This is a genomic window from Roseibium sp. JB4-4, from assembly GCF_055693425.1.
Window position 1 is genome coordinate 2584950 of sequence record NZ_CM146333.1, and the last position, 57671, is coordinate 2642620.

49 protein-coding genes and 5 pseudogenes are annotated in these 57671 nt (G+C 53.5%); 24 read left to right on the top strand and 30 right to left on the bottom strand.

Annotated features, from left to right (window positions below; all coding sequences use genetic code 11):
* Nucleotides 1–62: 62 nt before the first annotated feature.
* The 4 genes and pseudogenes from ACZ1HV_RS11990 (at nt 63) to ACZ1HV_RS12005 (ending at nt 6767) form a co-directional block, all read left to right on the top strand.
* Nucleotides 63–944 carry a class I SAM-dependent methyltransferase gene (locus ACZ1HV_RS11990; RefSeq protein ID WP_472718194.1) on the top strand — a complete coding sequence of 294 codons (882 nt, stop codon included), beginning with the start codon at nt 63–65 and terminating at the stop codon, nt 942–944.
* Nucleotides 945–1388: 444 nt separating this feature from the next.
* A complete protein-coding gene (locus ACZ1HV_RS11995; protein WP_472718195.1) occupies nt 1389–5336 on the top strand; it encodes a polysialyltransferase family glycosyltransferase in 3948 nt (1315 codons plus the stop codon).
* Nucleotides 5327–5886 (top strand): annotated as a pseudogene (locus tag ACZ1HV_RS12000) (dTDP-4-dehydrorhamnose 3,5-epimerase family protein). Before ACZ1HV_RS11995 ends, ACZ1HV_RS12000 begins: the two are co-directional and overlap by 10 nt.
* Before the next feature lie 8 nt (nt 5887–5894).
* On the top strand, nt 5895–6767 hold the full coding sequence (locus ACZ1HV_RS12005) for an NAD-dependent epimerase/dehydratase family protein (RefSeq protein ID WP_472718196.1): 873 nt from the start codon (nt 5895–5897) through the stop codon (nt 6765–6767).
* A gap of 298 nt (nt 6768–7065) precedes the next feature.
* On the opposite strand, the gene ACZ1HV_RS12010 is transcribed toward ACZ1HV_RS12005, so the two are convergent.
* The 11 genes and pseudogenes from ACZ1HV_RS12010 to ACZ1HV_RS12060 all read right to left on the bottom strand — a co-directional run bounded on the left by ACZ1HV_RS12010 (nt 7066) and on the right by ACZ1HV_RS12060 (nt 17030).
* Nucleotides 7066–7587, bottom strand: coding sequence for a DUF6716 putative glycosyltransferase (locus ACZ1HV_RS12010; RefSeq protein ID WP_472718197.1), 522 nt, complete (start codon nt 7585–7587; stop codon nt 7066–7068).
* On the bottom strand, nt 7572–8204 hold the full coding sequence (locus ACZ1HV_RS12015) for a hypothetical protein (protein ID WP_472718198.1): 633 nt from the start codon (nt 8202–8204) through the stop codon (nt 7572–7574). Before ACZ1HV_RS12015 ends, ACZ1HV_RS12010 begins: the two co-directional genes overlap by 16 nt.
* Before the next feature lie 306 nt (nt 8205–8510).
* Nucleotides 8511–9215, bottom strand: a complete 705-nt coding sequence (locus ACZ1HV_RS12020) for an acylneuraminate cytidylyltransferase family protein (protein ID WP_472718199.1) — start codon at nt 9213–9215, stop codon at nt 8511–8513.
* A 65-nt stretch (nt 9216–9280) separates the two neighbouring features.
* Nucleotides 9281–11362, bottom strand: a complete 2082-nt coding sequence (locus ACZ1HV_RS12025; protein WP_472718200.1) for a capsular polysaccharide biosynthesis protein — start codon at nt 11360–11362, stop codon at nt 9281–9283.
* A gap of 71 nt (nt 11363–11433) precedes the next feature.
* The gene (locus ACZ1HV_RS12030; RefSeq protein WP_472718201.1) at nt 11434–11715 is read right to left on the bottom strand and encodes a Rossmann-fold NAD(P)-binding domain-containing protein; all 282 of its coding nucleotides are present in this window, start codon (nt 11713–11715) and stop codon (nt 11434–11436) included.
* Entirely contained in the window at nt 11682–12689 is a 1008-nt protein-coding gene (locus ACZ1HV_RS12035; protein ID WP_472718202.1) for a methyltransferase domain-containing protein, read from the bottom strand. Before ACZ1HV_RS12035 ends, ACZ1HV_RS12030 begins: the two co-directional genes overlap by 34 nt.
* Before the next feature lie 136 nt (nt 12690–12825).
* A pseudogene (locus ACZ1HV_RS12040) lies at nt 12826–13768 on the bottom strand (IS630 family transposase).
* Between the two features lie 459 nt (nt 13769–14227).
* Nucleotides 14228–14611, bottom strand: coding sequence for a hypothetical protein (locus ACZ1HV_RS12045; protein WP_472718203.1), 384 nt, complete (start codon nt 14609–14611; stop codon nt 14228–14230).
* Nucleotides 14612–14646: 35 nt separating this feature from the next.
* Nucleotides 14647–15555, bottom strand: a complete 909-nt coding sequence (locus ACZ1HV_RS12050; protein ID WP_472718204.1) for a KpsE/RkpR family capsule polysaccharide export protein — start codon at nt 15553–15555, stop codon at nt 14647–14649.
* Nucleotides 15556–15585: 30 nt separating this feature from the next.
* Complete coding sequence (locus ACZ1HV_RS12055) at nt 15586–16245, bottom strand: ABC transporter ATP-binding protein (RefSeq protein ID WP_472718205.1); 660 nt, start codon at nt 16243–16245, stop codon at nt 15586–15588.
* Nucleotides 16242–17030, bottom strand: coding sequence for an ABC transporter permease (locus ACZ1HV_RS12060; protein WP_472718206.1), 789 nt, complete (start codon nt 17028–17030; stop codon nt 16242–16244). The genes ACZ1HV_RS12055 and ACZ1HV_RS12060 overlap by 4 nt, the downstream gene beginning before the upstream one ends.
* Before the next feature lie 421 nt (nt 17031–17451).
* Here ACZ1HV_RS12060 and ACZ1HV_RS12065 point away from each other — a divergent pair, with 421 nt between their 5' ends.
* The gene (locus tag ACZ1HV_RS12065; RefSeq protein ID WP_472718207.1) at nt 17452–18744 is read left to right on the top strand and encodes an Hsp70 family protein; all 1293 of its coding nucleotides are present in this window, start codon (nt 17452–17454) and stop codon (nt 18742–18744) included.
* Nucleotides 18745–18761: 17 nt separating this feature from the next.
* Here the strand turns inward: ACZ1HV_RS12065 and ACZ1HV_RS12070 are convergent, their stop codons facing one another.
* Nucleotides 18762–19076 carry a DUF1905 domain-containing protein gene (locus ACZ1HV_RS12070; protein ID WP_298965062.1) on the bottom strand — a complete coding sequence of 105 codons (315 nt, stop codon included), beginning with the start codon at nt 19074–19076 and terminating at the stop codon, nt 18762–18764.
* Nucleotides 19077–19146: 70 nt separating this feature from the next.
* Nucleotides 19147–19665 (bottom strand): glycine cleavage system transcriptional repressor, encoded by a 519-nt coding sequence (locus ACZ1HV_RS12075; protein WP_472718208.1) that lies wholly within the window; start codon nt 19663–19665, stop codon nt 19147–19149.
* 402 nt (nt 19666–20067) lie between these two features.
* On the opposite strand from ACZ1HV_RS12075, the gene ACZ1HV_RS12080 reads away from it, so the two are divergent.
* From ACZ1HV_RS12080 to ACZ1HV_RS12125, 10 genes and pseudogenes are all read left to right on the top strand, one after another.
* Nucleotides 20068–20370 (top strand): DUF6732 family protein, encoded by a 303-nt coding sequence (locus ACZ1HV_RS12080; RefSeq protein ID WP_472718209.1) that lies wholly within the window; start codon nt 20068–20070, stop codon nt 20368–20370.
* Nucleotides 20367–21452, top strand: a complete 1086-nt coding sequence (locus ACZ1HV_RS12085; protein ID WP_298982914.1) for a sirohydrochlorin chelatase — start codon at nt 20367–20369, stop codon at nt 21450–21452. The genes ACZ1HV_RS12080 and ACZ1HV_RS12085 overlap by 4 nt, the downstream gene beginning before the upstream one ends.
* Before the next feature lie 10 nt (nt 21453–21462).
* Complete coding sequence (locus ACZ1HV_RS12090; protein WP_472718210.1) at nt 21463–22119, top strand: precorrin-8X methylmutase; 657 nt, start codon at nt 21463–21465, stop codon at nt 22117–22119.
* Nucleotide 22120: 1 nt separating this feature from the next.
* Nucleotides 22121–22384 carry a hypothetical protein gene (locus ACZ1HV_RS12095; protein WP_298965053.1) on the top strand — a complete coding sequence of 88 codons (264 nt, stop codon included), beginning with the start codon at nt 22121–22123 and terminating at the stop codon, nt 22382–22384.
* Nucleotides 22381–23580, top strand: a complete 1200-nt coding sequence (gene cbiE, locus ACZ1HV_RS12100; RefSeq protein ID WP_472718211.1) for a precorrin-6y C5,15-methyltransferase (decarboxylating) subunit CbiE — start codon at nt 22381–22383, stop codon at nt 23578–23580. Before ACZ1HV_RS12095 ends, cbiE begins: the two co-directional genes overlap by 4 nt.
* Nucleotides 23577–24302 (top strand): precorrin-2 C(20)-methyltransferase, encoded by a 726-nt coding sequence (gene cobI / locus ACZ1HV_RS12105; protein WP_472718212.1) that lies wholly within the window; start codon nt 23577–23579, stop codon nt 24300–24302. Before cbiE ends, cobI begins: the two co-directional genes overlap by 4 nt.
* A pseudogene (cobJ, locus tag ACZ1HV_RS12110) lies at nt 24272–26166 on the top strand (precorrin-3B C(17)-methyltransferase). Before cobI ends, cobJ begins: the two are co-directional and overlap by 31 nt.
* Nucleotides 26163–26936, top strand: a complete 774-nt coding sequence (gene cobM, locus ACZ1HV_RS12115; protein WP_298817897.1) for a precorrin-4 C(11)-methyltransferase — start codon at nt 26163–26165, stop codon at nt 26934–26936. Before cobJ ends, cobM begins: the two are co-directional and overlap by 4 nt.
* 153 nt (nt 26937–27089) lie before the next feature.
* A pseudogene (locus tag ACZ1HV_RS12120) lies at nt 27090–27260 on the top strand (hypothetical protein); the annotation flags it as partial.
* Between the two features lie 125 nt (nt 27261–27385).
* Nucleotides 27386–27685, top strand: a complete 300-nt coding sequence (locus ACZ1HV_RS12125) for a cyclic nucleotide-binding domain-containing protein (protein ID WP_472718517.1) — start codon at nt 27386–27388, stop codon at nt 27683–27685.
* Between the two features lie 79 nt (nt 27686–27764).
* Here the strand turns inward: ACZ1HV_RS12125 and bchE are convergent, their stop codons facing one another.
* The 3 genes and pseudogenes from bchE to cobA form a co-directional block, all read right to left on the bottom strand.
* Nucleotides 27765–29312 carry a magnesium-protoporphyrin IX monomethyl ester anaerobic oxidative cyclase gene (bchE, locus tag ACZ1HV_RS12130; RefSeq protein WP_472718213.1) on the bottom strand — a complete coding sequence of 516 codons (1548 nt, stop codon included), beginning with the start codon at nt 29310–29312 and terminating at the stop codon, nt 27765–27767.
* A gap of 119 nt (nt 29313–29431) precedes the next feature.
* Nucleotides 29432–30727 carry a cobyrinate a,c-diamide synthase gene (locus ACZ1HV_RS12135; RefSeq protein WP_472718214.1) on the bottom strand — a complete coding sequence of 432 codons (1296 nt, stop codon included), beginning with the start codon at nt 30725–30727 and terminating at the stop codon, nt 29432–29434.
* Nucleotides 30728–30740: 13 nt separating this feature from the next.
* Nucleotides 30741–31609, bottom strand: a pseudogene (gene cobA / locus ACZ1HV_RS12140) (uroporphyrinogen-III C-methyltransferase).
* Between the two features lie 127 nt (nt 31610–31736).
* On the opposite strand from cobA, the gene ACZ1HV_RS12145 reads away from it, so the two are divergent.
* Nucleotides 31737–32837 (top strand): cobalt-precorrin-5B (C(1))-methyltransferase, encoded by a 1101-nt coding sequence (locus ACZ1HV_RS12145; protein ID WP_472718215.1) that lies wholly within the window; start codon nt 31737–31739, stop codon nt 32835–32837.
* Nucleotides 32815–33582, top strand: a complete 768-nt coding sequence (locus tag ACZ1HV_RS12150; protein WP_472718216.1) for a cobalt-precorrin-6A reductase — start codon at nt 32815–32817, stop codon at nt 33580–33582. Before ACZ1HV_RS12145 ends, ACZ1HV_RS12150 begins: the two co-directional genes overlap by 23 nt.
* On the opposite strand, the gene ACZ1HV_RS12155 is transcribed toward ACZ1HV_RS12150, so the two are convergent.
* On the bottom strand, nt 33579–34343 hold the full coding sequence (locus tag ACZ1HV_RS12155; RefSeq protein WP_298817887.1) for a WecB/TagA/CpsF family glycosyltransferase: 765 nt from the start codon (nt 34341–34343) through the stop codon (nt 33579–33581). The genes ACZ1HV_RS12150 and ACZ1HV_RS12155 overlap by 4 nt on opposite strands.
* Before the next feature lie 355 nt (nt 34344–34698).
* Between ACZ1HV_RS12155 and ACZ1HV_RS12160 the strand changes: the two genes are divergently transcribed.
* Both ACZ1HV_RS12160 and ACZ1HV_RS12165 read left to right on the top strand, forming a co-directional pair.
* Nucleotides 34699–36771 (top strand): GumC family protein, encoded by a 2073-nt coding sequence (locus ACZ1HV_RS12160; RefSeq protein WP_472718217.1) that lies wholly within the window; start codon nt 34699–34701, stop codon nt 36769–36771.
* On the top strand, nt 36749–38089 hold the full coding sequence (locus tag ACZ1HV_RS12165; protein ID WP_472718218.1) for a UDP-phosphate alpha N-acetylglucosaminyltransferase: 1341 nt from the start codon (nt 36749–36751) through the stop codon (nt 38087–38089). The genes ACZ1HV_RS12160 and ACZ1HV_RS12165 overlap by 23 nt, the downstream gene beginning before the upstream one ends.
* Here the strand turns inward: ACZ1HV_RS12165 and ACZ1HV_RS12170 are convergent.
* Nucleotides 38065–39231 carry a glycosyltransferase family 4 protein gene (locus tag ACZ1HV_RS12170; RefSeq protein WP_472718219.1) on the bottom strand — a complete coding sequence of 389 codons (1167 nt, stop codon included), beginning with the start codon at nt 39229–39231 and terminating at the stop codon, nt 38065–38067. The genes ACZ1HV_RS12165 and ACZ1HV_RS12170 overlap by 25 nt on opposite strands.
* Nucleotides 39232–39307: 76 nt before the next feature.
* Here ACZ1HV_RS12170 and ACZ1HV_RS12175 point away from each other — a divergent pair, with 76 nt between their 5' ends.
* The 4 genes from ACZ1HV_RS12175 (at nt 39308) to ACZ1HV_RS12190 (ending at nt 44627) form a co-directional block, all read left to right on the top strand.
* Nucleotides 39308–40420: a glycoside hydrolase family 5 protein gene (locus ACZ1HV_RS12175; RefSeq protein WP_472718220.1), complete on the top strand. Its 1113-nt coding sequence runs from the start codon at nt 39308–39310 to the stop codon at nt 40418–40420.
* Between the two features lie 39 nt (nt 40421–40459).
* Nucleotides 40460–41548, top strand: a complete 1089-nt coding sequence (locus ACZ1HV_RS12180) for a GumK N-terminal domain-containing glycosyltransferase (protein WP_472718221.1) — start codon at nt 40460–40462, stop codon at nt 41546–41548.
* Between the two features lie 136 nt (nt 41549–41684).
* Nucleotides 41685–43226, top strand: a complete 1542-nt coding sequence (locus ACZ1HV_RS12185; RefSeq protein WP_472718222.1) for an oligosaccharide flippase family protein — start codon at nt 41685–41687, stop codon at nt 43224–43226.
* Nucleotides 43227–43436: 210 nt separating this feature from the next.
* Nucleotides 43437–44627, top strand: coding sequence for a hypothetical protein (locus tag ACZ1HV_RS12190; RefSeq protein WP_472718223.1), 1191 nt, complete (start codon nt 43437–43439; stop codon nt 44625–44627).
* A gap of 231 nt (nt 44628–44858) precedes the next feature.
* Here the strand turns inward: ACZ1HV_RS12190 and ACZ1HV_RS12195 are convergent, their stop codons facing one another.
* From ACZ1HV_RS12195 to ACZ1HV_RS12240, 10 genes are all read right to left on the bottom strand, one after another.
* A complete protein-coding gene (locus ACZ1HV_RS12195; RefSeq protein ID WP_472718224.1) occupies nt 44859–46310 on the bottom strand; it encodes an aspartate aminotransferase family protein in 1452 nt (483 codons plus the stop codon).
* Between the two features lie 8 nt (nt 46311–46318).
* Nucleotides 46319–47332 carry an NAD-dependent epimerase/dehydratase family protein gene (locus tag ACZ1HV_RS12200; RefSeq protein WP_472718225.1) on the bottom strand — a complete coding sequence of 338 codons (1014 nt, stop codon included), beginning with the start codon at nt 47330–47332 and terminating at the stop codon, nt 46319–46321.
* Nucleotides 47329–47766 (bottom strand): EamA family transporter, encoded by a 438-nt coding sequence (locus tag ACZ1HV_RS12205; protein ID WP_298817862.1) that lies wholly within the window; start codon nt 47764–47766, stop codon nt 47329–47331. The genes ACZ1HV_RS12200 and ACZ1HV_RS12205 overlap by 4 nt, the downstream gene beginning before the upstream one ends.
* Nucleotides 47767–47934: 168 nt before the next feature.
* Complete coding sequence (locus ACZ1HV_RS12210; RefSeq protein WP_472718226.1) at nt 47935–49251, bottom strand: FAD-binding protein; 1317 nt, start codon at nt 49249–49251, stop codon at nt 47935–47937.
* Nucleotides 49252–49257: 6 nt separating this feature from the next.
* A complete protein-coding gene (locus tag ACZ1HV_RS12215) occupies nt 49258–49617 on the bottom strand; it encodes a hypothetical protein (RefSeq protein WP_472718227.1) in 360 nt (119 codons plus the stop codon).
* Entirely contained in the window at nt 49614–50693 is a 1080-nt protein-coding gene (locus tag ACZ1HV_RS12220) for a UbiA family prenyltransferase (RefSeq protein WP_472718439.1), read from the bottom strand. Before ACZ1HV_RS12220 ends, ACZ1HV_RS12215 begins: the two co-directional genes overlap by 4 nt.
* Nucleotides 50694–51025: 332 nt before the next feature.
* Nucleotides 51026–51808 carry a class I SAM-dependent methyltransferase gene (locus tag ACZ1HV_RS12225; protein WP_472718228.1) on the bottom strand — a complete coding sequence of 261 codons (783 nt, stop codon included), beginning with the start codon at nt 51806–51808 and terminating at the stop codon, nt 51026–51028.
* On the bottom strand, nt 51805–52857 hold the full coding sequence (locus tag ACZ1HV_RS12230; RefSeq protein ID WP_298964997.1) for a glycosyltransferase family 4 protein: 1053 nt from the start codon (nt 52855–52857) through the stop codon (nt 51805–51807). Before ACZ1HV_RS12230 ends, ACZ1HV_RS12225 begins: the two co-directional genes overlap by 4 nt.
* Nucleotides 52858–52863: 6 nt before the next feature.
* Entirely contained in the window at nt 52864–53262 is a 399-nt protein-coding gene (locus ACZ1HV_RS12235; protein ID WP_472718229.1) for a 6-pyruvoyl trahydropterin synthase family protein, read from the bottom strand.
* A 44-nt stretch (nt 53263–53306) separates the two neighbouring features.
* Nucleotides 53307–54347, bottom strand: a complete 1041-nt coding sequence (locus ACZ1HV_RS12240) for a zinc-dependent alcohol dehydrogenase (protein WP_472718230.1) — start codon at nt 54345–54347, stop codon at nt 53307–53309.
* 89 nt (nt 54348–54436) lie between these two features.
* Here ACZ1HV_RS12240 and mdoH point away from each other — a divergent pair, with 89 nt between their 5' ends.
* Nucleotides 54437–56245, top strand: coding sequence for a glucans biosynthesis glucosyltransferase MdoH (gene mdoH, locus ACZ1HV_RS12245; RefSeq protein ID WP_472718231.1), 1809 nt, complete (start codon nt 54437–54439; stop codon nt 56243–56245).
* 81 nt (nt 56246–56326) lie between these two features.
* On the opposite strand, the gene ptsN is transcribed toward mdoH, so the two are convergent.
* Together ptsN and hpf are read right to left on the bottom strand one after the other, a co-directional pair.
* Nucleotides 56327–56794: a PTS IIA-like nitrogen regulatory protein PtsN gene (gene ptsN, locus ACZ1HV_RS12250; protein ID WP_298817847.1), complete on the bottom strand. Its 468-nt coding sequence runs from the start codon at nt 56792–56794 to the stop codon at nt 56327–56329.
* Between the two features lie 60 nt (nt 56795–56854).
* The gene (hpf, locus tag ACZ1HV_RS12255; protein ID WP_298817845.1) at nt 56855–57442 is read right to left on the bottom strand and encodes a ribosome hibernation-promoting factor, HPF/YfiA family; all 588 of its coding nucleotides are present in this window, start codon (nt 57440–57442) and stop codon (nt 56855–56857) included.
* Nucleotides 57443–57671 lie beyond the last annotated feature (229 nt).

Below are 57671 nucleotides of genomic sequence, written 5' to 3' on the forward strand. Positions count from 1 at the left end.
GCCAGCCAGTAACACAATTGACAAGATTTATCTCCCCCAATCGGTAGAGTGAGCCCCCTGAAATGCAAAGTGTTTTTGAAACTCTGAAATCAATTGGCGTTGCAAACGAAGCAACCAGGGAGATTTATTCAACCAAAACCCGTGATCGCGACGATGTTCCTGTATTTCGAGATAAAGATTCTGGTGTAATCTACATTGACGGTTTTTATGGCGGAGACGAAATCTATAAGACCGGAGATTACAGGAAGAGCAATATTCAAAAAACGGGCAGTCGAGATTTCGAAATTTACCGAGATGCTGAACGGCGTTCGGCCGCATATCGTGTACATGTGGTGGGAAGAGATATCCTGGATTTCGGGTGCGGAGATGGCACGTTCCTTCAGTTGTCCAAAGACGTCGCAACTTCATGCAGGGGCATCGAACTGCAACAGGACTACATTGATGCGCTGAACGCAGCGGGCATTGCTTGCGACTCGTCACTGGAATGGGTCTTGGATGACTCCGTTGATACTGTTGTCAGTTTTCACGTCCTGGAACATTTGCCCTCGCCTCTGCCAATATTGAGTGAATTGGTCCGAGTTCTGAAACCCGGGGGAGCCGTGGTTTTTGAAGTGCCTCATGCGAACGACTTTCTCTTGAGCCAAGTCAACAGTGACGCTTTCAAGACATTTACACTTTGGAGCCAACACCTTGTTCTTCACACCCGTGACAGTTTGCGGCGATTGCTAACGGCTGCCGGACTGGGGGAAATCTTGATCGAGGGGGTGCAACGGTACCCGCTCTCCAATCACCTAAGATGGCTTTCGTCAGAAAAGCCGGGAGGGCACAAATGTCCGCTGGCTGCAATTGACACCCCAGACCTCACGAACGCCTATGAAGCTGCTCTCAACCGGATAGACGCCACAGATACCCTGGTTGCCATAGCTCGAAAGCCAGGGGATTGAACCTGGAAGGCCCACAAGCTTCATCCAGGCCATTGAACGAGAGTCTGGTCAGCGCTACTTTTGCTGAATTAACGCAATGAAACATATACAGTTTTTTGTATTCGAAACACTGGATCGTGTGCTAATGAACCTTGCAAGCGTTGGAATCGAAATAATTCTCATATTTGCCGCAAAGACTGCGCGAGTTGAAAAATAGATCGACAGTCTACCTCTAGACACTTATGAAACTCGGACTTGGGTAAAGGTTAAAAAACCTTGACGAAGAACCGTAAAAATCGCGATAAATGCAGCGTGCTGCCCAAAAAGGGTGAAATAGCTTTGAATTTTCGCGCGCCTCGACCAGATGTCGACTTGCAATCAAACCGAGAAGTTAAATCAGAATCACCGCCTCAAAGAGTGTCGCGGAGTATGAACGCTGACGTAAGCACTGTGAGAACCGCCGGAATGAAGAAGAAACGATTGATAATCTCCTCGGGGGCATTTTCGACCGCATCCAGTGTGGCCGTACTTAAGATAATTGGAAAGGCCGACGAGTTTGATGATTGTTTCGTATTAGGGCCGCATTTCACAAGATTAAGCGAGATCAAGAAGAATTTTGACTTTGCATTCAATATTTGGAAATTCACCGACAGCATAAGTTTAGATGGCGTTGTTTGTGAAACTGCAGAGGAAAATCCGCCAAATACGTTGCCCGAGTTCTATCCATATCCTGAAATTAAAAGAAGACTCAATAACTTATTCAGAGGTGAAGAAGTCTATGAAATAATTTGCGGCTTCTCACCGGCAACTCCTCATGCCAAGGCCTTGATCGAAATATTTCCCGACGCCAAGTTCACATTGGTGCCAGAAGGACTGGGAGCATATTTTACCGATGGCTACAAAGTTACCAAGCAAAATGAAAAGTACTTTTCCAGAATTGACTCTGCTTACTTTTACCAGCTTTCGCAACTTGAGGTTATGTTTGACTACGAGAAATATGGAACAGAACTCAACTACATTCCTGCCGACCGCCTAAAGAGCACAATCAGAGACTATATTAGCAAGAACAACGCTTCTCTGGATATTCCATCTGGAAAGAATATTATCTTCTTGTGGCACTACACACCGTTTGAAAGCAAGATTGACGATGAAATTTGCGACATTACGGCGGATATAATTCATAATCTCGAGAAGAAGGGCTACACTGTAATATTTAAACCCCACCCAAGGGATACGAAAGCCGACGAATATTTTTCTAGAATTCAAAGTCGGCTCAAGAATACGGATTCCTTTATCAAATTCCCCAAAAAGTGCGGCCTTCCAATTGAATTTTACTTTTTTGACAAAGAAAAAGTCGGAGCTGTCGCTGGTATTACATCCACGTCCCTGTATCTAGCTTCGAATTACTTCAACATACCTGCTTACGTGCTTCCTGAGCACGGTTTATATGCTGACAAGGCATCTACAAAATATACAATCATCGCCATGTCTGCATATCTTGCGGCTGTTTCCTTCCCTTCGATCTACCAACATTTCGATCGCATGAAGGCCGAGAAGGCCCAATCGTTTTGGCGGCAATACCCGCTCCAGCTAAACATCGTTTCCACACGGGAACTCAGGGAAGTTAAAACCGAGGTTCGAGCTCTTAAATCAGCCGCCAAGGGTAAGAAACAGTTTCCCGGCAAGCTCCTGATTTCTCCAATCAAGCTTATCACCGCAACAGGACGGTTATGCGTGACAAAGTATGAGCAACTGATCGATCTCGCCATAGAAGGAGAGCTCTACAGGCAAGCCCTTCTAATGGTTTATTCAGGCCGGATATTCAACCCGGGCTCCAAGGAGCTCTGGGTAAAGCAATTTACGGTCGCTCAAAAATCCGGGAAATTCCAGAAAGCCAAAGAAATTGCACTGAAAATGCAAGCAAGGTGGCCAAACAGTTGGCAAGGATACTGGTGCGAGAGCCAGTACTATCATGAAGAAGGCGACGTAAAAGCCGCCACTATGCTGCTCAACAAAGCCTTAGACAGGTTTATGGCGAAAGCTTCCGGATACAAGAAGCTTTACGAGACGCTTGCCAAAAAGCCCCGGGGAAGAAGACTGCTTCATCAGCAACATGCAAAAAGGGCTGTTTCCTATTTTCAAAACACTGCCTGTTTCCACCTGGCAGAGCGGTATAAGGAGCTGTTTCCGGAGGACATTTGGGGATACAGGGCGTATGCTGACTCTCTATCACGCCTGAACAAGACGCAGGAAGCAATCAAAGCTTATACGGACCTGCACACTAAATTTGATACGGACCTTCTGCCTCACACCATCATAATCGCCAATCATCATATCCGTGAGCAGGACTTCGAGCAGGCGCGTGAAGTTATCGAGGTCGCCGAGGAACACTTTCCAACAGATATTCGCACAATTGACGCGTTTGCCAGACTCTCCATTGCCGAGCAGAACTACGAAGAAGCGTTATTTTACTATCAGGAAATAAGGGTATCGTTCCCAAAGAGCATCGTGGGATATGCCGGTATTCTTGAAACCTTGATAAAAATGGAGGACTACGTTGAGGCCAAACGGTTTTCCCAAAAGTGTCTGGCGCTGTTTCCTGACGTCAAGAAATTTGGCCTGCTAAGCTTCAAGATCTCAATCGAACTCGGCGATACCGACGAGGCGATTGACAATACCATTGCGCATATTCGCAAGTACCCCAGGCAAGAGTGGGGGCATCTCCGGCAGGCCGAAATTCATCTTCAGCTCGGCAACCTGAGTGAAGCGAGAAAGGTGCTTCTTGAAGGCCGGAAAAAAGTAACAAACAATCCGGTCACCCGGCCGTTCATATTCAAAACACAGCTGGAGATCCTGGATATCGTCGAGTGCTTGATGTCCGCTGAATTCGAGCGGGCGCTCGAGATAGTTCGCGACAAACACCGTCCGCAACAAGCCGTGAACCCATATGCCGAGTTTTGTGGCGATGACATCTATCGAATTATCCACTTCAGGGAACTCGCGAAATTGAGACACGGCGAGGTGATCGACAAATTCACCAAGGACACTTTGAGCTGGTACCCAAAAGCTCTTTATACCTTCACGATTTTCGGAAAGAACCTCTCCCAGGCGATCGCCTATTTCTATATTGATCAATACCTTCGGCAAGGAGCGGCATTTCCAAAGAAATCGTTCGAAGACGAGCCCGAAAAGTTCCTTCCGGGATTTGGGTATCCTGAAGACACGCACCTGACAAACCCGTCTCATGCAGTCAGCCTAGTCCCCGGTGACCCGGAACACTTTGCTTACAGCGACGTATTCGTCCACAAGGACCAGATAGGCCTCTATGACGCCGGCAATTCGCTGATCCTGCCGTCTGCGATGGTCCGCATGATAGCGCAATCCACGCCCCAAAACTGGTATGAGACCAAGCTTGCCGACAAGCATCCGGTCGAAGACTATTCCATCGAAGAAGAGCCAATATTGTTTGGTGGCTATCTCGGCCTATTTTCCAGACACTATGGGCACTTTCTCTACGAAGACATTGATCGCCTCTGGTACGCCATCAAAAATGACTGGAAGGGCAAGATCCTCTTCTTTGAACTTGGGAACTGGCCCAGCGGTTTTTTGCACGGAAATGATACCTTCGATCCGGTTCAACCGCTGAACACATTCGAGTACTCCAATCTTCCTGTTCACGCTCTGGAAATCTTCTCGTTACTTGGCATAACACCCGACCGGGTCATCTTCGCCAATGGAAGAAACATACACCTCAGGAAAGTCATTGTACCGCTGCCATCTCATGGTCTGCGTTTTGCCTTCGATGTCAAGAAGACAGTCTTTAGCAAACTCACGGAAAACGCAAAATTAAATCCGCCGAACCCCGTCGCCAAGGAGTTGATGAACGACAAGATTTACTTGTCCTACCGGCTCCCTGAAAGTCTGAATGGAAGCAGCTCTGTGAAAAACAAGAGCAATCGGCAGGTCATAAACGAAGGCAAGCTTGAAAAAATATTAGGTGAAAACGGGTTCTCGATCATCAGGCCAGCTACTCTTACTGAAGCGGACAAGGTTCATATTTACAATTCCGCCAAATCTATCGTGCTGATGGAAGCTTCCTCGATGGCCGGGTTGTCATACTGTCAGCAGAATCCGGATATCTTCATCTTGGCGGCAGTCAGCAAGAACGGCGACTGCCGCGAACAATACATTGATATCGCGAACCAAAACTTCAAGGCTTTCAGTTCGATATTCGATGATAGTTCCCGAGGCTTTGGCGGCAAGCGCATTCTGAACATTCCGCGGGTCATTCAAACCCTTAAACACGAAGGGCTGATTAGAGCCGACTATGAGTTCGACGAAGGCGTGCCCAATGGCTCCCAGACCCTGGCGCAGGCCGATCGAATAGAGGACCCCATAAAGCAATGCATCTAGCACCGTTACCTCTTGCGGGAAGCTTTCTCATTCAGGAACAGCCCATCGGCGACGAAAGAGGAAAGCTTTCGCGCATCTTCTGCGAAGGAGAGCTGGGATTTGTGGAAAATGGACACAATATTGCCCAGGCTTATTGCTCGGTTTCGAAAAACAAGGGCACGCTTCGCGGCCTGCATTACCAGAGACCACCAGCTGCAGAAATCAAGATCGTTCGTTGTCTCAGGGGGCTCTGTTCGATGTAATGGTAGACATCCGAAAGGGGTCGCCGACATTTCTGCAATGGCATGGCGAATACTTGGAAGCCGGTGATGGGAAATCCATTCTGGTTCCGGAGGGTTTTGCGCATGGCGTTCAAACACTGAGCGACGACACGGAATTGATGTGCATGGCAACAGCTCATTACAATGGTGAACTGGAAGCAGGTCTGCACTATGCGGACCCCAAACTGGCCATAACCTGGCCGCTCGCTGTCACTGAAGTCTCGCCTAAAGATCAAAACCAAGCCTTCCTCGCAATTGACTTCGAAGGCGTTCACATTTCAAATATTTAGGAAAACCTATGCGTGTTCTTGTAACAGGTGCGACGGGGCTGATCGGCAACCATCTTGTGCGCCGCCTTCTGGAAGACGGAAATAGTGTCACGGTTATCACCAGGGACACCGACAAGCTGAAAGAAAACGCAGAGTGGGCCAGCGAGGTTTCGGTCAAGGAACTGGATTTGACTGAATTACCCGACTGTAACCTGTTCACCTATCTGTCCGAACCGGATGTCTGCATCCATCTGGCTTGGGACAATGTTCGCAAACAAACCGACGAAGCCTTGCAGTCCCAATACCCGGCAGTGCACCAACGATTTGTCAGAGCCTTGGTGGATGGCGGTCTAAAACATCTTTTTGTCGCCGGCGCTATTCTGGAATACGGCATGGCGAAAGGCGAACTCAAGGAAACTGCAGAGGTCGTCCCGCATATTGCATACGGCAAAGCAAAGGTGAAACTTTGCAAGGATCTTCAACGGCTTTGTGACGAACATGGCGTTACGTTCCAATGGGGGCGCGTTGGCTATATCTATGGTGAACATGAACAAGTAGCTTCGTTTTTTGGCTTCTTGCAGGAAGCAATCGACAACAAGGACGAATTCTTCCCAATGTCCGACGGAGAACAAGTTCAGGACTTCCTGCACGTCAAGAAATGCGCCGACCATATCTATCGCATCGTCAGGCAGAAGAAAGTCACCGGTGTCATAAATGTTTGCTCAGGTGAGGGCCGCAGACTTCTCGATCGTGCGCAGGAGTTCCTGGACAATCAGAACAGTTCCACAATACTTAAACCCGGTGTTTATCCGCGCCGGGACTGGGAGCCCTCATGTGCGTGGGGCAGTGTTGAAAAACTCAATCTGGCCCTTGCCAGTTCGGACAACGCCGCATCCCGCTAGATTGGTTTCCAATCGACATGGTTCATATGATGAGAGTATTCGGTTGACGCGTCACTAAGTTCATTACTGTACATCGGGCGCCTGATGCAATGATGACGATGGGCCGAATATAGTCTCCCAAAGACGAGCCAACGGGAATAGTAGAGTTACAAATCGCGCCGATCGATTCTGCGCACGGCCATGAACAGACAATGACGCGCGGCCCAACAAGGCCAAAGGCACAATGTGACCTGAATGAAACTGAAAACGGCTTCTTGAAATCCAGCTTGCAATCCGTTGCAAAAGGGATGATTACATTTCAAATATCGGGATCGCGATCAAAGCTGGCGCGGTCGTTCTGGAATTTCAGGCAAGTGTTTTCAAACTCGTTCAAAAGGTCCTCTTCCGGGCGGAAAAACCGTTCCTTCCAGCTGGAATTTGGTGCCTGGAACTTCAGCTGCAAAAGATCAGGAAGTTCTGCAAGCAAGCCGCTGTCTGCAAACAGATGTCTGAAAGGAAGGTTCAGAGGATCCTTCCAGAAGTCCACATAGTCGACATAGGCCATTGCTGGCACGCCTGCGCTTATCGCATCCATGAGCGCTGTCGACGTGCAGGCAATGACGCCAGCCGCCTGCTGCTTCACAAGGTCAATATTGCAATCGGTAATCGTCAGATTTTGCGGAGGACCGCCTTCATCGGCCGGACAGGTTTCCTCCAGCAATTCGGCATATGAATGGCGCTCACTATGGGGCGTGCTAGCCTGTTCGCCCGGCATGTATCGAGGTTTGATGTGAATGGTATGGTCTGGCCACATCTGCGCCAAAGTCACCAGAACGTCCACAATATGCTGCCGGGAGCTTCTTGCCTCCGGACTGACTGACTGCGACAAAAAAAGATATCACGTTTCGCCGAAATACCGTTGTTCCGGGTGATCGATGATTTTGAAGTATCGTCAGAACTGGGACTGCTGACAAAATAGGGATGCCCAAACCCGACATACTGGCCATGTCTTGACAGAGGAACTTTCCGTTTGCGCAGTTCTTCAATTCGATGTTTGGGCGAAACAAACAAAACATCAAAGCCCTTGCGGATATCAATTCCATATTCAAAAAACAGTTCCAGGCCCGGATGGAAACAAGCAAAACATGGTCTTTGAGAGTTAAGCTTAAAACTTGCCGACTCCAGCATTTTCTTGATTGCGCGTGTGGGGGTGCACATCATTACCACATCAAACTTGGAAAATTTCCCGGAGATAAAATCCTTCCCTGTTAACGCCGCATCTTCGCAGACCAGGTAGGGGCGTTCACCGAGGCACATCTCCAACTGACGGTGCTGCAGCTCATATCCCCGCTTGACGAACAGATAGGTAACTTCATGCTTGCGCGCTTCCAGAACTTTCCCGAACTTGGAAGCAAATACCAGCGTACCCTCATGATGAAACGGAATTAATATTTTCACGCCAAACACTCAGTAATTGTTTGTGTATGCTTAGTCTTTTGCACTCTTCTCAAATTCTTCAAGAGTTTCTTTCTGGCGTCTATTAAATTCCGAACCCAGAATAATCCTAATTTCTTCCAGTTCACCCTTCAAGTCTCGGACATTTTTCCGAGTTTCCTTCAGTTCCTCTTTCAAGTCCTGGAAAGAGAACCCAGTGAGCAAATCGATCAGCCATCTATAGGACATGAACAAACCCCTCATCGCTCTTTTGTAATAACAGGGGTTCACCAGATACTTGCTCCAGTTACCAAGGCTTTCTCTCATTGTTCACGGTTCCGCCTTACCAGACGCCTTGGCCTTCAAATAAGCTTCCACGAACTGCAAGTCTTCAAGAGTGTCGACATCAATTGCGGGGGCAGATACCGGTACAAGCATGGATTTGCCGCAAAACCTGTTTTCCTGGTCAAGAAACGCTACCACGTTCATCGCGTAAATTGCCCCGTTTTCCCGAAACCGCGGCGTCAGTTCCTGACGAGATTTTCGCGGTTTGCTGGGGTCGTGAGTAACACCAACTGCCAGTCCGCTTGCATCTCTTTCCCAAATGAAACTATGATCTGTGCTAGCACTAAATGCAGAATCGATCTCGTTATCGAGCAGTGTTTTTACAACGCTATCAATTTCATCAGCCGTGGTAAGCGGAGACGTGCATTGCAGGAAAACCAGAATCTCGGGGTAGTGTCCCGTCGTGGATTTTATGGTATTTAGAGCGTGAACGAGCGCGGATTCCGACGATGCCCTACCACCCGACAAACTTGCCGGCCGTAATATAGGTGTGGCTCCAAAGTCCTCTGCGATCTTCAGGATCTCATCCCCATCGGACGAAACATAGACTTCATCTATCAGAGAGGCTTGCCGGGCCGAATTTACAGATCTTGCGACAAGTGGAACACCGTTCAAGAGTTTGCTGTTCTTCCCCGGCAACCCCACTGACCCGCTTCTGGCGGGGATTACCGCAACTATTGACCCGTTCATATTCTACCTATTTTTTCGACGCCAAACCAATGGCTAATTCATCTCCACATTCGAAGCAACACTATCTAGGGTCCCACAACTTTTCCCAGAAGACGGTGCCCTCCCCGCAGAATTCCGGAACCGCAATCAAACCTGCCATCGTCAGCTTGCGACTGATCCCTTCTTTCCTTGAGACGCTGAAGCACAGCTTCACAGGAGCTGAAGCCATTGAGTTCATCGTCAAAATACAAAGCATAAAGCAACAAGGTGCCAGCAACCAGCTGATCAATGGTTAGCGTCCGTTCCCTGCGTTTGATTTCGGCCAAGTCTCTGGTCAGCCCCCATCCCGCATAAAAGGGTCTGCCGTAGACGACGACTTCCTTGCCTCGCAGAAGAGCGTCAAAGCCCGATAATGAAGTCATCGTATGTAAAATGTCACATGCCTTGATGCAGCAGACAATGGACGACGCCGTTTCAACGTGATCGACTAGACTTTCGATGTCCTCAATTCTCGAGCCTGCTATGCGCTTACCATAGAACACGTCAGGGTGTGGTTTATAAACTATCCAGGCTTCCGGGTGCGCCTTTCGCGCTGATATAGCAAGATCAAGATTGGTTTTCACAACATCACAGCCATGCCGAATGGAGGCATCATCCTCCACCTGGCCGCTGACAAGCACAACTTTCTTGCCGTTCGCATTCCAGTCGACCCGGTCAAGTGAATCTACATTGTATTTTGTCAGGTCGTTTTCAACGACAAATTCCCGGACACGTGCTGCGCGTTTCAGGTGCTTCGCATCGAAGTCCACCGTGTTCAAGATGTGTTCCAAATCCGATTCCTGGCGCGGATCGAAATAGATGCCCCGCTGGTCCACCACAAGCGACAATGGCGGCACCAGGTTCGAACCCAGTCCGACAGACCGAAAGAACCCATCTTCAATTCTGGCAATTCGCGCACCGGTTTCATTGGCGAGCCTGGACAAGCCGGCTGTGGTGTCTCCACCCCAGTGAACCAGGACATCGTCTTTTCCCGGGCCGAGGTTCCTGGCCTCCTCTGCCGTTTCGACAAACTGGATCTGGCTCGGGTTCAAGCTCACGAACTTTCCGATTGTCGGAATCTTCCGCTTCTTGAAACCGACTCCGATAAACCGCTTGTTTCTCTGCCTGTCTGCGATTTCCTTCTGGCGTTTCAGAAATTCAATCACATCAAAAATCGTTCCCAGTTTCCTGGTATCGGGATTCAGATAGCGCGTGTAGTGAACATAAGCTGCCGCGAACATTTCTCGAACGGAGCGCTGTTTCACTCTTCTTGCACACACACGCCTGTCTTCGGTTTGCCCCCATCCTGAGTACCAGGGGATGCCGTAGCTGTGGACCTTTTTTCCTGCCAACAACGCTTCAAATCCCATATGAGAAGAGACCGTATAAACCTCTTCAACATGGGCAAACAGGCTTTGCGGATTGACGTTCTGCGTAATCAGGACAACATTTTTTCTCGAAGGAATATTGCTTAGATGTCCCTTCTTCAAAGAGTCGTTCACAACCGGATGCGTTTTGACATAGATGAGCGCGTCGGAATGAGTTTCACAAGCCTCTTCAAACATTCTCATAAAATCACTGGCTTTAGCGCCACCGCATTCGATACTCTTGTCTCCAAAAGTTTGATCGACGACAAGTATCTTTTTTTGATAATTCTTGTGCTCCTTTGAAGGAAAAAAGATAGTTGAATTGTTATACTTACTCAGCTGGTATTTTAAGATAGCCTCAATAGAATTGTCGACATCCCTTTCAATTCCACAAAGAAGATCGTCTTCCGAATTCAACAGGTCTTCCAGGGCAGATGGAAACCGGCTGTCAAAGTAGATCCCAACAGGATCGGCAATCAATGACAACGTCGGAAATGCCTTGCTGACGCCATATGATCTTAGAAAGCCGTCCTCCAGGCAGATAAACGGAAGCGCGTGTTTTTTTGCGATCTTTCTGGACCGTTCAGAGATGTTGCGGCGTCCCCAACCGATAACTGCGTCGAAGTTTCTGGGAGAACCCAGACCAATCTTAGTAACCTCACCCTTTAAGAAAACGCTCAGAAATGGAAGCCTGCTGAGGGACCGCCCGTAAACCGCAAATCGTTCAAGATCACTATCAGATTCTTTTCGTCTTTGGGGCATATTGGCTTTGTTTGGCTATGCAGTAGCTTTTGTTGGTTCGGCCTTGTGTGACTATTGCCGCGGGCAGCCGTTTACAGTTTGATAATTCCTGATGAGCTTCCTGTGAAAATATTCTCGTAGGACAGGCCCATCTCTTTGATCGTGTGAACGATCTCATCGGCGCGCCAAGTCGCCGCGATAACTATATCGTCAACTTTTTTGTCCTTCAAAACGTCAATACTTTGAATTTCCTGGCCCATCCCTGGCACATAGCTTCCAACGCGCGTGATATTGGAGTCCACGACGAAAGGAAAATGTTCATTGTCCAGGTCATTGATATTCAGGAATGACGACGCTTTCCCCGTTCCCCCCAAATTACAACCGTCTTTCCTTTTCTCACCCGTTCAAGCAGAAAACTCTTCACATTGACCTTGATATCCTGAACGATCTGACTGAATTCCTGCGCTTCGTTCATCAAGTGGCGTTTCTCGTCATTCACCTTTACAACACCATAAATGACTTCTTCATTCATGTAGGATCCAAGTTCGACCGTATCACCCCATACGTTTTTCAGCATGATTTCAAGAGACCTGGACGTAAATAGAGAGCAGTGCTCATAGTAGAAGTCGCCGTGACGGAATGTTTTCACAACATTGTCGCCGCCTGGCACTTCCAAGTATATTGTTGGGTACTGTCCAGCCATGGCCGCGCCAACACATAAATTCTGCACGAAATGCAGGGGATTTTCCAGGTGTTCGGCAACATGCCTGATGATCAACATGTCAGGCTTTAATTCTGAAAAAAGAGTTTCGGAAACAAACAGCCCCTTGCTGAGGACCAGGTTTCCCTTAGAGACAACCGCTCCGTGGGGATCGAAACCATAAAATGATCCGCTTCCGACTGCTTCAGACAGACCAGTGAGAAAAGACCCGTCTCCATGTCCGATTTCGACGACACACGGGTTTTCCGGCAGGTAAGTTTGAACTTTCTCTGAGATTTGATTGAGGGTCTCTACCCAATCGCGTCCCTTGTTGTACATATTGTAGGGCGTGTCGGAATAGGGCACGTCATCGTAGTTAAAGCTGCGATTGTATATATGCCCACACTCCAGACAGCGGACGTAGTCATGCGGCAGTTTCGGCAATTTCATTGCCTGCTCTTGTGTTTTGGGAAACGCCAGCGTCGACAGGGGCATTTTTTCGCCATCAAAAATTGCGACCGCATGGCCTGAACCACAGGCGATACACGTTGAGTTAACAATCTTGACCATTTTCACTGCCTTGTTCACACGGATAAGCCCCAAAATAGATAAAAAATCTGCAAGGCTAATTTCTCTCGGCGGTTGCACCAATCTTCCGGTAAGGATTGACCTGCTGCCAGCGGCCCAAGACTGGTGTGTATAGATTAACTCTCTAAATTGGCAACCGGTTTTGTTGCCAAAACAAAAACCGGGTCTCTTTCTTATGAGTTAGAGCGTTTTGACGTTATACCGGGTCATTTCCGGCGGCATTGAAGTAGTTCTGACATTCAATTGGTTTGAACCGGTCGATTGCGCTTCCGATGGTTTGCTATAGTTCCTCGATTGTTCGGCATGCGGCGGCCTTTAGGACGGCCTTGAGTTTCGAAAAGGCCATCTCGATTAGACTGAAGTCTGGGCTATAGGGTGGCAAAAACCGCAGCCTTGCGCCTGCTTTTTCAAATGATTCACGAATGGCAACTGGTTTGTGGGCAGGAATATTGTCCATGATGACGATATCGTCGGGCTTTAGGGTCGGGACAAAGACTTGCTCGACATAAGCAAGGAAGGCCGCTCCATACATGGGACCGTCGAGCACCATGGGCGCTGTCACGCCGGATCGTCGCAAGGCCCCAACGAAGGTTGGCGTCTTCCAATGTCCATGCGGTACGGACGCTCGGCATCGCTCGCCGCGCAGTGAGCGGCCATAAAGACGCGCCATCTTGGTTGACGCGCCGTATTCATCGACGAAGAACAATTTGTCCGGGTTCCAGTCGAGCTGATCGCGGAACCAGGCCTTGTGCCGTCTCATGACATCGGGACGACCTTGTTCGCTCGCATGCGCTGTCTTTTTTAACGTGATGCCCCGGCGGTGGAGAAAATACAAGATCGTCGAGGGATCAACCCTCAAGGAGCGTTCTCCTTCAAGGCGCTTGACCACCTCCGCGAGTGATGTCGGCCTGTTCTGCGATCAAGTCCAACAAGAACGCTTCATGAGCATCAAGGATCGACCCCGCCCTGCCGCCTCTATGCAGCGCCTCGTAACTGCCTGTTTTGCGCCAATGTCGATACCAACTGCCTGCGGTAGATTCTCCGATCGAAAAGCGGCGGGCTGCAGCACGTATCGAAACACCGCCTTCGATCGCCTCAATCACCCGGCGCGGCAGGTCAGAACTCAAAATACCTGCCATCAACGCCTCCATCAATTCAGATAGAAGCCTATGAATCACCGATAAACTGATTTGGGAATCCCTAAACAACTCCGATTGACGTCAAATCGCTCTAGCTTGTCCTATCCTGTGCCGATCCTCCTGCCGGATTTCTCATCAGAGGAAACTCGTGCCTATCTTGATTACGAACTGACATTCTCAGTCACTTGGGGGTGAGGGAGCCTAAAGTACGTCGGAAAACAGCTCTTCTATCAAAACTGACAAAACAGGAATCCGCAAGATTACATTCCGCGATTCAATCAAACTCAATTCGCCCGAAGAGCCGCAAATCCTGCGACACTTCCGCTCGAAGCCTGCACAGCTTTTGGGAGCGAAATTCGATCCAGGCGCTTTGAACGGTCAGTCCATTTATCAACGACCGGTCACGCTTCAAGGTCTCAACCAGCGACAAGAACCTTGCAGGCCCAGCAAGACCCTCCGTCAGGTTCTGTCACGAACGTTGTAATACATCAAAACGGCGACAACCCAGCTTCCTGCCAACAGCAAAAATACGGCAATCGAGTAGAGAATACGATTTGGATACTGAGCGCTCTCGGACAGTGTGGGCGGGATAAAAGTCGCCAGATACAGACTTTTGCTGTCCGCGTCCTGACGAGCGGTTTCCAGCCCCGCCAGCGAAGTGACGTAGAGCTCACGCGCAAACTCCTCTTCCAAGGCAAGCTCAGAATAGTCGGCAATCCGGAATGAAAGGGTATCCTTGCGGTCACCTTTCAAGGAGCTTGAAGACGGAGATGCACCGGAGCCCAAGCGTTGACGAACATTGGAAATCTGGCTGTCGAGAGCCTGGATTTGCTCATCCAGCATTCGAATCCGCGGAGAGCTGTCGTCTAGATAACTCGTCAGAGTCTTTTTCGAGCTTCCAGTTCGGCTCGTGACTGGTCAAGGCCGGCAATCATTTCAGCCGCGAGTCTTGCGTTGTCTTCAGGACTGACCTCCTGGGTCTGATCCCGGTAGGCTAACATCTGCTTTCGAATGGCCTTCAAACGGGCTTCCGCTTTTGCCACCGACTTTTCGGCAAATTGAACCGTCTGCCGGCGGTTGGTCTCGGAAAGCCTGTTAACCAGCACTTCGCTGCGCTCAAGAACGGCTTGGGCAATCTTGACGGAGTCCACGGCCCGGAATGAGCGGACTTCGACATAAATCACGCCAGAAGTGGCATCAAAGCTCACGTCGACCATGCTTTGCCAATATTTGAGCTTGTCCTCGATCGGCAGATCCGCACCCATTCGGAACAATATGTCTGAGGTCTCCCGATTGAAAATTTCCTGGAGATCAACGTCTTCCGGCAAATCCTGCAATATGGCCTGGCTTTGCAGATAATCCGTCACGATGTAGCTGTTTGACGTCGTTGATTCCCCGCCGCCATCCATGACCATCCCGAGAATTTCGGTTGCAGCCACGGGATTAGAACTGCGAACTGCAAATGCGGTGGTGCTGTGGTACTGATCGCTGGCCCAGAAAAACATATAGGCGGTAAAAGCAGCAGACGGTAGGGCAACAAAAAACAGGAAGCCCATCAGGATCAGCTGGTGCCTGAGCTTTGTTACGGACTTGGCAGTTGTGCCGGGGAGCGCGAGATCGAGAAGTTTTTGCGGGTCCAGACCAGACTTCTTGAGCCGCTCTACAAGCGATTTGTCTTTGGTAACTGGTTGTGCTACGGCGCTAGCGTTCTTCGACGGAAGAGTCAGGACTTCCCCTTTCGGGGGCGTCGCCTGTTTTGTCTCAGGTACTTGTTTGGCTGAAGACATGAATCAAAACCTTCAAATAAACGAGCCGGCCTAGCGGCGTGCCATGTTTTCATCATGCCTTTTGATGGCATCATCAATATTGGCAAAATATGTTAAGGAACCATCTTCAAGAACAATTCCGGTCGAACAGTAATCCTTCAAAGCTCCATTTGAGTGCGACACCATAATAATATCCGAATTCAGAAGTTTTTCTTCAAAAACCCGTTTGCACTTTTTCTTAAAGTTGATGTCTCCAACTGCAGTGATCTCGTCAACCAGGTAATAGTCAAAGTCAATACCCATACTGACACCAAAGGCAAGCCGCGCCTTCATCCCCGAGGAGTAATTCTTGACCGGCATGTAGTACGCTTTTCCAAGTTCGGCGAAATCCTGAACGTATTCTACGAGCTCCTGCGTGTCATGGCCATATATCCGCGCAACAAAACGTACATTCTGTTCACCTGACAGCGACCCGTTGAAACTGCCCTGGAACCCCAACGGGAAAGACACGTTTGCCATGCGGATGATGCGGCCCGACGTCGGCTTGATCGTACCCGCTATCAATTTCAATAGCGTCGATTTTCCGGCGCCGTTGCGTCCCAGAAGCCCGATGCTGTCGCCTCTTGGAATGGTAAACGACACATCCTTGGCAATGTAACGTGTTTCACCCTTGAGCTTGTAGCTTTTTGTAACCTGGTCAAGGCGGATCATTTCGGTTCTCGCAATCGTGCATCGAACAACCAAACAAGAACAAATCCAAAAACGAGCGAAAAGATGGCCAGACCAACAATATAAGGCATGCTCACATAGCCGGCGCGGTAAGTCGGATAAAAGCCGGTTCGAAACAGGCCAATAATGTGAACCAACGGATTCCACATCAAATATTCCCTAAAGGGGTGCGGAATCGATTCCGGAAGGAAGAACACACCTGAAACAATAAAGGCAGGTCTGTTGATGATGCCCCAGATCTGTTGGTAAGTACTGTTCAAATGAAACCAGACGATGTTCGCAGTGCCCACTCCTGCCCCCAGGCCAATGGCGATCAACGACGCCAGAAAAATCGGCCCCAGATTGATCTTTTCAAAAGGGACCGTGAGGTACAAGACACCGAACAGCAGGGCGTTTACAACGAACAGCGTTACCAACTGCAAAAGGACCCGGCTAAGGATTGCGTCATAGGGTCTGACCACGGGATAGCTCAATAGCGCTCTGTTTGCCTCGACGGCGGCACTCACCTGGTCCGACGTTGACCGGTACATGTAGAAAGCCGCGTACCCTGTGGCAAAGAAGAGCGTGAAGCTGCGGCCCAATGGGGGAATGTGAGCGATCGCGGAGAAGACCGTGGTCAGAATTGCGATTGTCAGGACGGGATCCAGAACAGCCCACATGTACCCGCCGAACTTGTTGCCATAACGGGTCGTCATCTCACGAACGATGAGCGCAAAAGTTATGGAAAACTGTCGCTTGAGGCTCTTTTGTAAGGTTTCAGAATACATCTGCTTGATCGCGGGTCTCAGGAAATTTCACTGCATTCCAATTACCGTTGCTCGGCTTACCTGCAAAACACCTGTCTGTGGCCATTTTGGGTCTCCGTCGCGACTGACCTCTCTGTGCATGCAGTTTTTACCATACTACAAAGACAAACAACAACATAGAACCACCAGACTCGCACCTGCGATCCGCCATAGAGTCGCAGTTCTGAGATCGTCTCCCCATGTGTCACCGCAGCTCAAGACGTCGTCACGAGGCATTCCTCCGGTGACATATGCGGGCTCAGCATTTAGGTTCCCAATTCCCTTTCATCCTGCTCTTGCATTGCGGGCCAATACCACGTATCCAACTCGGTCATTTCGAATTCCATACATAGTCTTTGCAACCACAACGCCGCTTCCAATGCGCGTGCAAGGGATTGCCGCTATGCGTCAGACAATCGGACTTGATTTCGGCACTTCGAATAGCGTGGCCGCAACCGCCAGAGGTCCGGCACACACAACTCCTGTTTCCTTCACTGATCGCGGGGATGCCTTTACCTCCCTGCCGACTGTTCTGAGTTTTCTCGACAAGGGGGCGGCGAAGGCGCCGCATCCGGAGGTTGGGCCTTGGGCGATCAGGCAATTCCTGGAGAGTTTTGGGGATGTGCGGTTTATCCAGTCGCTCAAAACCTTTGCGGCCAGCGCGACGTTCAAGGGGACGGGGATTTACGGCATACCCTTTGATTTCGAAGCGCTGATGGCAACGTTTTTGAAGTGCGCTTTTGAGCGCTCGGGAACTGTTATTGACCCGGCCTCGACCCGGCTTGTCGTCGGGCGACCGGTGGAGTTTGCAGGTTACAAGCCAGACGATCAGCTTGCCATGGCCAGATACCGGAGAGCTTTTCAGAGGCTCGGATTTGACGACATTCTCTTTGTGATGGAGCCGGTCGGTGCGGCTTTTGCCTATGCACAGTCGCTTCGTGAGGACACGACCATTCTCGTGACCGATCTTGGCGGTGGCACGACGGACTATTCCTTGATGCGGTTCGAAACGCAGGCAGGGCACATGAAGGCGACGCCGCTCGGGCGCGGCGGTGTCGGCATCGCCGGCGACACGTTTGACTACCGCATCATCGACAATGTCGTCTTGCCAGAACTCGGCAAAGGGTCAGCCTATAAAAGCATGGGCAAGGTCCTCGAGATCCCCCCCAACCTTTTTTCGAATTTTGCACGCTGGCACATGCTGTCAATCTTCAAGGCTTCCGACGATTTCAAGGAAATGAAGAAATTGCTCCGCTGGTGCCTGGAACCAGACAAGATCGAGTTGTTCATTGATCTCGTTGAGGAGGACCAGGGCTATCCGCTTTACAAGTCCGTTTCAGAAACCAAGGCGCAGCTTTCAGAACGAGACGAGGCCGAGCTTTCTTTCACCCCGCTTGGAAGCAATTTCAGAGCGCGGATAACGCGTTCGGATTTTGAAAGCTGGATTGCTCCGGATCTGAAGAGAATGGATCTGGTGCTGAACAGAACGCTTGAAAGAGCCGGACTTCAGGATAGTGACATCGATCGGGTTTTCATGACCGGCGGAACGTCGTTTGTTCCGGCCGTACGACGGCAGTTCAGCGAGCGCTTTGGCCTTGACAGGATCTCCGGCGGCAATGAACTCACCTCTGTCGCAAACGGTCTTGCACTTATCGGAGCGCGCGAAGATGCCAGTGATTGGGCACTCGCCGCCTGATCCTGGATGGTGCCCCCTCAAAGGTCCGGCAGTGAATGCAGCGTCAGATCAATCTCCACTTTATCGCCGGCACCAACCTTCTCTTTCTTACGCACGGCTGATTTGACGGGCAGAAGAAAGGACCCGGAGGTTTTGTCTGGCCAGATAGTCGTATTCCAGACACTTGACCCCAGTTGTGCCTTGATCTTGACCATGCCGAAGGCCTTGCCCTTGCCGTGCCCGTTCACAAAACGAATCTGGTCGGCACAGTCATTTGGCAGTGTCACAAACGTCCAGCCACCCTTGCCCGGATAGACCCAAAGGCATGCAGAGAAGGACAAGCGATCAAGCATGAAACGCTCCGAAAAAATTCCTGGTGTGTTTTGATTTGCAGTTCGGGAGTGGTTTCAAGCTGCCGGAGGCTCAGTCCACCAAGTTGATATCGGCCATCAGATCGCCTGCCGTTTCCTGCAAGGCATCGCTCAAGTCGGAAGGATCGAGCCCCGCGGGCAGCCGAAGATCGGCGGAAGCCTTGAACAAGGCTTCGCCCTGCATGGAACCTGAGACAACTTCCGTCTCCAGGTTTTCGATGCTAACGCCCTTGTCACTCAAGACACTGCTGATATCGCGCAAAATGCCGGGATGGTCTTGTGACACCAGATCAAGATGCGCAGAGGTGCCCGCCGGCGCGTCATCACCGGCCTTATCAGAGCGCAGCGTGATGTCGATACCATCTTCGGAAAGCGCTTTGAGCTGATTTACCAGTTCACCTGCACTGTCGCCGGTGATGGAAACGCGAACAATACCGGCAAACTCACCTCCAAGCCGTGCCATGGAGCTTTCGATCCAATTGCCGCCCAGTCCGGCAATGACCTCAGCCATGCGTTCCACGAGCCCTGGCCGATCTTTGGCAATCACCGTAAAAACGAGATGGGTCTGCATTTTCCAAGTGCTCCAGTTCAAAGCCGCATTCCGGCATCCTGACAACTCCGGCGAGCTGAACACATGCTGCCAGAGCGCCCTAGTGTCATATGGCGCTCACGGCATGGAGCCGTCAACTCTCCTAAGTTCGTTTTGGTCCCCTCAGGCTCACGCCCTCAGATGGAACGTCTGATATTCACATAAGCTATTTCCGGCCATTTTTCACAAGTTGTCCGTATGCGTCTCAAGATGTCGCATTCGCGCTTGATCCTCCTGTGCCCCTCCCCTAATGTGCCGCGACCTGACGGCGTCCTTTTAAGGGGACTGAGAGCGATTCCGAATGCGGTTGACCCAAACAGGGGACCAATGTCGGAGCTGTCCAAGGCACAAGCGATGATCCGGTGATGCGCCGGAGCCCAGCGTGTGTTTGCTTTCATCCCCACCACAATCGTCGACGATAACCTGCCTTTTGAGGGGAGAGAGATGTTTCACCGGACCGTTTTAACCGGCCTTACCGCAGCCATGTTACCGACGTCTGCGCTAGCGCACGGTGGTCACCTTGGCGAACTCGCCGGACATTCCCACTGGATTGGGGTCGCAGCAATTGCCGGCGCTGCTCTGGTTGCCGGTCTTGTTGCATTGAAGGACCGCAAACAGAAGGTATCCGAAGATCCGGCTGATACGGACGTTGAAGACACGGAAAATGCCGGGGAAGCTGCTCAATGAGTGAAAAACTCGGTTTGATGATCTGCGGCCATGGCAGCCGCAACAAAGGCGCGGTCAAACAGTTTGCCCAATTGGCTGAAGGGCTGAGGGCGCGCTTTCCAGACTGGCCGGTGGAATATGGCTACCTGGAATTTGCCAATCCGGTCATCCACGACGGTTTGACCAAGCTGCGCGAACAAGGGTGCACGCACGTTCTGGCCGTTCCCGGAATGCTTTTTGCGGCAGGCCACGCCAAAAACGACATTCCCTCGGTGCTGAACACCTATCAGGCAATGCACCCGGAAATGAAGATCTCCTATGGCCGGGAACTTGCGGTCGATACGCGCATGGTCAAGGCTGCTGGTGCGCGCATCCAGGAAGCCATCGATGCGGCGGAAGGCGACGTCCCGCTGCATGAAACGCTGCTTATGGTGGTTGGCCGCGGGGCATCGGATCCTGACGCAAATTCGAACGTCACCAAGATCACACGCCTCCTTTGGGAAGGGTTCGGTTTCGGCTGGGCGGAAACCTGCTATTCCGGTGTGACATTTCCTCTTGTCGGCGCTGGTCTCGAACACGCTGCCAAGCTTGGATACAAGCGCATCATCGTCTTCCCGTATTTCCTGTTCACCGGGGTCCTTGTTCAAAGGATCTATTCGAACACCGATGAGGTTGCCGCCAACCATCCGGACATCGAATTCATCAAGGCCGGATATCTGAACGACCATCCGCAAGTCATCGATACAATGGCGGACCGTGTGCAGGAAATTCTGCAAGGCGCCAACCTGATGAACTGTCAAATGTGCAAATACCGCGAACAGGTACTTGGCTTTGAAGCAGAGGTCGGGCTGGCGCAAGAAAGCCATCACCATCACGTGGAAGGCCTTGGTGCGGAAGCAGAATGTCAGCTTTGCGATGAAATCTGCACCGGTGCCTGCGAGAAGCAGGTCCGTGCTGCAAGCCATCATCATCACCATGATCATGGGCATGGGCATGGGCATGGGCATGGGCATGATCACAGCCATGACCACGATCATCATCACCATCCCTATCCTCACGCGGATCATCCGCACGGGCCAAAGTCTTTGAACCGGGAAGGGTAAGCGCAGGGCTGTGAGCACGGATACGAAACCGTCCTACGACTATGAAAAGGATCCTGCGGCGATTTATCGCCAGTCCTTTTCGACAGTGCGTGCAGAGACCGATTTCGCCGGCCTTCCGGAGCCCTTGCATCCGGTGGCCATCCGCCTGATCCATGCCTGCGGCATGACGGATCTGCCAAAGGACCTGCGCTGGTCGAGCGATATTCTTGACGCTGCACATGCTGCCTTTGCTGCCAAAGCACCTGTGTTCTGTGATGTGGAAATGGTCTCTCACGGCGTCATTAAGTCCCGGCTTCAGGGTCGGTCAGAGGTGATATGCACCCTGAACGATCAACAGGTGCCAAACCTTGCCAAACAGCTCAGAACAACCAGATCGGCAGCTGCCGTGGAATTGTGGCGTGACCGACTGGACGGGGCGATCGTGGCCATAGGCAATGCACCGACGGCGCTTTTCCATCTGCTCGAACTGATCGCTGATGGCGGGCCTCGCCCGGCTGCAATCTTGGGATTTCCGGTTGGTTTTGTCGGTGCGGCAGAATCCAAAGACGCATTGGTCAACAATCCTTTTGAAATCCCCTTTCTTGCTGTTGCCGGTCGGCGTGGCGGATCGGCAATGGCTGCTGCAGCGGTGAACGCACTTGCCGCCGGTCTCCCGGAGGAAGCGTAACTTGAGCGGCGAAACCGGGAAACCCAAATTCAGATCGGTCGGAACACAAGGGCCTATGCGCTCTCGCGGGTTTCTGTCACGGCCCGGCAGTGCCGCAGCGCCATTACCGGACAAAGGCTCTGGCATCGGCGCGGCAATCTCAACTGAACAACAGCATCATCGATCCAGAGGTGGGCGTCAGGTTGTGCTGCCGCAAGACGGGAAACCAAAGGACCTTTCCTTAAGGCCTTACATAAGACCCTACGGCCTGGAGGAAGAAGAGTGACTTCCTGGCTGACCTTGATCGGAATAGGCGAAGATGGAGCTCTGGCTCCGGGCGGGCGAGATGCACTCGACCAGGCTGACCTTGTTTACGGCGGCAAACGTCATCTGGCGCTGGCAAACGTCCCGGCTGGTACCGAGACGAGGTCCTGGCCCAGCCCATTCGCCGATGTCTATGAGGACTTGAAGCAGCTTTCCGGCAAGAACGTTGCCGTTCTCGCAAGCGGAGATCCGATGTGGTTCGGAATTGGCGCGTCGCTTCTGAGACACTTTCCAGCGGGCGAAATGAGGGTCTTGCTTTCTCTTTCCGCTTTCCAGCTGGCCGCCGCGCGTATGGGCTGGTCTCTTCAGGAGAGCGAGTGCCTGTCGGTACACGGCCGGCCCGTCGACATGGTACGGGCAGCTCTTTATCCGGGTGCACGTATCTTGCTTTTGACCAGCAACAGCGATACGCCGCGCCAGGTCGCCGACATACTGGCTGACGAAGGTTACGGGCGAACAGAGTTGACCGTTCTGGAGCACCTTGGTGGTGCTAGCGAACGCATTGTGCGTGGCACGGCGGAGGGCTGGTCCCACGCGGTTGCTGACCTCCACACGCTTGCGCTCAATGTTATTGCCGACCCGAACGTAAGGTTCCGTGGCCGGACAGCCGGCCTTGCCGACGACGCCTTTCGTCACGACGGAAAGATGACCAAACAGGATATCCGCGCGGCGACACTTGCCGAATTGAAACCCTATCCGGGTGCTCTCCTCTGGGACATTGGTGCGGGTTGCGGATCAGTTGCCATCGAGTGGCTGCGCGCAGCAGATCGAACGCAAGCCATAGGGCTGGAACCAAATGCCGGACGACGGCAAATGGCAGCAGACAATGCGCTCGCACTCGGCGTACCGCATCTTGAGCTCAAGGACGCGTCTGCGCCGGAAGGTTTGGCCGATTTGCCTGAGCCTGATGCTGTTTTCATCGGCGGAGGTCTCACAGCCCCGGGCATCGTTGCAGCGGCCATGGACGCGCTGAAAGCAGGCGGACAGCTTGTGGCCAACGCAGTCACCCTGGAAAGCGAAGCTGTGCTGCTGGAGGCATATCAGACCCTTGGAGGAAACTTGAAAAGGCTTTCCGTACAGAAGGCAAGCGCCGTCGGTAGCCTGACAGGGTGGCGTCCGCAGATGACCGTTACCCAGTGGAGTGTCACCAAATCATGAGCGGCAAGCTGTATGGCGTCGGCCTTGGCCCCGGGGATCCGGAGCTGATGACCCTCAAGGCACACCGATTGATTTCGTCGGCAAAGGTGGTGGCGTATCCAGCCCCTGATTCTGGAACAAGTTTCGCGCGGTCGATAGCCGACAGCGTGATCGGCAAAGACACGCGGGAAATTCCAATCATCGTACCCATGCGCGTGGACCGGTTTCCAGCCAAGGAGATATATGACAAAGCCGCTGAAGATATTGCCGAAGTTCTTGAAAGTGGCCTTGACGTCGTCACACTTTGTGAAGGCGACCCGTTTTTCTTCGGCTCGTTCATGTATCTTTTTGAGCGTCTGGCCGATCGGTTCGAGGTCGAAATCGTGCCAGGGGTCACATCGCTGACAACCTGTGCGGCGCAGCTCGGCCGCCCGTTGACATCGCGAAACGACGTACTGACCATCATTCCAGGGCCCCTTCCAGACAGTGAGATCCGGCGCAAGGTCGAAGAGGCTCAGGCTGTCGCCATCATGAAAGTCGGCCGGCACCTGGCAAGATTGAAGGCGCTTTTGTCCGAAATGGGATTGCTCGATCGCGCCGGCTATGTGGAACGTGCGAGCCTTCCCGAACAAAAGGTTCACCGTCTTGTTGACCTAGAGGCGGAAACCGCACCCTACTTTTCAATGATCCTTATCTACAAGGGAGACGAAGCGTGGACGCTTCCCCCATCCTTCTCGTCCTGAACGAGACCGGCTATGAGACGGCACAAGACGTTGCCAAACGCTTTTCGACCGCGCGCATTCATGGTCTGGCGGGCCGTGTACCGATGGCCGATACCCAGTTCAACGAAACCATCGAGCACATCCAGCTTTTGTTCAAGGCAGGTCATCCGATCGTCGGCTTCTGCGCGAGCGGCATCCTGATCCGCGCATTGGCCCCGGTCCTGTCGGACAAGACTTCGGAACCTCCAGTCATTGCCATATCAGAAGATGGTTCGAGCATTGTGCCGTTGCTCGGCGGTCACAGGGGTGCCAACGAGCTCGCCCGTGTGTTGGCCCGCGGGCTTCGCGGCCATGCTGCGATCACCACCGCTGGCGATCTTAAGCTTGGTGTTGCGCTTGATGCCCCCCTTCCGGCTGGCGGCTGATCAACCCTGAAGATGCCAAACCTGTCATGGCCGAGCTTATCTCAGGCGCCTCGGTTCGCCTGGAAGGCAATGCGGACTGGTTGTCGGAAGCTGAACTTGTACACTCGGACGATGCGGCTATATCCCTCGTTGCCAGCGAGCAGCCGGAAGAAAGCGGTCCGACCCGGCTGGTCTACCATCCGCAGAAATTTGCCGTCGGCGTCGGTTGCGCAAGAGGATGTGCGAGCCAGGAGCTTATCGACCTTGTCGACACACAGCTCGCCGAAGCTAAAATCGCCAGTGGAGCCGTTGCGTGTGTCGCAACAATTGACCTGAAGGCCGATGAGACTGCCGTCAACGATCTGGCTGAACATCTGGGCGTACCGGTGCGACTGTTTTCCGCAGTGGAACTTCAGCGTGAAACACCCCGGCTGAAAAACCCCTCCAATGTGGTCTTCGATGAGGTGGGTTGCTATGGCGTTGCGGAAGGTGGCGCGCTTGCTGCTGCCGGTCCCTTCGCAGCGCTGACGGTTGAAAAGCAAAAAACCAAAAATGCGACCTGCGCCATCGCCAGATCTCCGAAGGCAATCGACACTTCGGCTGTGGGTCAGGCAAGAGGGCACCTGTCGGTGATCGGCATCGGGCCCGGCAAGGACGACTGGCGCACACCGCAGGCAACCAAACTGCTTGCCGAGGCATCGGATGTGGTTGGATATTCGCTTTATCTCGATATTATCGAAAAGCACATCACCGGCAAGACCCATCATAATTTTCCACTTGGCGCAGAAGAAGACCGGGTTCGGTTTGCACTTGAGGAAGCCGGCAAGGGCAAGAACGTTGCACTGATCTCATCCGGTGATGCCGGCATCTACGCGATGGGAACGCTTGTCTACGAATTGCTGCACCGGGACCAAGAGTTTGGCGGTGTCTCCGATGCGGCAAAACGCGTTACGATCACCAACGCGCCGGGTATATCAGCACTGCAGGCCTGTTCGGCTTTGATCGGCGCCCCGCTCGGTCACGACTTTTGCGCAATTTCCCTGTCCGATCTGCTGACACCGTGGGAAGTCATTGAAAAACGCCTCAAGGCCGCCGCCGAAGGCGACTTCGTGATCGCGTTCTACAACCCCGTGTCGCAGCGCAGGCGCACGCAGCTCGCCGCAGCCAAGGAGATTCTGCTGGAGCATCGCTCGGGTGCAACACCGGTTATTCTCGGTGTCAATCTCGGCCGCCCGGATGAGACGATCAGAGTGCTTTCGCTGGAAGCACTTTCCGTTGACGATGTTGATATGCTGACGACGGTGCTTGTCGGTTCTTCAACCACCCGCTCAGTGTTGCGCGGCGACGGTCATCCCTTCGTCTATACGCCGCGCGGCTACTCAAAACGCATCGATGCTCCCAAGCCGGCTGAGGTCTCTCAAGATACGCCGTCACCGGCAGACGACAGCTCACACAACACTGAAGCGGAAGACCAGGCATGACTGTTCATTTTGTTGGCGCTGGTCCGGGCGATCCGGACCTCATCACCGTTCGAGGACTGAGGATCATTCAGTCTTGCCCGGTCTGCCTCTATGCCGGGTCTCTGGTCCCGGAACAGATTGTTGAAGCAGCTCCTGAGGGTGCCCGGGTCATTGATACCGCGCCGTTGACGCTCGATGAGATCATTGAGGAAATCAAGGTTGCCCATGACAAGGGCCAGGATGTCGCCCGCGTACATTCCGGAGACCCGTCCATTTATGGCGCGACCGCTGAACAAATGCGGCGCCTTGATGCCCTTGGCATCGACTACGATGTGACGCCGGGCGTACCGGCCTTTGCAGCGGCTGCAGCAGCCCTCAAGACCGAACTGACCATACCCGAGGTGGCGCAGACAGTCATTGTCACCAGAACGGCCATGCAGTCATCCGCCATGCCGAACAATGAAGACCTGGACACGCTCGGCCGAAGTGGCGCCACACTTGCCATACACCTTTCTGTCAGAAACCTGCGCGAAATCGAGCGGCAATTGACACCGCACTATGGTCCGGACTGCCCTGTGATTGTTGCCTTTCGCGTCGGATGGCCGGATGAAAGCTTCATCCATGGCACCTTGTCGACGATTGCAGCAAAGGTTCGAGCGTCTAAAATCACCCGAACCGCCCTGATATTTGTCGGTCACGCCTTGAAGCCCGGCGAAGACTTCCGCGACAGCGCGCTCTACGACGCCGATCATGTTCACGTTTTGAGACCCAAAAAGAAGGCCAAGGCGTGAAGCTGTTCCGGTGACAGGTTTGGCTCTAGCCGTTTTTGAGTTTTACGGCACCAGTTGCTTCACGCCGACCGATGGGGCCTTTCTCGTGTAGTCTCGCAAACTTGTCGCAAAAGGTATATGATCCTAATCATATGCACGCGAGGTATGCTGTTCATGAGTGGCCAGGAAGACATACGCACGGCTTTTGACGCCGCCGGCTTGCAAGCCACTGATGTAGCACTGAAAAAACACAACTTCCTTTTCAGGTCGGGCGATCAGGTCAAGCGTGTGTTTTTTGTACGGACAGGCCGTCTGGTCATGGTTCGTATCCTTGAAAACGGCCAGGAACTTGTCGTACAGCGCGCCGATCCAGGAGACCTCTTCGCGGAGGCTTCCCTTTTTCAGACCGTTACCATTGCGATGCGGTTGGTGAAACGGACGTTCGCTGCACGGCTTACGACAAGCCAGCGGTGCTGGAAGCACTCAATGACCCGGCCATGGCCATGCTGGTGCTCAAAGCCTACTCTCACCAGATCCGCAGCCTGCGCAACCAGATCGAGTTGCGCAACATCAAACGCGCCGACGACAGGGTCTATTCCTATATTCAGTCCTTGCCGCCGGATGCGGAAGGCTGGCGCGACCCGCATCTTTCCTGGAAAGATGTTTCCCGGACACTCGGCCTTTCGCATGAGGCTTGTTATCGCGCACTCGCGCTGCTCGACAAGAGCAAGAGGATCGAACGGGACGAAACCCGGTGCCGTCTGCCCTGAACCAACCTCATTGACCTCCCGCGTTTGTCGGTTTCGGAGGCCACTAATACGAAGACTATTGTCAGGTCATTCGCTTGACCTAACTTGCCTCGACCAAGCGCTCTGGTTCTAGCGTGGGAGGCGAAGAAATCTCTGACCGGCCTCGTGACAACGCCTCTTCGTTCTCATGATTTTCACCCCAGTATTCGGCAACACTCGGCCCATCCTTGATCCGCTTGTCGCGAAACACGAATCCAAGGACTTCGTGTATCCACACCCTGCGGCCCATTGCGTAGTACCATTTGTGGGCATGCCTGAGCTTCGGGTCGCGCATCGTCCAAAGCCGCCAGAGCGCACGCGGACGGGATTGCACGATGAATTCGATCGTTTTCACCCAGAGGAACACCCGCCACGGAGGAACATGCCGTGTGGCAAGAACCTGATGTTTATAGTCCCACTTGCGCTGATCCAGCTGAATGACCCGGCGGTGCCGGATATCGCCGAACAGAGGGGTCCAGCGATGCGGTGTCACATAAAGCGATTGGATCTGATCCGGATCGTAACTGAGCAGCAGACGCAGAACCCGCCAGTAGTCCCTATCCCGTTCCTCTTCAAAACCCACCACCCAGGTTGCCAGGGACAGCATCCCGTGCTGCCGCATGAGCCGGATTGCTTCACGATCCGTACTGGGTGTCGCGCCTTTACGGATCTTGGCAAGAACCTTCTCATCCGTGTGCTCCATACCCATCAGGAACCGTTCGACGCCAGCTTTCTTATAAAGATGTAGATGGTCGCGATCGCGAACAATATCGTCGGCTCTCGTTGACCCAACCAAAGTGATCTCGACATTCTCCGCGATGATCGCTTCCAGAAACCGTTTCCACATTTTCTTTGAAGACGTTGGGTTTTCGTCGGCAAAATTGAAAACCTCTATGCCGTATTTGCGATGAAGCCAGGCCAATTCCGCTGCAAAGACTTCCGGGTTGCGATGTCGCCACTGGGTCCAGAACCCTCGTTGGCCACAGTAAGTACAAGGATGCGGGCATCCCCTTGAAAACTGAACGACCACTGCGCGCTTTCCACCCCAGTAGGAGTAACGTTCAAAATCAATCAGTTCCCAGGCGATCCGGTAGGCGTCGAGGTCACGGATCATCGGTTGGGGCGGTGTTGAGACAATCTCCCCATCGGCTCGGAACGCTAAGCCTCTGATGCCGGCAATCGGCTGGTCTCGGCCAAGAGCATTGACAAGCTGCCGGCAGGTTTCCTCGCCTTCGCCTCTGACAAGAATGTCGAATTCCGGTGCTTCGCGCAGGATGTCCCGCCAGTGATAGGTCGGGAAAACGCCGCCATAGATGACAATCAGTCCGGGGCGGCACTCCTTGGCACGCCTTGCAATTTCCGCAGTTGTCGGGTGAGCGGACGTTGACCCGGAATGGCCGAGCAACAGGGCTTCGCAGCCCGATCTTTCTATGGCCGACACGATGTCAGAAATCGGCAATGGGCCGAATTCCGCGTCGAGAAAGTCCACTTCATGATCATCGTCGATCAGGGGTCCCGCGATGGAAAGAAGTCCAAGCGGTGGCAGATGGTCATCAGGTATACGGCTGCCGATGGCAGTATGCGGCGGATTGACGATGAGCACTTTCATTTAACCGGTTCTCCATTGCGCCCCGCACCATCAGGCGCATCCGGTCTTGCAGACGCTTTGCGTCAGCTGTCGAAGTTTTCAGGAGAACCGGCGAGATTTTGTGCAGCTGTCGGCAGCACTCAACTGCTGGCGATTACATGTGCAAAGGAACCGCTGACCGACCCCACGTTCTGTCCAAGATCGCCAAGTGGATTTCCGGCGGCATCTTCGGCGGCAAACAACCGTGTGGTCTTTCCTTCCGACAAGATGCTTGCATAGTGAAATTCGTGCGCCGTGAGGAGCCGGGTCCAGGGAGAACCGTTCAGCGGTCGAAGCTTGCGGTATCCGAGGTGCCTCTTGCGCGCCTTGAACGACGTTTCCAGCGGGAGAAGTCCGAGCATCCGGTGACGGGTGCCCTCAGCATCGATCATCCCGTCGCCGAGCGTCATGTAGCCACCGCATTCACCGTAGATGAGACGCCCGGCCTTTGCCGCTTCAGACATGCCGCTGAAAAACCACGCCGCGCCGGCAAGTTTCCCCGCATGCAATTCCGGATAGCCGCCAGGAAGAAAAATCGCATCCGCATCTTTGTCCGGCGCTTCGTCGGCGAGCGGTGAAAAGAAGGAAAGCTCTGCTCCGCTTGCCAGCCAGTGGTTCAAGAGATGCGGATAGGCAAAAGCAAAGGCAACGTCCTGCGCCACGGCAATTCGCTGACCAAGCGGCTCCGGAAGATCGCCTAACCGCCGCTCCACGCCCTTCAGTTGGGCTGCTTTTTTAAAAACCAGTTCCAGATCTATCCTGTCACGACAGATATCTGCGGCCCCTTTTAAAAAAGCCTCCAGGTCCGGGTGCTCGTTTGCCTGCACAAGTCCAAGATGGCGTTCGGGAAGACTGAGAGCGCCCGATTTTTCGACGGCCCCCAGCACCTCGACCTCATGAGGAGCAAGCGCATCGCGCAGCATCTTTTCGTGCCGGGTACTGCCCACGCGGTTCAAGATGACACCTGCCAAATCGATGTCTGACCTGAAAGTGCGGAAGCCGTGAACAAGAGCGGCAACCGACTGAGCCTGTTTTGCACAGTCGATGACAAGCACGACTGGAATGCCGAGTTCAACGGCAAGATCTGCCGCAGAACCTTTCCCGCTCGCAGCACCGTCGAAAAGGCCCATGGCCGCCTCCACGATCATCAGATCGGCGCTACCTGCCTGAGAAAGCGCCAGGTAACTGAGCGTTTCAGGTGTCATGGCCCACGCGTCCAGATTAACGCAAGGCTTTCCACTGGCTGCCTGGTGAAAGCGCGGGTCGATATAGTCGGGCCCCGACTTGGCAGAGACGACCGCCCTGCCAGCGTCCTTCAAGGCGCGCAACAACGCCAGCGTCAGAGTTGTCTTGCCGGCACCCGATGACGGCGCAGCAATCATCAGTCCTTTTGTCATGACGGATCCAGCTTCAACCGGCATCGGCCGAACGACGGTCGGACCGCAGCCCCAGCGGGTCGCTATCCAGCACCTTGCCGGACAATGCTCCAAGCCAGTCAAGGCCGTTGCGCAGCCGCACGACCTCACCGACAACCACAATTGCCGGCGGTGCCATCCCCGAGGCCTTGGCGTCTTCGGCACATCGACCCAGGCTGGTTTCGAGGATTTTCTGACCGTCAAGTGAGGCGTTACAGACAATGCCCACCGGCTCGGCTGCAGATCTGCCGCCCGCCATGAGTTTTCCGGCAATCGTTTCCAGATGCTTCATCGCCATATACATGACAATAACCGGAGAGCCCCTGGCGATGCCCTCCCAGTTGATTGCATCCGGGGTCAGTCCGGACTGGTCATGTCCTGTGAGGAACGTGACCGCCTGATTGCAGTCACGGTGTGTTGCCGGAATTCCAGCATAGGCAAGACCGCCGATACCTGCCGTTATGCCTGGTATGATCCGGAACGGAACCCCCGCCTCCACCAGTCCGAGCGCTTCTTCACCCCCACGGCCGAAAACGAACGGGTCGCCCCCTTCAGCCTCAGGACCCGTTTGCCCTGGCGCGCATAATCGATCAGCTTCAGGGTGATATCCCGCTGTTTTGGACTGGGCTTGCCACCACGCTTTCCCGCAAAATCCGTGACCGCATCCGGTTTGACCCAGGCAAGAATGCTGCTATCGACAAGCGCATCATAGACAACCACGTCCGCCTGCCGCAGGCCGTTCAAGGCATGCAACGTCAGCAAACCGGGATCCCCCGGACCGGCACCAGCCAACCAGACCCATCCCGGCTCGAACTCCGGTAAGCCTTTGGGCAACCTGTTGTTGTCGCTCTCTGCGTTCATCATCCCTGTTTATCTGTCTTGCACGGAAGCGCCAAGCGATTCCACGATCAAAATCGGCCCGAATACGACATTTCATCGCGTACATATTGACGAGCGCGCAATGCACGGCATCTTCCGCTATAGAGGAACGATGTCGAGAAATGAGCCCAAAGAGTTGCGGCGCGGTTGGACGACCGGTGCCTGTGCAACGGCCGCAGCAAAAGCGGCCTATGAAGCACTTCTTACGGGCACCTTTCCGGATCCTGTTGAAATAACGCTGCCAAAGGGTGGCACGACGCAATTCGCGCTGACGCACCATGTCCTATCAGGCGGCACAGCAAGCGCTTCCATAACCAAGGACGCCGGCGATGACCCGGATGTGACGCATGGCGCACTGATTACATCGACCGTGACGCGATTGCCGCCGACCGAAGGTGTGAAGTTCAAGGCCGGAGAAGGGGTCGGTACCGTGACACGGCCTGGCTTGCCGTTACCACCGGGTGAACCGGCGATAAATCCCGTGCCACGCCAGATGATGCAGGCCGCGATTGAGGATGTCGCTACCAGACACCAGGCTCCTGGAGACGTTGAAATCACGATTTCCATCGATGGCGGAGCTGAGCTCGCGCAAAAAACCATGAACCCCCGTTTGGGTATCATGGGGGGCCTGTCGGTTCTTGGCACGACCGGCATTGTGCGCCCGTTTTCCTGCGCCGCCTGGATCGCTTCTATTCATCGGGGCATCGATGTCGCCCGGGCGATCGGACTGACACATGTGGTCGGCGCCACCGGATCATCATCGGAAGATGCCGTTCGCGATCGCTACCAGATGGATGAGGCTGCCTACCTCGATATGGGAGATTTTGCAGGTGGGCTCCTGAAATACCTTCGCGCCCATCCAGTGGACAAGCTGACGGTGGCCGGCGGGTTTGCCAAGATGTCAAAACTGGCTCAGGGAGCGCTCGACCTTCATTCGGCGCGAAGCTCCATCGATTTCTCGTTTCTGCAGGACCTGCTCCACGAAGCGGCAGCTCCCGCTTCCCTTATCGAGGCCGCCACCTCGGCCAATACCGCCAAGGAAGTGCTTGATGCGTCTCTGGCAGAAGGTATCGACTTGAGTTCGCCGTTAGCGCACAAGTCAAAAACAGCGATACGCCGGATCCTGAGGGAAGCTCCTGTTGCGATCGAAGTCCTGATCACGGATCGGCAGGGAATTGTTCTCGGAGAATGTGGATTTGACTCGGACGAATGACCACATCTTGCTGCTTGCCGGGACGACCGAGGCCCGCCAACTTGCAACGTCGATTGCCCGACGCTTTGCAGGGATCAGATTGACGGTGTCCTTTGCGGGCGTTGTCAAGGATCTGCCTGATCTCGGTGTTCCGACCCGAATAGGTGGTTTTGGGGGCATCGATGGTCTTGTCAGCTATCTTAAAGAGGAAGATGTCAGCCTGATCATTGATGCAACGCACCCCTTTGCCGCCCAGATGAGCCGGCATGCGGTTGATGCTGCAAGGCGGACTAATACTGGTCTCATCCGCCTGGAGCGCCCCGAGTGGCATGAAGCTGACGGCGACAGGTGGCACCATGTTGCCACGACAGCCGATGCAGCCGAGGCACTGCCCAAGAATTCTCGTGCGTTTCTCTCAGTCGGGCGCAAGGAGAGCGACAAGTTTACTTACCGGGACGACTGTTTTGCGCTGGTGCGGATGATTGAGCCCCCCGTGCGGCCACTGCCGGATCACTGGCACTTGATCCTCGAGCGCCCTTCCAAAAGCGTCGATGCGGAACTCCACCTGCTCAAGCACCAAAAGATCACGCATCTGGTAACGAAAAACAGCGGCGGAGCATCGTCCTACGCCAAGATCGAAGCGGCGCGGCAACTCCAGATCCCTGTTCTCATGATCAAGAGACCGATTCTACCGGATGCGGACACAGCCAGCTCTGCAATTGAGGTTCTGAAACTGATCGAACGGTTCGTGGATCGTCCTGGTTAGCCGCCAAATCTGAATTTAAACACAGCAGACGCAAATCTTGGAATTCCAATGACATAGCGGCGAAACAGACGCCTCGGCTCCTGTAGCAACCTGAAGAGCCATTCCAGTCCGGCAGCGCGTACCAGCTTCGGCGCGCGGGCAACGGAACCCGACATGAAATCGAAAAGGGCTCCGACACCGATCGCCACTTTCACATCGAGGTTCTGTCGGTTTTGAACGATGAACTTTTCCTGTCTCGGGTTGCCCATGGCAACCAGAAGAAGATCAGGCTTCAGCGCACTGATGTCTGTGCATATGTCACGACAATCATCCATATCGAAATAGCCGTTTCTGCAGCCGACCACTTCGTGTGCAGGATAGGTTTCCTCAATATGCTTCCTTGCCTCCTGCAATTGCGTTTCTTCAGCACCAAGCAGGTAGATGCGCAAAGAAAGACCGATGCCCTTCAGGACATCCGGCACTAAGTCCGTACCATTGAGATTGTCAGGAAAAGAGCTTCCGCATAGGAACCGGCTGGCGAGATCGATCCCGATCCCGTCGTTCAGCAAGGTCATGCGATTGAGTGTTGCCGCGAAATCCGGGTCGTCAACCGCGGTCAGAACCGTGTGAGCATTGCAAATGGCAACGTCCAGTCGCTCGCCCTGAAGGACAGCCGACCGGATAAGACCAATCGCTTCCTGACGATTCAGGCGCGAAATTTCAAGCGGTCCAATTTCCATTGTGTTGATCCACGGCTGCAGACCCAACTCAACCTTGTTCATTGCCAATAAAATTCCATTCACGGCCTGTTGCCGAGCTAACGATTATTGTTATGTAAGTTACGAGAGTCTTATGTCGAACATTATTAAATTTATTTAATTCCGATCGCTATTTGCTTTTAGCATTAATGGCCTATTCTTAGCTCTACCCTATTTTATTTGGCAGAAGTAACCGACCGTATACCATGTTCCAGCAACGCATACCGGCTGACACCTGCCGGATATTTGCGATGCGTTAATCATGTTTGTTTACGAATTTCCTGACCAAAGATGGTGGAAGCATGCTCACGCATCTTTGACTGGCCGGAAACACGACAAGACCCGAAATTGCTCCTAAGGCAACAGTGCAGACAACATCATGATCGATATCACGGACATACCTGCACTTCTGAAACGCAATATCTTCTGGCTGCTTCTGTTTCCAGTCATTTTTGCCGGAATAGCGTTTGTTTTTGTTGCCTTGAAGACCCCTGTCTACGAGACGAGGGCCGAGCTTCTTGTGCAGCCGGAGGGAGCGCAGACCATATCCAGCAATCCGGTGGGGACGGCCAGCAACCAATCCCTCCAGAGTATGGATCTGGACAGCCAAACGCACATCATTCTGTCCGCAGCCGTTCTGAACCAGGTTGCCAACAATCTTGGACTGGACGACTCACCACAATTTCAGCAACTGGGATTGAGGCAAAAAATATTCGGCGGTTTCAGCTCCAACCGATCCTCTGCGGAATCAAGAGAGGCCACGCTTGAAGCCTTGCGTGAGGCGCTCAACGTGTACAGGATCGAAAGGTCTCTGGTGTTCGTTATCGTGGTCAAGCATACGGATGCAGAGCTCGCGGCGGCAATCGCGAACGAGACCGCAAACGCATATATCGAGCAATCCAGAACAAACCGCACGCAGTCGCTCGCACGGGCAAGCGAAAGTCTGAGCGCACAAGCAGAGCAGTTACAAGGCCGTGTCGAAACCGCAGAAGCCGCCGTGGAAGCCTACAAGGCGCGGCAAGGTCTGATTAGCACTGCCGGCGGGTCGGTTATCGATCAGCAGCTCGACGCGCTCAACAACCAGATCACAGAAGCCCGGGTGACGATGGAAAGGGCCAAGGTCATCAATGACCAGATGGCATCTCTGACCCTGGCGGACGTCGAGGCCGGGATTGTTCCCCAGGACGCGATCAGCTCGGTTTTGAACTCGCTGCGGGTTCAGTATTCGCGCATCGCACAGCAGGAAGCTGAGGCTGCTACAACGCTCGGTGCAAATCACCCGACTTTGCGCGAATTACGATCGCAAATGAACAACACCGGGCGTCAAATCCAGTCCGAACTCCAACGTATCAAACAAACGGTCAAAGGCCAGTTCGAACAGGCACGCCTCACCTTGAGCGGGCTGGAGCAGCAATCCAAGAATTTGCAGTCGCAGAACACGCTGCAGGGCAAAGCGCTTATCGAACTGCGCCAGCTGCAAAGCGAGGCCGATGCCAGCCGCAGTATCTATGAGGCATTCTTGAAACGCTCAAGAGAACTGGAAGAACTTCCGGATCTGGGCGCCAACAGTTCCAGAATACTTTCAGAAGCGCCGGTGCCCAGCTCACCGACCGGACCCAACAAGATCGTTGCCCTCGGCGCCGGTAGCCTGTTCGGGTTTGTATTTGCGGCAGCTGGAGTGATCGGTCTTTCCCTTCTACGAGGAAACTTGACCAGCGAGCGAGCCGTCGCGACGGGGACGGGCGCTCCGATCCTGGCCAATATTTCCGCTCCGGCCAATGACCGCGGAAACGCGTCCGTACTGACCGGGTGGTTGGGAAAACCCTCATCGTCAACTCAAAAACAGAACGGAATTGCACGCACCCGCGTGGCTTACGCTCTCAGGCAGGCATTTGCCGATGAAAAGCCCGCCAACATTCTTGTTCTATCTGTCGGGAACACGGGAAATACGTCCCGCTTTATCCGCAATGTAGCTGTTGAATTGCATGATATGGGCGAAGAAGTGCTCTTTGCTCATACCGTTGGCCAACGACGTGCAGATCAATCGTCCGACAGCGTTGCTTCATCGGCCAACCCGAGAGTAAACACGCTGAACAGATTGGCCATGAACCTCTCCGATCAGAGCCTTGAAATCGCGGCAGAAGACAGCGACCTCGGCTCTGCCTCTCAAAGGAAAGGCCTGTCGAGTTACCTGCGTGTCGAGCAAATCGATACTAAACGAAAATACGCAGCCAACGCAGATCTCGCATCCAGCTATGACGACTTTCTGCTCATCGACGCCGGCAATATTGACGCCAGTCCGCTGTTGCCTGTCCTTTTGCGCCATTGCGATGGTATCATTCTGATTACAGCGCTTGGCGAAACCAGATCCAGCGACTTTGAGCGCACAACGGCCTATCTGGAGCCCTGGCAAGACCGGATCATCGGGAATGTTGTACTCTCAGCTGTCTGACCGGCCAGCCTTTGCCGGGACATTGCAGGACATTGAAGAGCGTCGCTACCGCCTCTGGCTGAATGCTGTCAGCGCAGTTGTAATCGCGGCCCTGACGTTCAACTTCCTGCTGGCGGTTTTCAATACCAATTTGTTCGGAATTTCCGAAAGCCACGTCATCTTGACCGAGCTTGCATTGATCGGCTGCGCGCTTCTACTCGCCGTGAGCCGTAATCCTGCGCTCTATGTCATTCTGGCACTTTATCTGAGTTACATGGCCTTCATTCTTGCCTTGCGTCCGGAACTTGACCTGAAAGCCATTCGCGACTTTCTCATCCCGATTATCTTCTATTTCATCGGACGCAAATTTCAGCGGATAGAAGACGCCGACAGGCTGATCTGGACCTGCACCCTCATTGTTCTGGCAATCGGGTTTTTGGAGTTCCTATTCCTCGACCTTTATACGCAGATCGTCGATATCTTTGGATATTACGTTGCGCGCGGCACTCTGGAAATCGACGACAACTTTATCGAGGGTTCGAACTTGTTCGTCTCTAGCACCCGTGTCGGAGGTCGGAACTTCTTTGACTTTCTCGGACAGATCAGAGCTTCTTCCGTCTTCCTGGAACCCGTAACGATGGGCAATTTCGGGGCTTTTCTGTGCCTTTGGGCGCTCTTTCGAAAGGGTATGAAACACCGGCTGCTGCTCCTGGTACTGGCCTTTGTCGTCATTGTCCTGGCGGACGCCCGTTTCGGCATGTTCGTGTGCTTCTTTCTGTTTGTTGCCGCCGGGGCTGCCTATCTCGTTCCAAGATTTCTGTGGTGGTGCCTGCCGCCGTTGATCGTATTTGCGCTGGCCGTTTTTGGCGGGCTCTTTCCCGACTTGCCCTGGGCCGACAACTTCATTGGGCGGCTCATCCATGCCAGTCACTTGCAGCAACTGATTACTCTGGACGCATTGTTCGGATTGCGGCCGGATGTTCCCTTCCTGGCCGACAACGGGTTTGCCTATTCTATCGTCAAGTGCGGGATTATCGGCTTGCTGGCCCTTTGGACGCTCTATGTCTATGCGCCCTCCAACGCCCCCCAAGCGCTTCATTTCAAGGCCCTGGCCGTTGTTTACATCTCCTTGCTCATGACCGTTTCCAACTCGTTTTATTCGATCAAGCTGGCAGCCCTTTTCTGGGTCGCTGCAGGAGCGGCAGACATCATGAAGTCGTCAGCAGGCAGCGCGCAACAGCAAAGTGTCAGTGCAAAGCCTCCACCGCCGCACCGCGCTAACCGAAGCTTTTGGAGCACGCGGGAGCAAAACCGTCAGAGCCTCAGGGCACGGGTATAAAGGTCGTCATATTTTTTCGCCGTGTGTGACCAGCCATACCGTTGAACGGATTGAACTGCGCGCTTACGCAAACTCCGATCGGCAACGAGGTCCTGAAGGGCCGAGTTTACCGCACTTGCCGTCTTCGCCGCGTCTTCAAAGTCACAAAGCCGGATGAGCGGATTGCTGCCGGAAAGCGATTGAAAAGCCTGATTTGCATTAACAACCGGAATGAGACCCGCACTCAAGGCTTCAATCAGCACCAGGCCAAATCCCTCATAATCTGAAGCGCTTACGAACAGGCTGCATTGACCGATAAGGTCACGAAGCTGTTGATTGCTGAGACCAACTTGGACATTGACCTGGCCACCCACTCCGAGAGATTGTGCTTGTGACAGAATGTCATTTTTGGTGAGTTCGGATTCAACACCTGCCACATGCAGTTGCCAGCTGTAGTCGGAAGCCGGCAAGGACTTCATGAGATCCAGCAACAAGTTCAGCCGCTTGTTCGTCGAAAACCGACCGAGCGTCAAAAGTGTTTTCCTGGGTTCAAACGAAGCCGCCTCGCCGAACTTATCAAGATCAACCCCGTTTTCGATCAGTTCAGTGCGCCTCGGCGCAATCTTTCGAAACAGATCAAAGTCGCTTTCGCTGCAACAGGCAATGCCTGCATATTGAGACGAGGACAATCGGGTCAACGTGTTGAACCAGACCTGCTTCAGCTGTGCAAACCGGGATGTGTGAAAGAAGCCGCCATGCGTTGTCGCAACCAGGGTCTTTCCATGCCAGAACCTGCTCAGCGCAAGGGCATCGTAGAAGAAATCCACGGCATGGACGTGCACCAGGTCAGCGTCCTTGATTTCACCCAGGACGGACGGTGCAATGGGGTATCTGGTGCTTCCACGAAACGGAATACGGCAAACCTCGATACCGTCAATAATCTCCCGTTTCGGAAGTCTGGAGCCTAAGTCCGTGAACAGCCTGTCCAGCGTGACAACCTTGAGGCCGGCGAACCGCCCGTTCTGCCTGGCTGCCAGGTTTCGGACCACATCTTCAAGGCCGCCGATATTGGGAGCATATTGCCGGACGACGTGAACAACACGTATATCGGAGAAATCAGCAAGGCCGTTAAGTTTCTCGTCTGGGTGCGGTTCATGTTTCATATATCTTTTCCGGCGAAAACAATTGTGCTCAACCACAATCCGCGCAAGGTAACATCCGTCCTTCAACAAGATCTTTATGATCATAACGCCAACCAGCGCTTACCCGTCCATAGCCTTTATGAAATATGACCGCCCAAAACTGACCACATCAAAACGCGTCCTGGCCCGGGGACACCTGGTTGCCGGTACGCTTGCGACCGCTCTGCTTGTTGCGGCTGTTTCACATCCGGCTTCCGCGCAAATATGCCTGCGCGGTGTCAATCTAGCCGGAGGCGAGTTTGGCGGATCTGAGGGCGACTATGGGCAAAGCTACATTTATCCTTCTGTCGAAACTCTGGACTGGGCGGCGTTGCGGCAAATGACAGCCATTCGTCTTCCTTTCAAATGGGAAAGACTTCAACCTGAATTAAACGGTCCGTTTGATAGCGCGGAGCTTACGCGTCTGGTCGAAATTGTTCGGCAAGCCAACGGACGCGGGCTTACAGTCATTCTCGATCCTCACAACTATGCTGAGTATCAGAACGATCGCCTGGGCAAAGGCAATGTGACAGCTGCCGATTTCGCGAACTTCTGGTCTCAACTGGCACCTGTTTTTTCCGGAAACCCGTTGGTTGTCTATGGATTGATGAACGAACCAACGGACATTGGATCTGCCGTGTGGTTCGAAGCTGCACAGGCAGGCCTGGATGCCATCCGGGCCACGGGCGCGAACAATCTAGTGCTTGTCCCTGGAAATATCTGGAGCGGAGCCTCGCACTGGTTCGATGATCAGGAAGGAGGGTCAAATGCCGAACTGTTTCAGAACATTTCAGACAGCGCTGACAATTTTGCGTTCGAGTTTCACCAATATATGGATGATAATTTTTCAGGAACCAATCCGACCTGTCCGCGGGTCAAAGACGCCATTCTGGCACTCGAGGGCGTAACGGGCTGGATGCGGCAATATGGGTACAAAGGTTTCCTGGGTGAATTCGGTGGAACCAGTGCACCCGATTGTCTGGCAGGGCTTGACGAATTTGGCGACTATCTGGCCAGCCAGAGAGACATCTGGATTGGTTGGACGGCCTGGGCAGCTGGCGACTGGTGGGGGGACTATCCCTTGTCCCTACAACCGGATGCAGGGGTCGACAAACCCCAAATCAATGTACTCAAGCCATATTTTCAGGACTTGGACCGGCAATGCGGATGAAACCTGAGCAGCAAATGAGACTGCAAACGGATGAGGTGTATGACAGATAAGGTCCTCATCGTTTCCCGGCACGATTATCGAACCGAGTGGCGAGCCAGCCTGCACTTTCTGGCGGATGCCTATCACGCTTTGGGCAACTCGGTAAAATTCGTATCCGTTGGCTTCAGTCCACTGTCCCTGTTGTCACATGATCACCGTAAGTGTCTCTCGGCGGATGCCAACAAATGGCAAACCAGAAACGGCATAGAGTGCTTTTTGTGGCGCTCTCCGATACATCCGTTCAATCGAGGGCTCGGCAGCCTCGCTTTCCTGACCAACAGTCTTTTCAAATGGTGGATCAACTCGTCTTGCTCCGAAATGGACGGGGCGTGCGAGACAGCCGACCTGATCATCGTAGAATCGGGAATCGCGGCGGCGTTGGTCGGGCGGATCAGGCGCTGCGCGCCAAATACCAAACTCATTTACGTCGCATCCGACCTTCTGGAAACCGTGAACGCTCATCCCTTTATCGAAGAGCAACTTTACCGCGACCGATCCGCCATCAGCCACATAGTTGTCGTCGCCCGGGCCATGGCCAAGCACTTCCAGGATTTTGGCTGTCCTGTTCACTTCGTGACACATGGTATTTCAAAAGCAGATTTCGATACAATTGGCCCGAGCCCCTATTCAGGGGGTAAGAACATCGTCACAGTCGGATCAATGCTCTTCGACCCGACATTTTTCGAAATCGCATCTGAAACCTATCCGGACATCCACTTTCATCTGATCGGTACGCCTAAACTTGAGAAAAGTGCTGAAAACATAACCGAATATGGTCGGATGGAGTTCACGGATACGCTTCCATACTTGAAATACGCCGACGCTGGTGTCGCGCCCTATCACGACATGGAGCATGCGGACTACCTGGTCGACAGCAGCATGAAGCTCATGCAGTACGACTATCTGAAACTCAATGCCATCTGCCCGGATTTTGCGGCCGGCGGAAAACCAAATCGCTATGGCTACAGGCCGGGCGATCCCGCGTCAGTCACCCTTGCAATCGAACACGCGCTTGGCAGGCCCTATGCGGAAGGCGATTCCAAGGTTCTCGATTGGACAGATGTGGCAAACAGATACAAGGATCTGTGACCTGTCCCGTCCCGTGTTGTGCAACCGGTTCCCGCATTCATCGGATACATTCGAGAAGACTAGCCACACGAAATCTTAAGCGAATAGGCATAAGTAAGACCCGAATAAGCACACAAAGGTTCAAGTCGGAGGGTATTTGTCTCCGATCCTTGACGAACAGGGCCTTGGGCTCAAGATCAAGTCTGGCGCGGATTCAGATGACTGCTATTTCGACTGCGAAGAGTGTAGCCTGATGGCGTCCATGCTTCGAAATTCGGTGGTGAACACCACTGCCGGCATTCTTTCCATGTTCATGGGTTTTATTTGCAGCATCATTGTGGCCCGCACGCTTGGCGTCGAGGGCACGGGCATCGTGGCTTACGCTCTGTGGTTCATGACTGTTGCCACCATTGTGTCGGACTATGGTATGCCACAGGCCACATTGCGCTTCATTGCGCGTGATGTTTCCAGCGATCAGCCATACAGCGCTCTTTTGCAGACATTGCTGTCCCGTTTCGTTGTGACAACCGCGATCATGGCGGTCGGGATAGGAGCCTATTCACTTTGGCTTGCCGGGACCAACGACGCACACGGGTCACTCGTCTGGCTTGCCACAATCGTTCTCTTTTTGAGTTACGCCTATTCGACAATTTCCATCTGCGCGGCACAAGGTCTTGGTCAGTTTGATCGTGTGGCCAGGATGACATTGACAGGCTGTGTTCTACAGTTTTTCTCGGTCCTCGGCGGTGCTTTGCTTTTCGGCCCTGTTGGGGCCATCCTCGGACATGCGACCCGGCACTTGCCACAAGCTCTTGATTTCAGGAATTACCTTGGCCAAACAGCCGAACGAGTTCGCGAGATCCCGGCCGATGTTAAACTCTATGCGCGCAACAATTGGATATCCGGCAGTGTCTTTGCCCTGTTCGGCGCCCGGATCGAGCTCGCGCTTATTGGGTTCTTTTTCTCCATCGTCCAGGTGGGCTACTATTCCATCGGCCTGACAATGTCAGGCATGATTGCGCAATTGGCCGTGTTCATTCTTGCCTTCGTGGTTCCCCAATTCGGGGCAATGCACGACAACGCTGACGACGCTGCCTTCGCCGGTGCCTTTGAAGAAACCATTCGCTGGTTGGGGATTGTCGTTGCTCCAATTGCCATCGGTGGTGCTTCGGTCGCAAACGAGCTCATCCCAGCCGTCTTCGGAGAGGACTTTGCTCCTGCGGTTTGGCCGGCGGTCATTCTGCTTGCATTTGCAATCGCTCAAGCACTGGCATCAGTCATTTCACGCGCGATCCTGGCCAAAAATCGGAGTTCAGACGAGCTTCGCATGATGCTGGTTTGGTGTGGCGCAACCACCGTGTCGCTGTTGATCACTGTACCGTCCTACGGTCAACTGGGCGCCGCTTGGGTCCGCGGCGTTGCCAGCATTCTTCTTCTTCTGATGTTGAGCATCTATTGCTATCGTGTCCTTCAGCTTCGCCTGCCCGTTCTCTCCCTCATGAAATCGACCTTGGCGGCGGCTATTTGCGGGGCAACGGCAATGTTCATACTCACCATCATTTCCGGCTTGATCGGTCTCCTGATCGCCGTAAGTGCTGCCGCACCCGTTTATTTCCTCTCACTGTTCCTTCTTAAGGCGGTCACCTGGTCTGAAATTCGGCCGCTTATCGATGGACTAAAAACTCGCGTGGGCCCCTGAAAAGGTTGACTGATCTCACTCGTATTATCGGCTCAATGCAACTTCTATTAAGGCGTTGTTAGCCTGAGATTTCTAAATTGAACACCAACTCTATTGGTTTTCGCTTTTTGGCAAGGCCAACTGTTCGCCGCACTTGCGTTTTGCTTAAAAACATCAAGCATGGATCTTTGCGGCGATCTGCAAATAACGCAAATCGGAACTATTGAAGCAATGTCTATCGGAACCGTATTCGGCGAACGCTTTGGGCCCATTCTGCAATCGACCGGAATGCTGCTTTCAAAGCGTGTTTTGAATATACTCTCCGTCAGCTTCTATTCAGTCATCATCCTCGGAACCCTGGCGCTCGCCTATTTCAACCCGGTCTACAACTGGGACATCCTGGCCTATGTCGGGATCGCGGTCGAAGACAGGCTCGAAACAGCAGAAGAAATTCACGCGACGGCTTACGGTGAAGTTCAGGAGGCTACTTCAGAACTTCAATTCTATAAATTGACTGCCGCTATTCCCTATAGGGTCGGTCAGTATGAAAATCCGGAACACTTTGTTTCGCTATTCCCCATGTTCCGGGTGAAACTCGCTTATGTCGAAACAATCAAACACCTTGGAGAAGTCACAGGCCGAGTGCATGCCACAACTCTGATATCGACGATTTCAGCGGCCTTGATCGGAGTGTTTGTCATTGCCTGGAGTTTCCGGCGAAACTTCGTTCAGGGCCTTTTGATCATCGGTCCCGTCTCCATACTGATCGGGTATGTCTTTTCGGCCAGAGAAGCGACACCTGACCTGATGATGGCAGTCTTCACGCTGCCAGCAATCTATTTTGTCTGTAGGGAAAAACCGTTTTTCGCAGCCCCGTTTCTCATTCTTGCGTTCCTGGTCCGGCCGGATGGTATTCTTCTGTTCTTCGCACTGCTTTTGGCGGCATTTGCGGTGAGTAAATACCGACTGGCCTATCTGGCTCTCTTCATTGCCTGCGTTTGCCTCTATTTCCCAGTGACCGGGGCCGCCGAGCACCCAGGCTGGTGGCCTCATTTCTATTTCTCCAATATCGAATATCAGGATGACATGCGCGGGTTCGATCCGGCCTTTGACGCCGTGCTGTTTGTTAAGGCCCTGCTCATCAATCTTGCCCGCACACTTCAGGCTTTCGACTGGCTCATGCTGCTTGCGGTATTTCTTCTCGGGTTTGCGCTATTCGTTCGCAACGGCTTCGAGGTCTCGCGCGGTCAGTGGATGGCGGCCATTGCTTTGACGCTGTGCATCGGCGGAAAATTCGTCACGTTTCCGCTTCCCGATGATCGTGTTTATTTACCCTACATGCTGCCCCTTTTGCTGGTCCTGATGGAAATCTGGAAGCCTGAGTTTTCAGTCGCACGGTCTGAAACCGAGCGGGTATCATAGACCCGCACAGCTTCCAGACATTGACCCGGGCGGAGTGCTTGAACACCGCACCTATCGTCTCTTGGCTGCCTCGCAGACCGTGAACTGGTTCACCTGTGTCTCTTCGAACTGCGCCAATCGTGGCAACCGGTGACCGGTCCTGAAGAACAAAAAACCCGCTTCGAATGAAGCGGGTTTCCGTGTTTGAAGCGACCTGGCATTGTTCGCCAGACCGCACTCATTTGCTCAACGCTAACCGGCCTGCGATTTGATGAAGCCGTTCACGATGCTGACAATGCCTTTCGACAAGAGGTCGTCCAGCGCATCACAGAACGTATCGACGTTCTCCTTGGTACAGACGAGAGGTGGCTCGAGGCGAATGACATTGCGGTTATACTCAGTGAAGGCCACTAGAATGTCGTAGTCGCGCAAAAGCTGAGCGCCGATAAAGCCAGAGAGCGACCCTTTCAGCTTCTCATCAAGCATGGCGAGCACGGGCCGCAAAACCATCGGCATTGTCTGCGAGAAATCCTGAAACTCCAGTCCGACCATCAGGCCTTGTCCACGGACATCCTTGATGATCTTCGGGTATTTCTCCTGGATCTGTTTCAGGCGCGCGATCAGATGGGCACCAACGCGTGCAGAATTTTCAATCAGGTCCTCATCATAAAGAACATTCAAACCTTCAATAGCCGTGACGCTTGCCTCGCCAATCCCGCCGAATGTTGCCTGTGCGTGTATCATTGCCGTTTTGGGAGAGCCGTAGGCTTTCATATAGACATCGCGTTTGGCAATCATCGCACCAACGGCAGCCTTGCCAGCGCCGAGCGATTTCGCCAACGCCGTGACGTCCGGAACAACACCATAGTGTTCGAAAGCGTAGAATTTGCCCGTCCGGCCGTAACCGCATTGAACTTCGTCGGCAACCCAAAGCACATTGTGCTGGTCGCACAATTCTCTGACGCCTTTCCAATAGGATTCCGGTGCCGAGATGATGCCACCACCGCCCTGGACGGTTTCCAAGACAACGACGCCGATGTCCGGATCAGATTTGATGGCATTGCTCAAGGCCTGCAGATCGCCGAACGGAACCTTGACCCGGTTACCGACCAACTGGAAATCGCCTTGATAGAGTTCTGAATCCGTGAGCGACAGAACGCCCTTCGTCTTGCCGTGAAATGAGTTCTCAGCGTATACGACCTTGCAGTTTTTCCTGCCCGAGGCCCGCTCGGCCACCTTGACGGCTGCCTCCATGGCTTCCGAACCGGTCGAACCGAGAAACACCATGTCAAGGTCGCCTGGCGAGCATGCCGCCAGGTTCTTGGCAAGCGCGGTTGCATACTGAGAGAGGAATGCAATGGCAATCTCGTGACGGTCTTCATCCTGAAATCGCTGGCGCGCGGCGATCACACGCGGATGATTGTGCCCATGGGCAAGCGAACCGAAACCACCGAAAAAGTCCAGGATCTTTCGACCGTTCTGGTCGGTGTAATACATCCCTTCCGCAGTCTCGATCTTGACCTTGTGGAACCCCAGCAACTTCATGAAATGAAACTGTCCGGGATTAATATGGTCCTTGAAGAGCTCAGCCATCGACTTGGTGTCGAGAGCTTTTGCGTCTTCGACCGTCATCAGGTCCGGTTTGGTGCTTTGCATTGCTTCTGCCTCAGGCATGTCCTGCTTAGTCGCAACATTAGCTAACATGGATAATCCTATTCTGCAGGCTGAACGCTGCCGTGATTGGCACCGTTCCCGGCCGTTTTCTGTGATCGGTATTCGTCATATGCGGCGATCAGCATATCTTCGTCGCGGTAGGCCGGCACCCAGCCAAGGTCACGTTCGCCCTTTGAGACATCGAGAACGCACATCTCGTCGGCAATCAGATACTGTTCCGGATCCATCAGCGGCATGTTGATGGCGTCGAGGAAATCAAGGGTGCGCTTGACCGCAAATCCCCAGGTTGGCAGCAGCAACGACTTGGATCCTGCGTGCTTCACAAGATCGCCAAGCAGCTTCTTGACTGGAGGAGGATTGATGGAGCCCAGATTATAAGCTTCATTCGGAACACCCGCTTTCCAGGCGCGATAGGCGGCATCGGCACAATCGAACACCGAAATGAACTGGTAAGGGTTCTTACCAGACCCGATCATGGGGACCGGAAGGTTCATATCGATAAGTTTGAAGAGCTTGGTCAGGATGCCAAGACGGCCCGGACCGATAATCAACCGTGGCCGAAACAGGGTGATGTCCATTCCGCGCTCACGCCAATCGCCTGCCAGGAACTCCGTGTCCAGCTTGGATTGACCATATTCGCCGAGTGGCGCGACAGGATGATCTTCGGTCATCGGGTAGGTAACGGTGTGGCCATAGACCATGTCGGTCGTATAGTGCACCAGTTTCTTGGCGCCCGCACGGTCCATCGCTTCGATGATGTTCTTGGTCCCGTCGTAGTTGACCGGATAGAAAAAGTCGTGACGTTTTGCGCGCACCTGGATCGGTGACAGCATCTTGGCCGACAGATTATAAACCATGTCGTCTGCAGTCATCGGCACTTTGGCGATAGTAGCCGGATCGGTCACATCGCAGGTAAGAAAAGTTGCCTTCGGATAGACAGACTGATTGTCATTGACGATATCGGCAACAATGACCTCTTCCCCGTCTTCCAGTAGCTTTTTTGCAAGTTGGCGACCGACGAAACCGTCTCCACCGAAAAGAATGTGTTTCACTTCGAGGTCTCCTTCAGGGCCGCAGTTTCAACCGGGGATTTTGCGTGGTTCTGATCAGGGTTGGATCCGCCTTGCGCGATGAAGATCGTGCCGACGCAGATGAAGGCGATCCCGATGACACGCATCGCGTTCAAGTCTTCCTGAAAAATGAAATAGGCGTAGACAGCCACAACCACATAGGCGAGCGACAAAAACGGATAGGCGTATGACAGCTCTACTTTCGACAAGACATAAAGATGCGACGCCATTGAGATCACAAAGGTGCAAAGACCCAAAAACACGAATGGCGAGAACACGACCTGAAGTAGTTTGATGACCAGATTGCTGGACAACCCGCTGAAATCACCCAGCTTGGTCATTCCGTACTTTAACATTATTTGTGCAGCTGCGTTTGTTAGTACGGTAAATAAAATAAAAGGGAGGAACTTAGCCATACCCCATCGTCTCCACTCACTGTAAATTTTACCAACGCAACTATCGATCTAATTTGATTAAATTATCTTAATTCCGGCGCGATTTAACTTTGATATCACTGTATGAATAATAATGCGTGACTTTATTACTTAAATTTTCTTCATGTTATTATTATTTGATTCACCATGTCAGCTGCCGTCCAAGACAGTCCTGCGCCAAAAGTCAGACATAAGTGCAGGATCCCGCAGTTTCTCGATCTCTTGCCAGCTCGGAAAAGAGGCTCTGAAAGTCACACTCGACATTCGCCGGTCCTTGTAAGGGTTCACCGCACCCCCGGACTGAATGGTGATGGCGTCGAGTTGCTCAAGCAACCTGTGGGTCACACTGCCTTTGTCCGGGAAATCAAGCGTCAACGTGAAGCCTGGACGCGGAAAGCTCAAGATCCCAGGGCTTGGCAGTGACCCAAAGCGTTTCAAGACGGTCAGAAAGGACCCATGATGATTTCTTTGGGTGCATTCCAGCAGAGACTTAATGACCTCAAACGCATTGTCCGGCGGGATAGCGCTCTGGTGCTGATGGAGGCCCCTTGGCCCATAGAGACGGTTCCATCGCCCAACGCGATCCAGCGGAAAGAAGAATTTGTCAAAGGCAACCAACTGCTCGGATCTGCCCACAGGCGCGCTTCTGAAGTAGCTTTCGTTGAAGAGCTTCAGGAAGGGCCCTTGAAGGGGTGAGATCGGCGGCGTGAGCGGGATGCTCAAACGTGGCGCCGGTTTGCGTTGCGGATGCTCGCCTTCAGCAGCATGGTCGCCGGCAATCAGGTGCCCCCGCCCGAAATGCCGCCCCTTGACCAGAGAGTCGATCCAGGCGACCGCATATTCATGCTGCGCATCTGCATCATCAACCAACTCGAAATACGCTTCCAGACTTTCAAAGCGTGTCGTCACCTGGTTGATCGAAGAGGAACCGACTTTCATCAGCTGAATGGTCGCCTTGCGGATCAGACCGGTCAGGCCCATGCCCCCAATCGTTGCATCGAAAAGGCCACTCTCCTCAGTTGGGTTCAAAAGGAGAGGGCCCTGGTCCGATCTCTCGAGCAGCAGGTCCACCACGTGACAGCCGAATGTCCCCCGCCTGTGGTGGTTTTTTCCGTGAATGTCATTGGCAATGGCACCGCCAAGCGTCACAAACTGAGTGCCGGGAACCACCACAGGAAACCAACCATGCGGCGCCACAGCTGCGATGATGTCGCTTAAGAGGATGCCTGCTTCCGCTTCCAGAAGACCGGAAGACTTGTCGAAAGACAGAATGCGATTTGCGGATTGTGACGTAATCGCGCTCCCGGCTGCATTCAAGCAACTGTCGCCATAACTTCTGCCATTGCCAAAAGGCAACGCACCTTCCGATCTGATCTCGCTGGTCAGATACCGGTCAGGCGCGAGAAGACGCGGGTTTTTGACCGACAATCCACCCCAGCTGGCGATCTGCCGCATTTCCTTGACCATGTCGGCTTACCAGGCAGCAGCAATCAGGAAAAGGACGGCACCGCAACCGATCATAAATTGGCTGCGCCAGTCCTTCAGGATGAAAACAATCGGGTCTTCATGCATCTCGCCTCTGCGCGCGAGGATCCAGATACGCATGATGATGTAGAGAACCAGCGGGCACAAAAGCCAGATAAGCTGCGGAATGGTATAAGCTTCCTCGATTACCGGACTTTGAATATAGAGCGCGAGAACCAGTACAGCCGCGAAACCGGATGTCATGCCTGCCTGCGAGATAGGCTCCAGGTCAACATGCCGATAGCCGCGGCCAGTGACTTCACGCGAGGCTACTTCGCCAACCTGCTGCAACTCGGTAAAGCGTTTCACCAAAGCAAGCGACAGGAAGAAGAAGACCGAGAACGCGAGCAACCAGAACGAATACTCGATATCAGCGGCAGCCCCCCGGCAAGGACACGCACAGTGTAAAGACCGGCCAGGACGAAAACATCCAGCAAGAGCATCCGCTTTATCGCGACCGAATATGCGGTTGTAATAAACAGATAAAGCACCAGGATCCCAGTGAAGGCCAAGGGAAGGAATGCGGAGATAACGAAAGCAACCACAATCGAGCCAGCTGCCAGAAGCAAGCCGTTTGGCACACTCAACCGGCCGCTTGCAAACGGGCGATTGCACTTCGTGCGGTGACGGCGATCCGCCTCAAGGTCCAAAAGGTCATTAACCACATAGATGGCCGAAGCCGTGAGTGAAAATGCTACGAATGCCAACAAACTGCTGACAAAAACGGATGCGACAAAAATCTCGTGCGCCAGGACTGCGGGTACGAAAATCAGTGCGTTTTTGAGCCATTGATGCGGGCGCATGGCCTGTATTGCAGCTTTGATCTCGCTCTCAGTCGCGTCAATCCGTTCAGCGCCTGTCTGGCGTTGCCAGTTGTGTGCAGCCCTGTCCGGAGCGACGACCGTCGCTTCGGCTGCTTCTTCAAACAGACAGACGTCGTGGTGAGAGTTGCCGTAGTAATCAAAGCCTTCCTCGCCGACCCGGTCCCTTATCCGGTCAAGCTTACGATGCGCTGTCAGGTTGGTTTTTTCATCGGACGCAAGCACGTCATCGAAGATACCCAGATGCTCGGCTACCGCTTGAGCAAGAGCTTCATTCGATCCAGTCGCCAGCACGAGCCGCCGGCCCGCCGCTTTTTCCGCCTTCAGGCGTTCAACGACACCAGTTCTATAAGGCAGTGTTTTAACATCGATTTCTGCAGCCTCGGCAAGCCTTGCCTTGGTGAAGGCAATGCCGTGCCGCAACCAACCAAAAATCAGGAAAACAACGAACGGTTTTCTGCGAAGCGCCTGAAACAGGCTTTCCCAAAGCAGATCACCCCCAATGAGCGTGCCATCCAAGTCTACGTAAATAGCCCGGTTTGTCGTTTCACAGCGCTGATCCATCACGCGGGAACCTTCAGTTTGAGCACTACCCCAAACATCTGGCACTCTTCTGTTAGACGAAGATTTCTGCGAACCAAATGTAATTCAAGAATAGTGCAAACGCTTCCTGTATTACAGTTCTGGCTAACGCAAATTCCTTATCATGCCATTTATACGGGAAGCGCTGACGGCGCAAAGTCCGCCCAAAAGCGGCGAAAAACACGCATATCCGCGAATTCGTTGGTTTTATACTTACCGGCAGATTAACTGGACCGGCCTCACTTCACGATGGCATTCACCAACTGCCGCCTCACGAAGGTCATACGCTGAAAGGTAATCTGGGAATGGTGGTTTTAAGGCAGAACCACAAAATCCAAATGCCCCACCATGACGCGCAGCTGAGCCTCGCCAATCCTGCGCTGCCTGTCCTGCCACCAGCTTTCCAAGCGCTCAGCGTCAAGTCCAACCTGGAGGCCAACCCGCCGCCATCCGCTCAGGAATTCGAGCTGAAAGTCTCCGGAATCAGCTCCTGTCAGCCAGTCTGAGGTGCCTTGTACGACGCGGCAATCACGTGCCTTGAACAGCTCGATCGCCACCTTGGCAGCCTCCGGTCCAAGCGCAGGACCAAACCCCTTGTCGGTTTGCTGATGCCGGTTGAGCGCCTGACGAAGATCCTCGTCCAGGTCATGGCCGGGAGAGAAATCAGTCCGACCGTCATAAGTCAGGCTTGCCAGAAACGGCTTCCTGGCCTCGACAACCTTATCAACCAGGCGTTCCAGGAACGCTTTGGAGGTCAAATCCAGAAACGCCGAGGTGGTGATTGCGTCGAATTGATCAAAAGGCAACTTCTCCAGATCGGCCTGCAAATCGATCTGCTGCACATTGAGTTCGCCCTGAAATCGGCTCGATGCCACGTCCAACATCGCCTCATCAAAATCGGTCAGCTTCCAGCAAACAGGCGCTGAAAACTTGTCGTTCAAAGCGGCAACGGTTGAACCTGCTCCACTGGCAAGGTCGAGAACATGAACTTGAGAAGTGGGCAGAGCGGCAAAAAAGGCCTGCTCCACAACGGTGTTTCTGGCGGCCAAATCGAGCGGCTCCCGCAACGCCAGCCAATGCGATGAAAATCCACTCATTTTGAAATCCTTTGAAGTATCTGCGAGAACCTTTCAGACGCATCGCGCCAACTCGGGAGCTTTTCTGCAGCTTGTCGCGCTCCAATGGATAGCGCTTGGCGCAGATCCCGATCGGTGATCAGGCTTTCCAAGGCCGATTGCAAGGACGCAACATCTTCCGGAGGGCAATAGAGTGCAGCACCTTGTGGCAGCGTGTCCCGAACGGCACCACCGCCACTTCCAATGACAGCAAGTCCGTGTGCCATCGCCTCGGTATAGGCCATCCCATACCCCTCATAGCGGCTGGCAAGAACAAAGACTTCAGCAGACTGGTAGAATTCCTTCAGCCGTTCGGAAGGTAAGGCACCGTGAAAAACCAGCCGTTCGTCGAGATCCAAGTCCCGCGCGAGACGTTGAATGTCATCCACGCAGGCAGGATCCGCCGTGAGGCCACCGACAATATCCAACTGCCAGTCAAATTGCTTCAGGTCGGACAGCGCCTTCAGCAACAGATCATACCCCTTGCGGTAGACCAGTGTACCAACCGCGAGCAAGCGGACTGGTGTCTGCGCATTTTTCTGTCGCAGTTCGGGCAACTCCGTACCAGGCAAAACGATGCTGATGTTCTTCTTCTCAATGTCGAAGAGATCGGATACCTGATCGCCGGTGGCCGGACTGGTGACAATCACATGGTGTGCGTTGGATAGCGCCTCCCGCTCGCTGCTTTCCAGCGCTTGCGCCTCAGAATTGCTTAAACCGTTTTCACGGCAAAGGGGATGATGAACAAGTGCCACCAGCTCCAAATGGTTCTTCAGCTCCTTGGCGGCATTGGGCATAGCACCAAAGGCCAAGCCGTCAACGACCACCAAACAACCGTCAGGAAGCGTATTCAAGCGCTTCTTGGCAGTCGCCAATGTCTGATTGTCGGGAAACGGAAAGCCGTCTCCAAGCGGCACAAGATCAACATCCCAACCGTCACGCTTCAGACCTGCGATGATTTGCCGGTCGTAACCGTAACCACCGGTTGGTGTTTCCAGATCACCCGGATAGGCGAAACATAGACTTTTCATCGGTACTCAGATCTTGGCTTCGTACCAGGCACGTGCCACGTGCGATTCTGAAATGGTTACACGGATCGTACCAAGTTCAGCACCTCGTCGGCCAAGTCTGTCGTTGCGTGCTGCTTTGGCAAGGTGATCGTGAATGTGCTTTGTCAAAAACTCTGTCGTTGTGTTGATGCCTTCAAACTCTGGAACTTCGTCGAGGTTCTTGTAGTTCAAAGGTTCCAGCACTTCCTTCAAGGCTTCGTGCGCACGGCCAATATCGATGACCACACCGTTTTCATCGAGACTGTCGGCCAGAAACGCCGCATCGATAACGAATGTTGCGCCATGCAACGCCTGAGCCGGGCCGAACAGCTCTCCCTTGAACGAATGGGCGATCATCACATGGTCGCGAACTTCAACTGCAAACATTTCGATAGTCCTGAAAGTGTGGAGGTAAGTGAGACGAAAGGAATTTAGCCGGTCGCACCGTCATAAACGACGAGCGCGGCCAGCACATCTGACGCTTTGTTCAACAAATCGGGAAGCTGTTCAGGCAAGTCATCGAACCTTATACGATGGCTTATCAGCACGTCCAGCACTGGATCTTGAAGCAAGTTGAGCGCCGTCTCCAGGCGGCGGCGATAAGACCAGCGCGCTTGCCGGTCGACTGGAATGGTTCCGACCTGGCTTGAGATGAGTTTCAACCGGCGACAATGAAAATCGGCGCCCAATGGTGCCTGAACGCCCTTGGTTCCATACCAGCTCATCTCGACTACGGAGGCACCATCGCCACAGACCTTCAAGGCCGTTTCAAGGCCTGCAGAAGACGCACTTGTGTGGAATACAAGATCCTGGTTGGCTGGTGCGTCGTCCGGCAAAGCAAACCCAAATCCAAGGACTTCCGCAATGGCAGCCCGCTCGCCGTTGGTGTCAATAACCGTCACCACTGATCCGGGCAGACGAGACGCAACGTATGCAGTCAAAAGCCCGACAACTCCCGCGCCGACCACGCAGATGTGATCCCCAGGTGATGGTTTTCCGTCCCATATAGCGTTAAGTGCCGTTTCCATATTGGCGGCGAGAACCGCCCGCTCCGCGCTAACAGCGTCAGGAATGGGAGCACAGTAACCGGATGGAAGAGTGAAATCGCTTTGATGTGGAAAGAGCGAAAAAACGATACGCCCCTCAAGCGCGGGATCGCCTTCCAGAACCCTGCCGACATTGGCATATCCGTATTTGACGGGGAAAGAAAAATCCCCCTCCTGGAAAGGCGCGCGCATGCGCTGCCATTCACTTTCGGGAACCTCGCCTCGGAAGACCAGTCCTTCTGTGCCGCGGCTCACACTGCTAAAGAGAGTTTGAATACGCACGTCGTCCGATCGCAACGCCGCAATCGTCACACCTTCGAGCGTACACCGCTCCCGACCAGCATACCAAAGCGCTCTTGGCGTACGTGTGACCGCGGTCACCAGCGGATCGCCCTTCATGAAATAAAGTCCTCTCTCATTCGCCATGCTTCTGTCAACATTAGGACATTTTGACATGCGCACTATTGCGATGATTGCCGTGAATGGAATTCAAATAAGTGTTTCAGGTCTCTGACATGTCTATTTCCGAAAAAACAGCCGCGAATATGACAACGCGACGGATTGTGTTCTCTTTCCTTCTTATCGTGAGCTTTGTGGGCCTCGCGGCGCTTATGACAGTGACCCTGTCACCTGGCGGTTATTCGGCGCTTGATCTGTTCATTCTCGCCTGTTTCATGATCACGCTCCCCTGGACGATCATCGGTTTCTGGAATGCAGTTATCGGCCTTTCGATCATGCGGCTTTCGAAAAACCCAGTTGAGGCCGTCTGTCCGATCGATCATGGTGACCCGAGCGCACGCCTGAAAAGCTCCACCGCACTGCTGTCCTGTGTGCGTGATGAAGACGCGGAAAGCCTTGAAGTCAATTTGAGTGCCATGGTCTCCCAGTTGATCCGCGCGGGTCAGGCCGAGAACTTCACGCTTTACGTTCTCAGCGACACCTCGATGGACGACATCGCGCTGCAGGAGCAGCAATTGACGGCCCGCCTGTCCGAACGTTTTGAAGGCCAGATGGAGGTTGTTTACCGGCGTCGCACCGACAACAAGGGCTTCAAGGCAGGCAACATCGAAGACTTCTGTGATCGCTGGGGCGACCAGCATGATTTCGCGCTGGTGCTGGATGCCGATAGCTTCATGTCCGTTGAAGCTATAACCGGACTTGTCAGACGCATGGAAGCCAACCCGAATGTAGGCATCCTGCAAAGTCTCGTGGTCGGCCTGCCGACCGACAGCGCATTTGCACGCATTTTCCAGTTCGGCATGCGGCTCGGTATGCGCTCCTACACAATTGGAAGCGCCTGGTGGCAAGGCGATTGCGGACCGTACTGGGGTCACAACGCGGTATTGCGCCTGAAGCCGTTCAAGGAACACTGCCGGTTGCCCGAACTGCCCGGCAACGGTCCTCTTTCCGGAGCTATCCTGTCGCATGACCAGGTGGAAGCTGTCCTGATGCGGCGTGCTGGCTACGAAGTCCGGGTGCTGCCGCTCGAAACCGGCAGCTATGAGGTCAATCCGCCTCATCTTCTGGAGTTCATCCGCCGGGATCTGCGCTGGTGTCAGGGCAACCTGCAATATCGTCGGCTTTTGAGCATGCCGGATCTCAAGCCTGTCAGCCGCGCGCAATTGGCTCTCGCCATATTGATGTTCCTTGGGTCTCCGGCCTGGATCGGCTTCATGACGGCGGCGGCGGTCCTTGGCATAGTCACTGACTATATGCCCTATCGCCCGGATACAGGTGCACTGCTCTTCTTCTCGGTGCTGACCATGGTCTTTGCACCCAAGCTTGCAACGGTTGCCGATGTGCTTGCCCGTGCAGACCTGCGCAAGGCCTTTGGCGGCCCCGTGCGTGTGCTGCTCAGCGTTGGAGCCGAAATCCTCTATTCGGCGATGATCGCTCCGGTGATGGCCGTTGCCCATACGCTCTTCATGGGTGGCCTGCTGTTCGGAAAAACCATCGGATGGGGTGCCCAGGCCCGCGGTGTCCGCCGGTTGCCGGTTGCCCTCGCACTTCAGAAACTCTGGCCGCAAACGGTTTTCGGTAGTGCTGGACTTCTCTGGCTGACCGGTCAACCGATCGGGCTCGTCTGGCCGGTGATTCCGGTCGCCGTCGGTCCATTGCTGGCATCAGTCATTGCGGTTGGCACTTCAACCCGGACATTGGGCAAGCTTGCAATTCAGTCCACCTTGTGGCGCATTCCCGAGGAAACCTCTCCGCCACCGGAACTCGCCGACCTGCATCTGCCGGCACTCACCAAAGGCCAGGTCCCTCCTGGTGACCAGCAGCAGGGACTTGTCCAGGCAGACGCCAAACCAGCAGAAGCTTGAGGTCGAGACACCACCGCAATCGAACACGAAAAGGACCGGCTGGATAGCCGGTCCTTTTCGTTTCAGCCTATTTCAGATGGATCAAGCCGCGTTGGACGAAGCGATCGTCTGGGTCAGCAGTCCGTAAATCTCTTCCGCATCACCGGATGCGCGCAGGCCTTGGGTGACGTCAACATCCCGAAGCTGGCGCGCTATGCGTGCCAGTGCCTTCAGATGGTCAGCACCGGCGCTCTCTGGCGCGAGCAGCAAAAAAACAAGATCGACAGGTTGGTCATCCAAGGAATCAAAATCGACCGGTTTCGTCAGTTTGGCGAACAGGCCAACCAGTCGGTCGAGACGCGTCAGCTTGCCGTGCGGGATCGCGATGCCGTGACCAACACCTGTCGAGCCCAAACGCTCGCGTTGAAGCAGCGTATCGAAAATCTCACGTTCGGAAAGACCAGTCAGTTCCGCTGCCTTTGCGGACAACTCTTGAATTGCCTGTTTCTTGCTCTTCGCTTTCAGTCCGGCAATGACTGCGTCTTTACCCAGAAGATCACTAAGATCCATACTATCGCCTACAGTTTTCGGAAACCGGCTCCCAGCTGGAAGCCGGTCCCGTCCGCATCTTTATTCGGCAGCCTCATTGGCCACCAGTGCCGGGTCTATCCACCCAATATTGCCATCGGACCGGCGATAAACAACATTGACACCGCCATTTGCCGCATTTTTGAACAGGACAACCGGTGCTTCGGTCAAATCAAGCTCCATGACCGCCATTCCGACAGTCATTGTCTTCACCTTTGCCGAGGTTTCTGCAATCACAAGTGGATTGAAGTCTACCGGCACTTCCTCGTCCTCGTCCGGGGACGCCAGAACGTAGGATGCCGCCTCAAAAGCTTCCCGGCCATTGCCAGTGTGGCCGTGATGGTCCTTCAGTTTGCGCTTGTAGCGCCGCAAACGTTTTTCAATCTTGTCAGCAGCAGCGTCAAAACTGTTTCGCGGATCCTGATCCTGTGCGGACACCTGAAGCACAATGCCGGTGTCCAGATGCAGGCTGCATTCTGACTTGAAGCCGTTACCTTCCCTGCTGAGTGTGACGTGGCCTGTGAAGCCGCCTGTGAAATACTTTGATAAGGCGTCCTCTATTCGGTCAGTGATGTGCTCGCGCAGTGCATCGCCCACATCAACATTCTTACCCGAAATCCGCAAAGCCATGGGGACCTCTTCTTTTGTATTGTCTGATACACCGGCCCTCTGCCGATGCTGAAACGCGTAACGTTTCAAGCGTACAGAATGGACCAGTCAGTGCCGAAGCGCCATCCCCTGTTTAACTCATGAGGGCGGTCCTATAATTGCGGCAGCTCAAAGAGTCAATTAATAACAATACGGCCAGCAATCATTGCCGAACTACTGTGTGTAATCAGTGTATTGTTTCAGTGAAACC

Bases quoted from the DNA above. Each gene is read 5' to 3' on its own strand.
- ACZ1HV_RS12175 (WP_472718220.1), top strand. From the start codon at position 39,308: ATGATCATAACGCCAACCAGCGCTTACCCGTCCATAGCCTTTATGAAA.
- ACZ1HV_RS12220 (WP_472718439.1), bottom strand. From the start codon at position 50,693: ATGGATCAGCGCTGTGAAACGACAAACCGGGCTATTTACGTAGACTTG.
- ACZ1HV_RS12190 (WP_472718223.1), top strand. From the start codon at position 43,437: ATGTCTATCGGAACCGTATTCGGCGAACGCTTTGGGCCCATTCTGCAA.
- ACZ1HV_RS12225 (WP_472718228.1), bottom strand. From the start codon at position 51,808: ATGAGTGGATTTTCATCGCATTGGCTGGCGTTGCGGGAGCCGCTCGAT.
- ptsN (WP_298817847.1), bottom strand. From the start codon at position 56,794: ATGGATCTTAGTGATCTTCTGGGTAAAGACGCAGTCATTGCCGGACTG.
- ACZ1HV_RS12195 (WP_472718224.1), bottom strand. From the start codon at position 46,310: ATGTTAGCTAATGTTGCGACTAAGCAGGACATGCCTGAGGCAGAAGCA.
- ACZ1HV_RS12145 (WP_472718215.1), top strand. From the start codon at position 31,737: ATGTCGAGAAATGAGCCCAAAGAGTTGCGGCGCGGTTGGACGACCGGT.
- ACZ1HV_RS12065 (WP_472718207.1), top strand. From the start codon at position 17,452: ATGCGTCAGACAATCGGACTTGATTTCGGCACTTCGAATAGCGTGGCC.
- ACZ1HV_RS12205 (WP_298817862.1), bottom strand. From the start codon at position 47,766: ATGGCTAAGTTCCTCCCTTTTATTTTATTTACCGTACTAACAAACGCA.
- ACZ1HV_RS12240 (WP_472718230.1), bottom strand. From the start codon at position 54,347: ATGGCGAATGAGAGAGGACTTTATTTCATGAAGGGCGATCCGCTGGTG.
- ACZ1HV_RS12075 (WP_472718208.1), bottom strand. From the start codon at position 19,665: ATGCAGACCCATCTCGTTTTTACGGTGATTGCCAAAGATCGGCCAGGG.
- ACZ1HV_RS12025 (WP_472718200.1), bottom strand. From the start codon at position 11,362: ATGCCCCAAAGACGAAAAGAATCTGATAGTGATCTTGAACGATTTGCG.
- ACZ1HV_RS12170 (WP_472718219.1), bottom strand. From the start codon at position 39,231: ATGAAACATGAACCGCACCCAGACGAGAAACTTAACGGCCTTGCTGAT.
- ACZ1HV_RS12050 (WP_472718204.1), bottom strand. From the start codon at position 15,555: ATGTCTTCAGCCAAACAAGTACCTGAGACAAAACAGGCGACGCCCCCG.
- ACZ1HV_RS11990 (WP_472718194.1), top strand. From the start codon at position 63: ATGCAAAGTGTTTTTGAAACTCTGAAATCAATTGGCGTTGCAAACGAA.
- ACZ1HV_RS12085 (WP_298982914.1), top strand. From the start codon at position 20,367: ATGAGTGAAAAACTCGGTTTGATGATCTGCGGCCATGGCAGCCGCAAC.
- ACZ1HV_RS12055 (WP_472718205.1), bottom strand. From the start codon at position 16,245: ATGATCCGCCTTGACCAGGTTACAAAAAGCTACAAGCTCAAGGGTGAA.
- ACZ1HV_RS12235 (WP_472718229.1), bottom strand. From the start codon at position 53,262: ATGTTTGCAGTTGAAGTTCGCGACCATGTGATGATCGCCCATTCGTTC.
- ACZ1HV_RS11995 (WP_472718195.1), top strand. From the start codon at position 1,389: ATGAAGAAGAAACGATTGATAATCTCCTCGGGGGCATTTTCGACCGCA.
- ACZ1HV_RS12160 (WP_472718217.1), top strand. From the start codon at position 34,699: ATGATCGATATCACGGACATACCTGCACTTCTGAAACGCAATATCTTC.
- hpf (WP_298817845.1), bottom strand. From the start codon at position 57,442: ATGGCTTTGCGGATTTCGGGTAAGAATGTTGATGTGGGCGATGCACTG.
- cobM (WP_298817897.1), top strand. From the start codon at position 26,163: ATGACTGTTCATTTTGTTGGCGCTGGTCCGGGCGATCCGGACCTCATC.
- ACZ1HV_RS12180 (WP_472718221.1), top strand. From the start codon at position 40,460: ATGACAGATAAGGTCCTCATCGTTTCCCGGCACGATTATCGAACCGAG.
- cobI (WP_472718212.1), top strand. From the start codon at position 23,577: ATGAGCGGCAAGCTGTATGGCGTCGGCCTTGGCCCCGGGGATCCGGAG.
- ACZ1HV_RS12230 (WP_298964997.1), bottom strand. From the start codon at position 52,857: ATGAAAAGTCTATGTTTCGCCTATCCGGGTGATCTGGAAACACCAACC.
- ACZ1HV_RS12210 (WP_472718226.1), bottom strand. From the start codon at position 49,251: ATGGTCAAGGAAATGCGGCAGATCGCCAGCTGGGGTGGATTGTCGGTC.
- ACZ1HV_RS12070 (WP_298965062.1), bottom strand. From the start codon at position 19,076: ATGCTTGATCGCTTGTCCTTCTCTGCATGCCTTTGGGTCTATCCGGGC.
- ACZ1HV_RS12020 (WP_472718199.1), bottom strand. From the start codon at position 9,215: ATGAACGGGTCAATAGTTGCGGTAATCCCCGCCAGAAGCGGGTCAGTG.
- ACZ1HV_RS12005 (WP_472718196.1), top strand. From the start codon at position 5,895: ATGCGTGTTCTTGTAACAGGTGCGACGGGGCTGATCGGCAACCATCTT.
- ACZ1HV_RS12155 (WP_298817887.1), bottom strand. From the start codon at position 34,343: ATGAACAAGGTTGAGTTGGGTCTGCAGCCGTGGATCAACACAATGGAA.
- ACZ1HV_RS12135 (WP_472718214.1), bottom strand. From the start codon at position 30,727: ATGACAAAAGGACTGATGATTGCTGCGCCGTCATCGGGTGCCGGCAAG.
- bchE (WP_472718213.1), bottom strand. From the start codon at position 29,312: ATGAAAGTGCTCATCGTCAATCCGCCGCATACTGCCATCGGCAGCCGT.
- ACZ1HV_RS12165 (WP_472718218.1), top strand. From the start codon at position 36,749: ATGTTGTACTCTCAGCTGTCTGACCGGCCAGCCTTTGCCGGGACATTG.
- ACZ1HV_RS12045 (WP_472718203.1), bottom strand. From the start codon at position 14,611: ATGCTGGATGAGCAAATCCAGGCTCTCGACAGCCAGATTTCCAATGTT.
- mdoH (WP_472718231.1), top strand. From the start codon at position 54,437: ATGTCTATTTCCGAAAAAACAGCCGCGAATATGACAACGCGACGGATT.
- ACZ1HV_RS12060 (WP_472718206.1), bottom strand. From the start codon at position 17,030: ATGTATTCTGAAACCTTACAAAAGAGCCTCAAGCGACAGTTTTCCATA.